The organism is Streptomyces umbrinus (assembly GCF_030817415.1).
GTDB lineage: Bacteria > Actinomycetota > Actinomycetes > Streptomycetales > Streptomycetaceae > Streptomyces > Streptomyces umbrinus_A.
Genome location: NZ_JAUSZI010000002.1, coordinates 2,227,908 through 2,284,353, shown reverse-complemented (window position 1 = coordinate 2,284,353; position 56,446 = coordinate 2,227,908). Strand labels below are relative to the sequence as shown.

51 protein-coding genes and 2 pseudogenes (2 of these 53 only partly in view) are annotated in these 56,446 nt (G+C 70.8%); 31 read left to right on the top strand and 22 right to left on the bottom strand.

Going from position 1 to position 56,446, the window contains the following annotated elements:
* Positions 1–480, top strand: partial view of a sialidase family protein gene (locus QF035_RS10730; protein WP_307519860.1) — the 3' end only. The gene continues 717 nt to the left of window position 1, outside the view; only the last 480 of its 1,197 coding nucleotides appear in the window; its start codon lies beyond the left edge, outside the window; its stop codon occupies positions 478–480.
* Positions 481–621: 141 nt separating this feature from the next.
* Here the strand turns inward: QF035_RS10730 and QF035_RS10725 are convergent, their stop codons facing one another.
* A complete protein-coding gene (locus QF035_RS10725; protein WP_307519859.1) occupies positions 622–1,626 on the bottom strand; it encodes an NADP-dependent oxidoreductase in 1,005 nt (334 codons plus the stop codon).
* Positions 1,627–1,827: 201 nt separating this feature from the next.
* Here QF035_RS10725 and QF035_RS10720 point away from each other — a divergent pair, with 201 nt between their 5' ends.
* Together QF035_RS10720 and QF035_RS10715 are read left to right on the top strand one after the other, a co-directional pair.
* A complete protein-coding gene (locus tag QF035_RS10720) occupies positions 1,828–2,643 on the top strand; it encodes an oxidoreductase (RefSeq protein WP_307519858.1) in 816 nt (271 codons plus the stop codon).
* A 79-nt stretch (positions 2,644–2,722) separates the two neighbouring features.
* Positions 2,723–3,589 carry an alpha/beta fold hydrolase gene (locus QF035_RS10715; protein WP_307519857.1) on the top strand — a complete coding sequence of 289 codons (867 nt, stop codon included), beginning with the start codon at positions 2,723–2,725 and terminating at the stop codon, positions 3,587–3,589.
* A gap of 38 nt (positions 3,590–3,627) precedes the next feature.
* Here the strand turns inward: QF035_RS10715 and QF035_RS10710 are convergent, their stop codons facing one another.
* Both QF035_RS10710 and QF035_RS10705 read right to left on the bottom strand, forming a co-directional pair.
* Positions 3,628–4,200 (bottom strand): TetR/AcrR family transcriptional regulator, encoded by a 573-nt coding sequence (locus tag QF035_RS10710; protein ID WP_307519856.1) that lies wholly within the window; start codon positions 4,198–4,200, stop codon positions 3,628–3,630.
* A 131-nt stretch (positions 4,201–4,331) separates the two neighbouring features.
* A complete protein-coding gene (locus tag QF035_RS10705) occupies positions 4,332–4,817 on the bottom strand; it encodes a carboxymuconolactone decarboxylase family protein (protein WP_307519855.1) in 486 nt (161 codons plus the stop codon).
* A 192-nt stretch (positions 4,818–5,009) separates the two neighbouring features.
* Here QF035_RS10705 and QF035_RS10700 point away from each other — a divergent pair, with 192 nt between their 5' ends.
* The gene (locus QF035_RS10700; RefSeq protein WP_373466626.1) at positions 5,010–5,951 is read left to right on the top strand and encodes an RNA polymerase sigma-70 factor; all 942 of its coding nucleotides are present in this window, start codon (positions 5,010–5,012) and stop codon (positions 5,949–5,951) included.
* An 82-nt stretch (positions 5,952–6,033) separates the two neighbouring features.
* On the opposite strand, the gene QF035_RS10695 is transcribed toward QF035_RS10700, so the two are convergent.
* Positions 6,034–6,501, bottom strand: coding sequence for a winged helix-turn-helix transcriptional regulator (locus tag QF035_RS10695; RefSeq protein ID WP_307519852.1), 468 nt, complete (start codon positions 6,499–6,501; stop codon positions 6,034–6,036).
* 93 nt (positions 6,502–6,594) lie between these two features.
* Between QF035_RS10695 and QF035_RS10690 the strand changes: the two genes are divergently transcribed.
* On the top strand, positions 6,595–7,095 hold the full coding sequence (locus tag QF035_RS10690) for a PaaI family thioesterase (protein WP_307519851.1): 501 nt from the start codon (positions 6,595–6,597) through the stop codon (positions 7,093–7,095).
* Positions 7,096–7,184: 89 nt separating this feature from the next.
* Here the strand turns inward: QF035_RS10690 and QF035_RS10685 are convergent, their stop codons facing one another.
* Positions 7,185–8,057: an SDR family oxidoreductase gene (locus tag QF035_RS10685; protein WP_307519850.1), complete on the bottom strand. Its 873-nt coding sequence runs from the start codon at positions 8,055–8,057 to the stop codon at positions 7,185–7,187.
* Positions 8,058–8,147: 90 nt separating this feature from the next.
* Here QF035_RS10685 and QF035_RS10680 point away from each other — a divergent pair, with 90 nt between their 5' ends.
* Positions 8,148–8,924 carry a TetR/AcrR family transcriptional regulator gene (locus QF035_RS10680; RefSeq protein ID WP_307519848.1) on the top strand — a complete coding sequence of 259 codons (777 nt, stop codon included), beginning with the start codon at positions 8,148–8,150 and terminating at the stop codon, positions 8,922–8,924.
* 9 nt (positions 8,925–8,933) lie between these two features.
* On the opposite strand, the gene QF035_RS10675 is transcribed toward QF035_RS10680, so the two are convergent.
* Positions 8,934–9,197 (bottom strand): hypothetical protein, encoded by a 264-nt coding sequence (locus QF035_RS10675; protein WP_307519847.1) that lies wholly within the window; start codon positions 9,195–9,197, stop codon positions 8,934–8,936.
* 121 nt (positions 9,198–9,318) lie between these two features.
* On the opposite strand from QF035_RS10675, the gene QF035_RS10670 reads away from it, so the two are divergent.
* Together QF035_RS10670 and QF035_RS10665 are read left to right on the top strand one after the other, a co-directional pair.
* Positions 9,319–10,713, top strand: coding sequence for an amidohydrolase family protein (locus QF035_RS10670; protein WP_307519846.1), 1,395 nt, complete (start codon positions 9,319–9,321; stop codon positions 10,711–10,713).
* Between the two features lie 262 nt (positions 10,714–10,975).
* Positions 10,976–12,121: an MFS transporter gene (locus QF035_RS10665; RefSeq protein WP_307519845.1), complete on the top strand. Its 1,146-nt coding sequence runs from the start codon at positions 10,976–10,978 to the stop codon at positions 12,119–12,121.
* A 223-nt stretch (positions 12,122–12,344) separates the two neighbouring features.
* Here the strand turns inward: QF035_RS10665 and QF035_RS10660 are convergent, their stop codons facing one another.
* Together QF035_RS10660 and QF035_RS10655 are read right to left on the bottom strand one after the other, a co-directional pair.
* Positions 12,345–13,112 (bottom strand): Atu4866 domain-containing protein, encoded by a 768-nt coding sequence (locus QF035_RS10660; RefSeq protein WP_307519844.1) that lies wholly within the window; start codon positions 13,110–13,112, stop codon positions 12,345–12,347.
* A gap of 246 nt (positions 13,113–13,358) precedes the next feature.
* A complete protein-coding gene (locus QF035_RS10655; protein WP_307519843.1) occupies positions 13,359–14,327 on the bottom strand; it encodes a DUF2236 domain-containing protein in 969 nt (322 codons plus the stop codon).
* Between the two features lie 277 nt (positions 14,328–14,604).
* On the opposite strand from QF035_RS10655, the gene QF035_RS10650 reads away from it, so the two are divergent.
* From QF035_RS10650 to QF035_RS10635, 4 genes and pseudogenes are all read left to right on the top strand, one after another.
* Positions 14,605–14,862: a hypothetical protein gene (locus QF035_RS10650; RefSeq protein WP_307519842.1), complete on the top strand. Its 258-nt coding sequence runs from the start codon at positions 14,605–14,607 to the stop codon at positions 14,860–14,862.
* A gap of 185 nt (positions 14,863–15,047) precedes the next feature.
* Positions 15,048–15,527: a molybdopterin-dependent oxidoreductase gene (locus tag QF035_RS10645; RefSeq protein ID WP_307519841.1), complete on the top strand. Its 480-nt coding sequence runs from the start codon at positions 15,048–15,050 to the stop codon at positions 15,525–15,527.
* 110 nt (positions 15,528–15,637) lie between these two features.
* The gene (locus QF035_RS10640; protein WP_307519839.1) at positions 15,638–16,579 is read left to right on the top strand and encodes a LysR family transcriptional regulator; all 942 of its coding nucleotides are present in this window, start codon (positions 15,638–15,640) and stop codon (positions 16,577–16,579) included.
* 130 nt (positions 16,580–16,709) lie between these two features.
* Positions 16,710–17,911, top strand: a pseudogene (locus QF035_RS10635) (NAD-dependent formate dehydrogenase).
* 76 nt (positions 17,912–17,987) lie between these two features.
* Here the strand turns inward: QF035_RS10635 and QF035_RS10630 are convergent.
* From QF035_RS10630 to QF035_RS10615, 4 genes are all read right to left on the bottom strand, one after another.
* Positions 17,988–18,380 carry a TOBE domain-containing protein gene (locus QF035_RS10630; protein ID WP_307519837.1) on the bottom strand — a complete coding sequence of 131 codons (393 nt, stop codon included), beginning with the start codon at positions 18,378–18,380 and terminating at the stop codon, positions 17,988–17,990.
* Between the two features lie 18 nt (positions 18,381–18,398).
* Positions 18,399–20,795: an excinuclease ABC subunit UvrA gene (locus tag QF035_RS10625; protein WP_307519835.1), complete on the bottom strand. Its 2,397-nt coding sequence runs from the start codon at positions 20,793–20,795 to the stop codon at positions 18,399–18,401.
* A gap of 184 nt (positions 20,796–20,979) precedes the next feature.
* Positions 20,980–21,495 (bottom strand): pyridoxamine 5'-phosphate oxidase family protein, encoded by a 516-nt coding sequence (locus QF035_RS10620; protein WP_307519834.1) that lies wholly within the window; start codon positions 21,493–21,495, stop codon positions 20,980–20,982.
* Between the two features lie 224 nt (positions 21,496–21,719).
* A complete protein-coding gene (locus QF035_RS10615) occupies positions 21,720–22,772 on the bottom strand; it encodes a LacI family DNA-binding transcriptional regulator (RefSeq protein WP_307519833.1) in 1,053 nt (350 codons plus the stop codon).
* 259 nt (positions 22,773–23,031) lie between these two features.
* Between QF035_RS10615 and QF035_RS10610 the strand changes: the two genes are divergently transcribed.
* Both QF035_RS10610 and QF035_RS10605 read left to right on the top strand, forming a co-directional pair.
* On the top strand, positions 23,032–23,814 hold the full coding sequence (locus QF035_RS10610) for a TIM barrel protein (RefSeq protein ID WP_307519832.1): 783 nt from the start codon (positions 23,032–23,034) through the stop codon (positions 23,812–23,814).
* 117 nt (positions 23,815–23,931) lie between these two features.
* Complete coding sequence (locus tag QF035_RS10605) at positions 23,932–24,969, top strand: Gfo/Idh/MocA family oxidoreductase (protein WP_307519831.1); 1,038 nt, start codon at positions 23,932–23,934, stop codon at positions 24,967–24,969.
* Positions 24,970–24,979: 10 nt separating this feature from the next.
* On the opposite strand, the gene QF035_RS10600 is transcribed toward QF035_RS10605, so the two are convergent.
* Positions 24,980–25,351, bottom strand: a complete 372-nt coding sequence (locus QF035_RS10600; RefSeq protein ID WP_307519829.1) for a DUF952 domain-containing protein — start codon at positions 25,349–25,351, stop codon at positions 24,980–24,982.
* A gap of 244 nt (positions 25,352–25,595) precedes the next feature.
* Between QF035_RS10600 and QF035_RS10595 the strand changes: the two genes are divergently transcribed.
* Entirely contained in the window at positions 25,596–26,018 is a 423-nt protein-coding gene (locus tag QF035_RS10595) for a PPOX class F420-dependent oxidoreductase (protein WP_307519827.1), read from the top strand.
* A gap of 76 nt (positions 26,019–26,094) precedes the next feature.
* The gene (locus QF035_RS10590; RefSeq protein ID WP_307519825.1) at positions 26,095–26,928 is read left to right on the top strand and encodes a DUF429 domain-containing protein; all 834 of its coding nucleotides are present in this window, start codon (positions 26,095–26,097) and stop codon (positions 26,926–26,928) included.
* 58 nt (positions 26,929–26,986) lie between these two features.
* Here the strand turns inward: QF035_RS10590 and QF035_RS10585 are convergent, their stop codons facing one another.
* Positions 26,987–28,273: a vanadium-dependent haloperoxidase gene (locus tag QF035_RS10585; RefSeq protein WP_307519823.1), complete on the bottom strand. Its 1,287-nt coding sequence runs from the start codon at positions 28,271–28,273 to the stop codon at positions 26,987–26,989.
* Positions 28,274–28,831: 558 nt separating this feature from the next.
* Between QF035_RS10585 and fusA the strand changes: the two genes are divergently transcribed.
* Positions 28,832–30,985, top strand: coding sequence for an elongation factor G (gene fusA / locus QF035_RS10580; RefSeq protein ID WP_307519821.1), 2,154 nt, complete (start codon positions 28,832–28,834; stop codon positions 30,983–30,985).
* Between the two features lie 116 nt (positions 30,986–31,101).
* Here the strand turns inward: fusA and QF035_RS10575 are convergent, their stop codons facing one another.
* Complete coding sequence (locus QF035_RS10575; RefSeq protein WP_307519819.1) at positions 31,102–33,870, bottom strand: DUF6493 family protein; 2,769 nt, start codon at positions 33,868–33,870, stop codon at positions 31,102–31,104.
* Positions 33,810–35,201, bottom strand: coding sequence for an SWIM zinc finger family protein (locus tag QF035_RS10570; RefSeq protein WP_373466625.1), 1,392 nt, complete (start codon positions 35,199–35,201; stop codon positions 33,810–33,812). The genes QF035_RS10575 and QF035_RS10570 overlap by 61 nt, the downstream gene beginning before the upstream one ends.
* Positions 35,202–35,592: 391 nt before the next feature.
* Between QF035_RS10570 and QF035_RS10565 the strand changes: the two genes are divergently transcribed.
* On the top strand, positions 35,593–37,671 hold the full coding sequence (locus QF035_RS10565) for a glycosyltransferase (RefSeq protein ID WP_373466624.1): 2,079 nt from the start codon (positions 35,593–35,595) through the stop codon (positions 37,669–37,671).
* A gap of 29 nt (positions 37,672–37,700) precedes the next feature.
* On the top strand, positions 37,701–38,909 hold the full coding sequence (locus tag QF035_RS10560; RefSeq protein ID WP_307519817.1) for an LCP family protein: 1,209 nt from the start codon (positions 37,701–37,703) through the stop codon (positions 38,907–38,909).
* A gap of 71 nt (positions 38,910–38,980) precedes the next feature.
* On the opposite strand, the gene QF035_RS10555 is transcribed toward QF035_RS10560, so the two are convergent.
* On the bottom strand, positions 38,981–40,177 hold the full coding sequence (locus tag QF035_RS10555) for a N(5)-(carboxyethyl)ornithine synthase (RefSeq protein ID WP_307519815.1): 1,197 nt from the start codon (positions 40,175–40,177) through the stop codon (positions 38,981–38,983).
* A 120-nt stretch (positions 40,178–40,297) separates the two neighbouring features.
* Entirely contained in the window at positions 40,298–40,570 is a 273-nt protein-coding gene (locus QF035_RS10550; RefSeq protein WP_055613674.1) for a hypothetical protein, read from the bottom strand.
* A 488-nt stretch (positions 40,571–41,058) separates the two neighbouring features.
* Here QF035_RS10550 and QF035_RS10545 point away from each other — a divergent pair, with 488 nt between their 5' ends.
* Both QF035_RS10545 and QF035_RS10540 read left to right on the top strand, forming a co-directional pair.
* On the top strand, positions 41,059–41,262 hold the full coding sequence (locus tag QF035_RS10545) for a cold-shock protein (protein ID WP_266752945.1): 204 nt from the start codon (positions 41,059–41,061) through the stop codon (positions 41,260–41,262).
* A 175-nt stretch (positions 41,263–41,437) separates the two neighbouring features.
* The gene (locus QF035_RS10540; RefSeq protein ID WP_307519813.1) at positions 41,438–42,538 is read left to right on the top strand and encodes a fatty acid desaturase family protein; all 1,101 of its coding nucleotides are present in this window, start codon (positions 41,438–41,440) and stop codon (positions 42,536–42,538) included.
* Positions 42,539–42,566: 28 nt separating this feature from the next.
* Here QF035_RS10540 and QF035_RS10535 read toward each other — a convergent pair whose 3' ends face one another.
* Positions 42,567–43,145: a TetR/AcrR family transcriptional regulator gene (locus tag QF035_RS10535; protein WP_189839649.1), complete on the bottom strand. Its 579-nt coding sequence runs from the start codon at positions 43,143–43,145 to the stop codon at positions 42,567–42,569.
* 394 nt (positions 43,146–43,539) lie between these two features.
* On the opposite strand from QF035_RS10535, the gene QF035_RS10530 reads away from it, so the two are divergent.
* On the top strand, positions 43,540–45,000 hold the full coding sequence (locus QF035_RS10530) for an MFS transporter (protein WP_307519812.1): 1,461 nt from the start codon (positions 43,540–43,542) through the stop codon (positions 44,998–45,000).
* Positions 45,001–45,064: 64 nt separating this feature from the next.
* On the opposite strand, the gene QF035_RS10525 is transcribed toward QF035_RS10530, so the two are convergent.
* Complete coding sequence (locus tag QF035_RS10525) at positions 45,065–45,976, bottom strand: helix-turn-helix domain-containing protein (RefSeq protein ID WP_307519811.1); 912 nt, start codon at positions 45,974–45,976, stop codon at positions 45,065–45,067.
* A gap of 196 nt (positions 45,977–46,172) precedes the next feature.
* On the opposite strand from QF035_RS10525, the gene QF035_RS10520 reads away from it, so the two are divergent.
* Complete coding sequence (locus tag QF035_RS10520) at positions 46,173–47,051, top strand: oxidoreductase (RefSeq protein WP_307519809.1); 879 nt, start codon at positions 46,173–46,175, stop codon at positions 47,049–47,051.
* 152 nt (positions 47,052–47,203) lie between these two features.
* Here QF035_RS10520 and QF035_RS10515 read toward each other — a convergent pair whose 3' ends face one another.
* The gene (locus QF035_RS10515; RefSeq protein ID WP_307519808.1) at positions 47,204–47,989 is read right to left on the bottom strand and encodes a CDP-alcohol phosphatidyltransferase family protein; all 786 of its coding nucleotides are present in this window, start codon (positions 47,987–47,989) and stop codon (positions 47,204–47,206) included.
* Positions 47,990–48,133: 144 nt separating this feature from the next.
* Between QF035_RS10515 and QF035_RS10510 the strand changes: the two genes are divergently transcribed.
* The 5 genes and pseudogenes from QF035_RS10510 to QF035_RS10490 form a co-directional block, all read left to right on the top strand.
* Positions 48,134–49,174, top strand: a complete 1,041-nt coding sequence (locus QF035_RS10510; protein ID WP_307519807.1) for a zinc-dependent alcohol dehydrogenase — start codon at positions 48,134–48,136, stop codon at positions 49,172–49,174.
* Positions 49,175–49,371: 197 nt separating this feature from the next.
* Positions 49,372–49,770: a 6-pyruvoyl trahydropterin synthase family protein gene (locus tag QF035_RS10505; RefSeq protein WP_189839644.1), complete on the top strand. Its 399-nt coding sequence runs from the start codon at positions 49,372–49,374 to the stop codon at positions 49,768–49,770.
* 23 nt (positions 49,771–49,793) lie between these two features.
* Positions 49,794–50,894 carry a glycosyltransferase family 4 protein gene (locus QF035_RS10500; protein WP_307531035.1) on the top strand — a complete coding sequence of 367 codons (1,101 nt, stop codon included), beginning with the start codon at positions 49,794–49,796 and terminating at the stop codon, positions 50,892–50,894.
* Positions 50,891–51,955 (top strand): class I SAM-dependent methyltransferase, encoded by a 1,065-nt coding sequence (locus tag QF035_RS10495; protein WP_373466623.1) that lies wholly within the window; start codon positions 50,891–50,893, stop codon positions 51,953–51,955. The genes QF035_RS10500 and QF035_RS10495 overlap by 4 nt, the downstream gene beginning before the upstream one ends.
* Positions 51,955–53,040, top strand: a pseudogene (locus QF035_RS10490) (lysylphosphatidylglycerol synthase transmembrane domain-containing protein); the annotation flags it as partial. The gene QF035_RS10495 and the pseudogene QF035_RS10490, both read left to right, overlap by 1 nt.
* Positions 53,041–53,243: 203 nt before the next feature.
* Here QF035_RS10490 and QF035_RS10485 read toward each other — a convergent pair.
* The gene (locus tag QF035_RS10485) at positions 53,244–54,035 is read right to left on the bottom strand and encodes a creatininase family protein (RefSeq protein WP_307519805.1); all 792 of its coding nucleotides are present in this window, start codon (positions 54,033–54,035) and stop codon (positions 53,244–53,246) included.
* A gap of 39 nt (positions 54,036–54,074) precedes the next feature.
* On the opposite strand from QF035_RS10485, the gene ribA reads away from it, so the two are divergent.
* The 3 genes from ribA to QF035_RS10470 form a co-directional block, all read left to right on the top strand.
* Positions 54,075–54,734 (top strand): GTP cyclohydrolase II, encoded by a 660-nt coding sequence (gene ribA, locus QF035_RS10480; protein WP_307519804.1) that lies wholly within the window; start codon positions 54,075–54,077, stop codon positions 54,732–54,734.
* Positions 54,735–54,879: 145 nt separating this feature from the next.
* Positions 54,880–55,857, top strand: a complete 978-nt coding sequence (locus QF035_RS10475) for an ornithine cyclodeaminase family protein (RefSeq protein WP_307519803.1) — start codon at positions 54,880–54,882, stop codon at positions 55,855–55,857.
* Positions 55,854–56,446: the 5' portion of an NAD(P)/FAD-dependent oxidoreductase gene (locus tag QF035_RS10470; protein WP_307519802.1), read on the top strand. The gene runs 562 nt beyond the window's last position; only the first 593 of its 1,155 coding nucleotides appear in the window; the start codon lies at positions 55,854–55,856; its stop codon lies off the right edge, out of view. The genes QF035_RS10475 and QF035_RS10470 overlap by 4 nt, the downstream gene beginning before the upstream one ends.

The window sequence follows — 56,446 nt, the reverse complement described above, 5'->3', positions numbered from 1 at the left end:
AACGGCACCTACTTCATGTCGTACGAGATCTGCGCCGCCCCCGGGCAGTACCAGTGCGTCGTGCACTACCGGACCTCGGCCGACGGCTGGGACTGGACGAGCGGTCCGTTCCTCGGCTACCGGCCCGAGACGGCCGACGGCAAGTACTTCAAGCACGCCCCGACCGTCGCCTGGGCACCCGAGGCGGGCAATCCGCTGGGCCGGCTCTTCCTCATCGGCCAGGTCCTCTACAACAAGGACGGCACCCGGGCCGCCGGCAGCGGAAGGACCGTCTGGGTCAACAGTGCGGGCGGCAGCGGAACTTGGCGGGAGATCCCCGCGCCCGTCACCGTCGACTCGACGGTCGTCGACTACTGCCCCAACTACAGCTCGGCCCTGCTCCCGTCGGCGGACGGCAACAGCCTGTTGGAGATCGCCACCGACTGGGTCGACGGCATCTGCAAGCCGTACTTCGCCACGAAGCCCGTGCCGTCGTCCTGAGTCACGAGGCAGGGCATGACGCTGTGGGCATCACCACGAGACCGGGTGGTGCCCACGGCCCACGGCCCACGGCCAATAGCCAATAGCCCAGTGGCCTTCGCCCGGCGGTGTCGCTCCCGCGGTGTGTCCATGTCCCTTCCCTCACGTCATCCTGACGACGACCTTGCCGGCCTTCGCGCGCCCGGCTTCGACGTACTCCAGTGCTTCTCGGGCCGATTCGAACGGGAACACGGTGTCGACGACGGGGCGGATCCTGCCCGCCTCGATGAGAGGGGTGAGTTCGCGCAGTTGGTCGCCGCTGGCCCTCATGAACAGGAACGAGTACGTCACGCCGCGGCGCCGGGCGGCTCGTCGGGTCCGGAGACTCAGTGCGGACATCACCAGCCGGATGACCGGGTTCGCTCCCAGCTCTCTGCCGAAAGCTGCGTCCGGAGGGCCCGCGACGCTGATGACCTTTCCGCCGGGCCTGAGTACGTCCAGGGACTTCTTGAGGGTCTCGCCGCCGAGCGAGTCGAGGACGACGTCGTAGTCGCGCAGCACCGTCTCGAACGCCTGCTTCTTGTAGTCGACGACGACGTCCGCGCCCAGCCGCTTCACCAGGTCGACGTTGGCCGTGCTCGTGGTGGTGGCCACGTACGCGCCCAACTGCTTGGCCAGCTGGACGGCGATGGTGCCGAGGCCGCCGGAGCCCGCGTGGATGAGGACCTTCTGGCCCGGCTGAATGTGCGCCCGCTCGACCAGCGCCTGCCATGAGGTCAGGGCGACCAGGGGAAGGGACGCCGCCTCCTCCATGGTCAGCGTGGTGGGCTTGACCGCCACGTCGTCCTGGTGCACCGCGATGCGTTCGGCGAACGTGCCGATCCGCTTCTTGTCGGGCCGCGCGAAGACCTCGTCGCCCACCGCGAACCGCGTGACGGCAGTGCCCACCTCGACCACCACTCCGGCCAGGTCGTTGCCCAGGACGAACGGGACCTTGTACGGCAGGATCGTCTTCATCTCGCCGTCCCGGATCATGCGGTCGAGCGGGTTGACGCTCGCGGCCACGATCCGGACCAGCACGTCGTCCGCTCCCACGTCCGGTTCCGGCACGTCGCCGACACGCACCCCGTCCTTGCTGCCGTAGCGCTCCACCGTGAAGGCCCTCATCGTCGTCTCCTTGTCTCGTCCGCAGGCGGAAGAGGCTGCTCCGATTCGTTAAAGTACGGTCATAATGTTATGTTGTGGGTCAGCGGTCCGCAAATGGACTCGCTGGTACGGACTCGCTGGTCCGGAGCTGCCGTGGCGCGCCGCCGGCGTCCCGAATCTCCGTGGAGCGCATGAGCATCATCAATTCCTCAAGGACTCCTCATGACGACAACACGGCCGGTAGCACTCGTGACAGGTGCGTCCTCCGGCATCGGAAGAGCAGCCGCCCTCGCGCTCGTCGAAGCGGGCTTCGAGGTGGTCGGAACCGGCCGGAAGACCTCGGAGGCCACCCCGCTCGACGGCGTGACCCTCCTCGACCTCGACGTGACCGGCGACGCGTCCGTCACCGCCCTGGTCAAGGAGGTCACCGACCGGTTCGGCCGGATCGACGTCCTGGTCAACAACGCAGGCATCGGCTCGACAGGCGCCGCCGAGGAAAGCTCCCTGGCGCAGGACCAGCGCGTCTTCGACATCAACGTGTTCGGCCTCATCCGCATGACGAAGGCCGTCCTGCCGCACATGCGCGCCCGGGGCAGCGGACGCATCATCAACACGTCGTCGATCTACGGTTTCATCCCCCAGCCCTACATGGCCGTGTACGTCGCGTCCAAGCACGCGGTCGAGGGCTACTCCGAATCCCTGGACCACGAGGTCCGCGAGCACGGCGTCCGGATCCTTCTCGTCGAGCCCGGCGCGACCAACACCGCGTTCGAAGGGAACATCGTGCAGCCCGATACGCCGCTGCCGGTCTACGCGGAGCAGCGGCGTATCGCCGACCGGCTGGTCGCGGAGGCGGTCAGGGGCGGCGACGCCCCCGCCGTCGTCGCCAAGGCGATCGTCGCGGCCGCCACCGACCCGACGCCGAAGCTGCGCTACACCGCCGGCCCGCTGGCCGGACGCCTCAGCGTGCTGCGCCGCATCGTTCCCACCCGGATTTTCGACAGGCAGATCCGCAGGTTCAACAAGCTGGCCGGCTGACACCAGGGCCGGTTCGCGATTCCGGCAAGGGAGGAGCCGGTGCGCGCTCACAGAAACCCCCACACCGAAGGGCAGGACCATGAACGACGCACAGGATGTACGAGGTCATGAGGTGACGTCGTACAAGGACGCACCGACCCGCACCGTCACCGCCGGGGGAGTGACCTTCGCCTATCGCGAGCTCGGTCCCAGGTCCGGTGTCCCGGTTGTCTTTCTCACCCACCTCGCCGCGGTCCTCGACAACTGGGACCCCCGGGTCGTCGACGGCATCGCGGCCAAGCGGAGGGTCGTCACGTTCGACAACAGAGGTGTCGGCGCTTCCAGCGGTTCGACACCCCGCACCATCCAGGCGATGGCGAAGGACGCCGTCACCTTTATCCGGGCGCTCGGGTTCGACCACGTCGACCTTCATGGCTTCTCGATGGGCGGCATGATCGCCCAGGTGATCGCGCAGACCGATCCGGACCTCGTCCGCAAGCTCATCCTCACGGGTACCGGTCCCGCCGGGGGCGAGGGCATCAAGAACGTGACCCGGCTGTCCCATCTCGACACCGTCCGAGGGCTGTTCACCCTTCAGGATCCGAAGCAGTTTCTCTTCTTCACGCGCACCGCGGGCGGGCGCCGGGCCGGGAAGGAGTTCCTGGCCCGCCTCAAGGAGCGCACCCAGGACCGGGACAAGGCGATCTCCCCGATTTCGTACAGCAACCAGCTCAAGGCCATTCACCGCTGGGGGCTGGAGCGGCCCCAGGATCTCTCCGCCATCCGGCAGCCTGTGCTCGTCGCGAACGGCGAGAGCGACAGGATGGTTCCGTCGCAGAACTCGTACGATCTGGCGCGGCGGGTGCCGGACGGCGAGCTGGTGATCTACCCCGACGCCGGCCATGGCGGAATCTTCCAGTTTCACCGGGAGTTCGTGGCCACGGCTGTCGAGTTCCTCGAACGGTAGTGGCCGGCAGGCGCCGAGTGCGGCCGTGTGCCCTCCCCTCAGCGCATGAACGCGAGGGCGTTCTCGATTCCCTGCTCAAGGACCTCGTCGGAGAACTTCCGGTCGGACAGGGCGCGGGACAGCTGCAACGTCCCCACCATCATGGTGAAGAGCCCGATGGCCCTGCCGCGGGCGGACCGCGGGTTCTCGGGTGTCAGACGGGCGGCGATCTCCTCCACGATGTCCCGCGCGCCGTCGGTGTAGGCCTGCTTGGTCTCGTCCCCGCAGCGGCCGATCTCGTCGAGCAGGGCGGCGGAGGGGCACCCGAGGCCGGGGTGGTCCCGGTGCTCGGGCGAGAGGTATTCGCGAACGAAGTCCTCGAGCCCCGGACGGCCGGGCCGCAGCGTGCCGTAGCTCGCGATCTGCGTGCGCAGTTCCTCGGCCACGACATGGGCGACGAGGTCGTCCTTGGACGCGAAGTGGGCGTAGAAGGCTCCGTTCGTGAGCCCGGCATCCGACATCAGTGTGGAGATGCCCGAGCCGTCGATGCCGTCCTGCTTGAACCGATGGCCGGCCTTCTCGATGATGCGCTGCCGCGTCACCTGCTTGTGCTCCTTGGCGTAGCGCACCACGAGCTTCCTCCGTTCGCTCCGTAAGGCCGTTGTCCCGCACCCAAGTCTAAGTCGTGGGCTGACGTACGTAATATTACGATCGGCAGGCGGGCAGGCGGGCAGGCGGGAGGCACCCAGGCTTCGGCTGCCGATCAGTCGAACGCGGTGGCGAACATGCCGGGCTCGTAGGAGCCGCCCCGCTGGTGCACGATCACGGCGAGCCGGTTGGCCGCGTTGATCAGGGCGACCAGGCAGACCAGTGCGGCGATCTGGTCGTCGTCGTAGTGCTTGCGGGCCTGGGCCCAGGTGTCGTCGGACACGCCTTCGTGGGCGTCGGCGAGCCGGGTGCCCTCCTCGGCGAGTGCCAGCGCGGCCCGCTCGGGCTCGGTGAACACGGTGGACTCGCGCCAGGCGGCGACCAGATTGAGCCGGACCGCGGTCTCGCCCGCGGCCGCGGCCTCCTTGGTGTGCATGTCGATGCACCAGCCGCAGCCGTTGATCTGGCTGGCGCGCAGCGACACCAGCTCCTGCGTCGACTTCGGCAGCGGCGACTGCTGGATCACCAGGCCGGCGCCTGCGAACCGCTTGGCGAACTTGCCGGCGATCTCGTTGCCGAACAGGTTGAATCGGGCGTCCATGGCTTCGTCCTCACTCGTGGTGTCGTACTCGACTCGTGGTGTTGCACTGGCCGAACACGAGATGCCGGCGCCTCGCTCCCTGTGACGGGGCGGTCGTGTGACGTGCGCCACCACTCATGGGTGTCACAGAGCGGCGGCGACCGGCGTCCTGTGCGCGTGAGACCGTCGACAGCGAACAGGCAGGAGCAGCCGGTGATGAGCGAGCACGGTGAGCGCACAGAGGACACGGCCGGGCGGCTCGCCGACGGCGGACGCACGGACCCCGCCACCGAGGCGTTCGTCGCCCATCGGAACCTGCTGTTCACCGTCGCCTACGAGATGCTCGGCTCGGCCGCCGACGCCGAGGACGTCCTCCAGGAGACCTGGCTGCGATGGGCGGGGGTCGACCTCGGCACCGTGCGGGACCACCGCGCGTACCTGGTCCGGATCACGACGCGCCAGGCGCTGAGCCGGCTGCGTACGCTCGGCCGCCGCAAGGAGTCCTACGTCGGTTCCTGGCTGCCCGAGCCGCTGCTCACCGCACCCGACGTGGCCGAGGACGTCGAGCTGGCCGACAGCGTCTCGATGGCGATGATGCTGGTGCTGGAGACCCTGCAGCCCACCGAGCGGGCGGTGTTCGTGCTGCGCGAGGTGTTCGACCTCGGGTACGACGAGATCGCCGAGGCGGTCGACAAGAACCCCGCCGCCGTCCGCCAGATCGCGCACCGGGCACGGGCGCACGTCGCGGCGCGCCGGCCGCGCGGGGTCGTGTCCCCGGCCGAGACCAGAGACGCGCTCGACGCGTTCCAGCGGGCGGTCAACACGGGCGACCTGCAGAGCCTGCTCGACATCCTCGCGCCGGATGTCGTCCTCCTGGGTGACGGTGGCGGAGTCAAGCAGGCCGTGCTGCGGCCCATCGTGGGGGCCGACAAGGTGGCCCGCCTGCTGGTCGCGGGTCTTGGCAGGGTCGCCGACGCGGTGTCGCTGCGGCCGGTGCAGGTCAATGGCCACCCGGCGCTGATCGTCCGGCTCGACGGCGAGCTCGACACCGTCGTGGCGGTGCGCATCGACGACGGCCTCATCACCGGGCTCTACGCCGTGCGCAATCCCGAGAAGCTGTCCCACATGGAGCGGGAGACCGCCCTGCGCCGCTGAGTACGGGGCCTTACGGCGCCTTACGGGTTCTTCCGGAAGCGGGCGCCGTCCTGAGCGGGCCCGCGTGCCCCGGGCCGGTGGTTCAGGAGCGGAGGCGGGCGCCGGGTCCGAGTCGGGCGGTGACTTCCCTGGGGGTGAGCGTGGAGTGTTCCGCGGAGCACTCCACGACGACGCGGACCGGGGCGTCGCAGTCGGTGTGGCGGACGTCCAGTACGGGGCCCTCGGCGCCGAGGGCGTGGGCCTCGCCCCACTGGCTCAGCGCCATCAGGACGGGCCACAGGTCCCAGCCCTTGCGGGTCAGCCGGTACTCGTTGCGGGAGCGGCTGCCCGCCTCCCGGTAGGGGACGGTCTTCAGGATGTCGGCCGAGACCAGCTTCCGGAGACGGTCGCTGAGGACCGCCTCCGACAGGCCGATGTGGCGGTGGAAGTCGTCGAAGCGGCGGACTCCGGTGACGGCGTCGCGCAGGATCAGCAGCGTCCATTTCTCCCCGACCACGTCGAGCGTCCGCTGGACGGGGCAGTTCTCCGTGCTCGCCTCAAGCCACTCCATCCCGCCATCGTAGGGGCCTGGCTTCGTCATTGACAGTCAGGTGAGCCGGAAGCTAGCTTCGTTTGCAAAAGTCAGATGGGAAGGCGCTGGATCGTGGGACGAACGCGTACGTATGAATGGGCAGACCCCGCGATCCTGGCGGAGGCCGCCGGACGCATGGCCGGTATCGACTTCCTGCGCGAGGTGCAGGCCGGGCGACTGCCACCGCCGCCCATCGGTGCCGGCATGGACTTCGCCCTGGACGAGGTGGAGCCCGGCAGGGCGGTCTTCTCCCTGATGCCGGGGGAGGAGCACTACAACCCGATCGGCAGCGTGCACGGCGGAATCTTCGCCACCCTGCTCGACTCGGCGGCGGGGTGCGCCGTCCAGTCCACCCTTCCGCAAGGCGTGGCGTACACCTCGCTCGACCTGACGGTGAAGTTCCTGCGGCGGATCACCGTGGACACGGGCAGGGTGCGAGCCATCGGTACGGTGGTCAACCAGGGCCGTCAAACCGCCCTTGCCCAGGCGCAGTTGGTCGACGTGAAGGACCGTCTGCTCGCCCACGCCACCAGTAGCTGTCTGCTCTTTCCGGTGCCGCCCGCTCAGCGGTGAGGCTTTGCCTTCGTCTTGGCTCCCGCCGTCGCGTCCGCCTTCGCCTTCGCGTCCGTGGGTGCCGGTCAGTGCGGCCGGCAGCCGGTCGGTCAGCGGCCGTCGTTGTCGGACAGTTGGTCGCGCAGGACCGTGCTCAGGGTGACGGGCTCGCGGCCGAGCAAGGCGGCCAGCGTCGGGTCGACGGCGGCGAATTCGCCCGCGCGGCTCGCTGCGAAGATGCCAAGCAGCTGGTCGGCCGCCTCGACGGGGACACCGCGGCCCACCAGCTGTTGCCGGAACCGGTCGTCGGGGGCGGTGCTCCTTTTGACGGTGCGGCCGGTGACGTCGGTGGCGATGGTCGCGATGTCGTCGAAGGTCAACGCCTGTGCCGCGGTGAGCGGGGGCGTGGGGCCGTCGAAGCGGCCTTCGTCGGCCAGGATGACGGCGGCCGCGTCGGCGAGGTCGGCGTGGGCGGTCCAGCTGACGGGTCCGTCCGCGGGGAGCGCGACCTCGCCGGACCGCATGGCGTGACCGAGGAACCGCACCGCGCTGGCGGCGTAGAAGCCGTTGCGCAGTGAGGTGAACGGCACGCCGGAGGCGCGCAGCGCGTCCTCGGTGGCGGCGTGGTCGCGGCAGGGCTGGAAATGCGACGAGGCGCCGGCGCCCATGTGGCTGGTGTAGAGGATGCGGCGGGCACCGGCCGCGACGGCACCGTCGATCGCGGCGCGGTGCTGCCGCACGGCCTCTTCGCCCATCTTGTCGACGGAGACGATGAGCACTTGGGAAGCGCCTTCGAAGGCGTGGGCGAGGCTCGCGGCGTCGGTGAAGCTGCCCTGCCGCACCCGTATCCCCTGGTCGGCGAAGGTCTGCGCCTTCTGCGGGTCGCGGACGCTGACGCCGACCTGGCCCGCGGGTACGCGGGTCAGCAGCCGTTCGACGGTCTGCCCTCCGAGCTGTCCGGTGGCTCCGGTCACGATGATCATGTTGCGCTCCAGGAGTCTGGTTCCAGTGGAAACGCAATGAGCGTATCACTGTTATTAACGTCGGAAACGCATGTGCGGTATCGTTGATATATGCCTCCACGTTCGCGCGCCAGGGACGGTGCTGCCGCCGTTGATTCCGACTCCGGTTCCGACACCGGTTCCGATTCCGACTCCGCAGTCGTCGGTCGTGAGCTGACCCGGCAACGCGTCATCGAGGCCGCCGCCGACCTGCTGGCGCGCGAGGGCCGTGACGCCGTCACCACCCGCGCGGTCGCGGTCGCGGCAGGCTTGCAACCACCGGCCATCTACCGCCTGTTCGGCGACAAGGACGGGCTGCTCGAAGCGGTGGCCGAGCATGGCTTCGCCACGTTTCTCGCGGCCAAGCACGTCGACCCGGACCCTGAGGACCTCATCGAGGACCTGCGGGCCGGCTGGGACCTGGCGGTCGAGTTCGGTCTGGCCAATCCCGCGCTGTACACGCTGATGTACAGCGAGCCTACGAAGGCCACGTCGGCCGCGTTCAAGGCCGGCATGGAGATCCTGATGGGTCGTATCCGCCGCCTGGCCGCCGGCGGCTGGCTCCGCGTCGACGAGGAACTCGCGGCCGCGCTCATCCACGCCACGGCACGCGGGGCGGTGCTCACCTGGCTGGCCCTGCCCGAAGACCGCCGCGATCCGGCCCTGTTGACCACTCTTCGGGAGTCCATGGTCGCCGCCGTGACCAACCAGGAGCCGGCCGTGCAGGACGCGGGTGCGGCCGGCGCCGCCCGCGCCCTGCGCGCCACGCTGCCCGAACAGACGACACTCAGCGGCGCGGAGCAGCATCTGCTGAGGGAGTGGCTGGACCGCCTGGCCTCCGAAGGGTGAGGTTCTCGCCTACGGAGGCTGAGGCGCCATGGTGTGTGCGTTCTCGGTGGTGCCGAGGGCGCCATGGGCGTTCTCGGAGGGGCCGCCGAGGGCGGTGGGCGTGGTGTGGCCGGCGCTGGGGGCAGTGCGCGCGGTGTCGCCCGGCGCTGACGACAAGGCGCCCGGTGTGGCCCGGCGCTGAAGGCAGCGTGCCCGGTCCGGCCCGTCGGCCGAGCGCCACACCTCTCGGCGGCGCAGCCCCTGCCACCGCGGGCTGTCCTGGGTGCGTCGCACCTAGGGAAACGGCGGCCTGGTTGCCGTGCGGGCGCGGATCGAGTCTTGGACCAGAAGCCACTCGGCCCAGACTCGGCGCCTCCCGCGGCGCCTGCGAAGAGCCACCCGAAAGGGGCCCGCCATGAGCACCGACGACACCACCAGCGCCAGCCTTCTCGAACAACTGCGACGCCAGTCCGCCGATCCGCGTCGGCGCATCCTGTTCACCGGCGCCACCATCGTCACGATGGACCCGGAACTGGGCATCCTGCACAACAGCCACCTGCTCGTCGAGGGCGACGCCATCGCCGCGATCGGGCCGAATCTGACCGCCGACGGCGCGGTGGTCGTCGACGCCTCCGGCACGATCCTGGCCCCCGGCTTCGTCGACACCCACCGGCACGCCTGGGAGGCCCAGCTGCGCCGGATCATGCCCGACGTCGACGACCTCGGCGGCTATGTGATGTCCACGCTCGCCGGATACGCCACCGTCTACCGCCCGCAGGACATGTACATCGGCACCAGACTGGCGGCCCTGACCGCGATCGACAGCGGTATCACCACGATGCTCGACTTCTCCCACAACTCCCGTACCCGTGAGCACTCCGACGCGGCGATCGAAGCCCTGCGGGACACCGGTATCCGCGGGGTGCACGCCTCGATGGGGCCGCACTTCGGGGAGTGGGACCGCCAGTGGCCGGCCGACCTGACCCGCCTCAAGGACCAGTACTTCAGCAGCGACGACCAGCTGCTCACGCTCCGCATGGCGACGCTGGCCACCGACGAGATCGCCGGCCCCGTCCTCGCGTACGGCCCCGAACTCGCCCGTACCGCAGCCGACTTGGGCATCGGTGTCAGCGTCGACGCGGTCTTCGGTACGTCCTCCTCGGAGGCCGTGCTGTCCTGGGCCGAGCACGGCATCCTCGGCCCCGATGTCACCCTGATCCACGCCACCGGTCTGACCTCGGAGGCATGGAAGGCGATGGGGGAGTCCGGCACGACGGTCGCTCTCGCGCCCACCTCGGACGCACAGATCGGGCTGGAGACGGCCATCCCCGCCGTGGACGAGGCGCTCGCCGTCGGCATCCGTCCCGGCCTGAGCATCGACGTCGAAGTCGCCCTCGCCAGCGACATGTTCACCCAGATGCGGGCCCTGCTCGCGATCCAACGGATGCGCGCGGTGAACGCCGCCTACGGAACCGGCGGCGACCTCTCCCGCATCACCACGCACGACGTCCTGGACTTCGCGACCCTCCAGGGCGCGCGGACCAACGGCCTCGGCGACGTCACCGGCTCGCTCACGCCCGGCAAGAAGGCCGACCTGCTGGTCGTCCAGGCCGAGGACCTCAACAACATGCCGCTCAACGACCCCATCGGCACACTGGTGTTGGGCTCCGACGCCCGCAACATCACCGGCGTCCTGGTGGGCGGCCAACCCCGTAAGTGGAACGGCCAGGTTCTCGACGTGGACCTCGCGGCCCTGCGGAGTGAGGTCGGCGCCTCCCGCACGTACGTGCTCAACACACCGGCGAACTGACCGGAGTTCGGGGGCGCGCCCCGGCTCGGCCGAGCCGAGGAGCGCCCCCGTCGAACAAGGCCCGGCACTCAGCACGAGCGCCAGTACCAGCACCAGCACCAACATCCAGAAACCGGCGCCACCGACGTGCGCGCACGACCGGAGTCCCCATGTCCCGCCTCAGCATCCTCCGCCGATCGCCGTCGCCCACCGCGGCAGACCCACCCCCGCCGACCGGCAGCCGTACGGCCTCCGTGGCCCCCACAGCCTCCACGGCCCCACCGTGGCCCTGCTGACCGCCCTCGGCATCCTCGTCGTGGGCCAGATGTACACCGTCCTTGCCATGCTGGCCCCCATGGCCGGGTCCCTGGCCACCACCCCGACGCAGACGACGTGGACGGCGACCGCGTTCGGGTTCGCCTACGCGGCGGGATTCCTGATCGCCGGCCCGCTGTCCGACCGCTACGGTCCCCGGACGGTGATCACGGGCGGACTGGTGGGGGCAACCATGACCACACTGGCAGTGAGCGCCGCTCCTGACCTCACCTGGGCCGTCGCGCTGCGCATCGTGCAAGGACTCACCGCGGCGGCGTTCGCGCCCTCGGCGTTCTCGTACATCGCCGGCCAACTCGCGCCCCATCGCCGGGGCATCGCACTCACCTGTGTCACCAGCGGGATGCCGGCCTCCGCGGTGCTCATGCAGATCGGCGCTCAGATCGTCGCGGCCGGACTGGGCTGGCGGATGGTCTTCGTCCTCAGTGCCGCCCTCATGGCACTCAGCCTCTGGCCGGTCCGGCGCATCCTGCGCCCCACGGCGACACAGGGCTCCGGCCCCAGCCTGCTCCAGGCCTTCGTCGCCGTACCTCGTCTCCTGCGCAAGCCCCGCCTTGTCGCCCTTTACCTCGCCACGGCCACTGTCATGGCCTCCTTCGTGGCCGTCTACACCGCGGTCGTCGTCGCCGGACCTCCTGGCGTCGCGGGCGACAACGCAGCCCTGCTCGCCCTGCGGGCCAGCGCCCTGCCCGCCCTGGTCGCCGTACCGCTCCTCACGTCTGCCCTGCATCGCCTTGCAGCGCCGGTACGCGTCGTACTCGCGATGCTCGTGGCGGCCGGAGCGGTCGCGGCGGGCTCCGCGCTGGGCGGCGAAGTCCGCGTCCTCGCGCTGGTGTTGCTCGTGTTCGTGGCAGCGGTGGCGGCGGCCGCTCCGGCCGTCGTCGAGATCGTTCACACCATGGCGTCCCACGCCCGGGGCGCGGGCGTCGCCCTCTACGCGTGCAGCATGTTCCTCGGCGCCAGCCTGGGCCCGCAACTGGCCGGTGCCCTATCCGGGCAGGGCTTCGGCGGGATCCTCCGCGCGGTTGCCGTACTGCTGGTCGTGGGTACGTTGCTCTCTCTGCCTGCCCTGGCCGGCCGTCGGCGCGACCGGTGAAGCCTGGTGGGGCCCGACTTGGCTCCGTTCCCGACGTGGCTCCGTTACGGACGAGCGAGAGCTCCAGCCCCTCCGCCTGATGGCGAGCAAGGGCCGGAGCTCACTGGTCTGTCCCACTGGTCTGTCCCACTGGTTTGTTCAGAGTCGAGACGGGCCAAAGCCGGTACGAGCCAAGACCGTAACGGTCAAGGCTCGTACCGGCTTTGGCCCGTACGGCGAAGGGTCAGCCGAGTCGCATGGCGTACCCCGCGTGGTGCAGCTCCTCGCCCTGGAACTCGCCGAAGGCCCAGAAGCCGGGGTCGTCCAGGTAGTCGATGCGGTCGCCGTCGACCCAGTACCGGCCCTCGTAGGCGTGCGGGCGGCCGCCCCGGGTCTCGTCGTAGCGGCCGTCGGCCGCGAGCTCCTGGTGCAGGAAGTCGTTCTTGTCGATCCAGACGCCGACGCGCGGACTGCCGGTCATGTCCCCGGCGGCCGGGATGCCGGCCTCGGGCGGGGTGGGGCGGTCGGGGGCGTCGGTGCCGGCCCACAGGACGGGCTTGCCGGCCGCGACCAGCGCGCGGACCCGGTCCGGGCGGGTCAGGAGAGTGGCCTGTGCGCTCGCCACATCGGCGGCGAACTCGTCGGGCACGACGAGCAGGTCACCGGCGTTGCCCGGTGTCAGCGTCGCGACGTACTCCGAGCGGTGGCCGCGTCCGCCGACCAGGGCGACGGTGTCCACGACGGCCGGTACGACGGTCATGCCCGTGCAGTCGACGACGATGGCGTTGTCGTCCTGTGCCGCGGTGATGATGCCGGGGCCGACGCCCACGAGCAGGGCGCCCACGAGCAGGACGTCGGCGCCGGTCATGGTCCCGATCAGCGGGTCCATCGTCAGGACCCGGGCGTTGGTGAACAGGACGGGACGTCCCGCGTCGTTCGAGACGATCTCGTCGAAGGCCTTGCCGTTCCAGTTCACGGTGTCCGTGTCCGTGTTCGTGTCAATGTCGCTCATCGCGAGCTCCTCAGGTGAGTGGTTCCGTCGGCCTGTGGATTGCGTCGAGCGCGTTCACGCCGGCCGAGGCGGGGTCGGCAGCTCCTTGAGGCTGCCTACGGCCAGCCTGGTCGCGGCCACGGAACGGAACCAGGCCGCCGTTTACCCAGGTGTATGGCACCCACTCTGCGCACCGGTTCGTATGAGGCGGCAGGTCCCGCGACGGTCCCCAGCCGCAGCTGTTCCACCACCGCGGAGACGGAACCTTCACCCTGGACGGCCCGACCGTCGACCTGAAGGACCGCATGACCAAGTGGCAGTACCTCCTGTAGTGCCGGTGGTCCGGTACGGCTCAAGCTCCTTGAGCTGCGCGTTGGTGCGCCGGTTCCGGCGGAGGCGTACCGGAAGCGGTGTGCGGGAGTCCGGCAGCAGGCGCTGGGCCCGGAACGCGGACTTCAGGAAGACGCGGACGAGACGCTCGCGGCGGGGGCTGATCCAGCCGATGCGGTGAAGCCGGCAGACCCGCTCGCCCGCGAGGTAGCGGGTCAGGTCCCTGCCGAACGACCGTAAGGGGGCGGGGAACCAGCGCTCCGCGAAGAAGTCCATCATCGCGGTCGCCACTCGATGGCCGGACTCCGCCGGCTCGTACGGCCTGGACTCGAACTCGACTGCGAACGCGGTCATCGCGTCCCAGTCCTCGGGAAACGCCTCGCCGGACAGTGGGCCGGACTCGCGTTCCAGGAGGCGGAAGAGCGCCTGCGCCCATCGGTGCCAGGCGGTCTTCATGGGTTCGCTCGTGCCGGGCAGGCCCAGCGAGGTCTGGAGACGGTCGCCGAACGTGGCCAGCAGCACCAGCGGATAGACGAAGTCGTCGGTGTCGTCGAAGTTGCCGGGTAAGTGCGGGGTTCTTCGGGCGACGGCCAGGTGGATACGGTTCAGCCGGGCGGCGGCCCCGCGGCCCGCCGTACTGGACAGGCCGTCCACCATCCAGGCCATCAGGAAGTCGTTGCCGTCCTGGAAACGCCGGTGGGGCCTCGTCTCCAGCTTCGAGGTGTGGGCCAGTGTGGCGGATCCGAAACCCGGCTGCATCATGCGCATGGTGCCCGGATAGACCATCATCGCCAGGGCGAACTCCGGGACGCGGTGGCCGACATAGAGCGAGACCATCCGCTCCCAGCCGGTCTCCGGGTCCATCCGGGACAGTTCGCGGTCCACCCACTTGTATCCGCGGCGCAACGTCGGTTCCCCCTGTCTCCGACCATGCGTTGCGGCGTACCGGCCGCACGTCCGTCGGCTTCGCCCGCAGGACGGCGCATGATCCCCGTGGGGGAGAGGACGCTCCCGCTCCTCCTCTCGATACCGCGGCTCGCTGTGACTTGCGCCATACCTCCGGTGCCCCGCGAAGCAACCCTTCCAGGTACGCGGGCGTCCTTCCCGGCGTGGTGTTCAGAGGATCAAGACCAGGATCAGCCTCTGTCCACGGGTACCGGCAGTCGACTGAAAGGGCGCGTCCATGGAGCTCGATCCCAACCTCTGCCTTGACGTTCCGGAGGGGTTCGACGACTCGGATGCCGAGAGCCAGGTGCATCCCATGGCCAGGAAACTGTTCCCCGCCACAACCGCCGCGGAAGCCTTCGGGAAAGCCCAGGAGTGGGTGGGGGAGAACCAGGTCTTCCTGATCGATGTCTCATGGGACTTCGCCTACGACGAGGACGAGCCCTACACCCTGAGCGTCTACTTCACGTTCGAGCTGGAACCCGAAGACGCCTGACGCTCGGCTGCAGAGTCCGGCGGCGTTCCGGTCCGGTAGGCGCGCATGAGGTGATTTGAGTTCCGCAGATGCAAGGCTCAGATCATCCTTCCCTTTGTATTCGCCAGAACTGCTACCTGAAAGAGTGGCATGTGCGTTTGTGTGAGGCGAGTGTCCGGGTACGGTCATGCGGGAGGTGGTAGCCCGTGAGTCAGTCCCTCGCAGCTGCCCGTACAGCCGCAGGTCCCGTGGCGGAACTGGTGCTCGCCGGTGATCCGGACCGCCCGGCCCGGATGACGGTGCCCGACCTGCTCGCCCGGCCGCAGCACGAGGCCGAGGTCAGCTTCGAGTGCGCCACCAGCGGTATCCGCCACCACCGCTTCACCGGACCGCTCCTGCACGACGTACTGACGGCCGGAGGCCCCGCCTTCGCCCCCGCCCGCAAGGACCGGCTGCGCTTCCTCATCGCGGTGTCCAGCAGGGACGGCCACCACGCGCTGCTGTCCTGGGCCGAGATCGACCCCGACTTCGGCCGCGCGCCGGTCCTGCTCGCGGTCGGCATCGACGACACCCCGCTCGACAGAGAGGGACCACAGCTCGTCCTGCCCCAGGACCGCTGCGGCGCCCGGCACATCAGCGCCATCGACACGATCCGCGTGGACGGCGGCTACACCCCGTGGACGTGACCCCGGCCGGCAGGTGACAGCAGCCGCCCCGGAGGCGCGCCGCCCGGCCCATGCTGTACGTCGGCACACCGGCATCCCGGACCCGCAGCCCCCTCCCGCGGAGGTCACGCATGCAACTGCGCCGGCTGGAATACCTGGTCGCCCTCGCCCTCGCCCTCGCCCGCGAACGCCACTTCGCCCGCGCGGCCGCCGCCTGCTACGTCTCCCAACCCTCGCTGTCCGCCGCGATCCGCCGCCTCGAACACGAGCTGCACGTCCCGATCGTGCGGCGCGGGAGACGGTACGAGGGCCTCACCCCGGAGGGCGAGGTGGTCCTGGCCTGGGCGCACCGCATGCTCGCCGAACGCGACGCACTCCGCCAGGAGTTGTCCGCCCTGGGCGACGGACTCACGGGCACGCTCCGCCTCGGGGTGGTCCCGACTGCGCTGCCCGCCGCCTCCCTGCTGACGACCCCGTTCTGCGACCGCCACCCGCGCGCCCGGGTCAGCATCGAGTCGCTGTCCTCGGTCGACATCACCCACGGACTCGCCGAGTTCGAGCTGGACGCGGCGATGACGTACCTCGACGACGACTCGCTGCGCCGGCTGCCGCTGTACGAGGAGCGGTACGTCCTGCTCACCCCCACCGACGGCCCGCTCGCCACCGCCTCCACGGCCCGCTGGGCCCAGGCCGCCGCCCTCCCGCTGTGGCTGCTCGGCCCGCGCATGCGCAACCGCCGCATCATCGACGAGTGCTTCGCGGCCGACGGCGCCACGGCCGCCCCGGCGATCGAGTCGGACAGCGTGGCAGGGCTGTACGCGCACCTCCCCGGCGGCCGCTGGTCCAGCGTGATCTCGCACGCGTGGCTGCACATGTTCGGCGTACCGGACGGCATGCGGGTGGTACCGCTGGAGGGGTCCGCCCACGGACCGAGGGTGGGACTGGTGACCGGCCCGGACGATCCTCCCTCCGTACTCGCCGCGGCGCTGGTGACGGTGGCGCGGGAGGCGGGCGTACGGGAGGCGCTGGACGAGCGGCTGCGGACGTACCTGGAAACCGCGGATTCGGGTTGATGGCCGTCGGCTGTACGGGCATGGCAAAGTTCGTTTTGACCAGCGCATTCGACCCGGAGGATCGTGAATTCCACCTTCCCGCACGGGAGTTGAGCCGAACTCCCGGACCCCGGAGTCGAGGAGCTGCGACATGGCCAAGGTGCTCTGCGTCCTGTACGACGACCCCACCGACGGATACCCGACCTCGTACGCCCGTGACGACCTCCCCGCGATCGACCATTACCCCGGCGGCCAGACCGCCCCGACCCCGTCCGAGGTCGACTTCACGCCGGGCCACCTCCTCGGCAGCGTCTCCGGCGAACTCGGCCTGCGCCGCTTCCTGGAGGCCGCCGGGCACCCCCTGGTCGTCACCTCCGACAAGGACGGCGACGGCTCGGTCTTCGACCGCGAGCTGCCCGACGCGGACGTGGTGATCTCCCAGCCGTTCTGGCCGGCGTACCTGACCCCGGAACGCGTCGCCGCCGCGAAGAACCTCAAGCTGGCGATCACCGCCGGCATCGGCTCCGACCACGTCGACCTCGACGCGGCCATCGCCCACGGGGATGGGGGTCCCCCCGGGCTCGAACGAAGTTGAGAGTTTGGGGGAGGTCGCGGAGGTGACGTACTGCAACAGCATCAGCGTCGCCGAACACGTGGTGATGATGACCCTGTCCCTCGTCCGCAACTACCTGCCCTCCCACCAGGTGGTGCTCGACGGGCGGCTGGAACATCGCCGACTGCGTGGCCCGTTCGTACGACCTGGAGGGCATGCACGTCGGCACGGTGGCCGCCGGGCGCATCGGCCTCGCGGTGCTGCGCCGCCTCGCGCCCTTCGACGTGAAGCTGCACTACACCGACCGCCACCGCCTGCCCGAGGACATCGAGCGGGAACTGGGCCTGACCTTCCACGAGACGGCCGCCGACATGGTGCCGCACTGCGACGTCGTCACGATCAACGCGCCGCTGCACCCGGAGACGGAGGGGCTGTTCGGCGACAAACTGCTGGGCCAGATGAAGCGCGGCGCGTACCTCATCAACACCGCGCGGGCGAAGATCGCCGACCGGGACGCCGTCGACCGGGCGCTGCGCAGCGGTCAGTTGGCGGGCTACGCGGGCGACGTCCGGTACCCGCAGCCCGCCCCGGCCGACCACCCCTGGCGGACCATGCCGCACCACGGCATGACCCCGCACATCTCCGGCTCCTCCCTCTCCGCGCAGGCCCGTTGCGCGGCGGGCACCAGGGAGATCCTGGAAGCCTTCTTCGCCGGACGGCCGATCCGCGACGAGTACCTGATCGTGGACGGCGGCGCACTGGCGGGAACGGGCGCGCACTCGTACTCGGTCAGCAAGTGACCGCGCACCGATACTCAGTCACCAAGTGACCTGTCTCCCGGCCGGGTTGTGACCGGCGGAGGCCACCCCCGTTCCCTCAGGCGCGGTCGATGTGCACGTTCGTCGACTTCACCCGGGCGGTGGCCTCCACCCCGACCTCAAGACCCAGCTCCTCGACGGCCTCCCGGGTCAGCAGCGACACCAGCCGGTGCGGCCCGGCCTGGATCTCCACCTGGGCCGCGACATCGCCGAGCTTCACGGCGGTGACGATGCCGGGAAAGGCGTTGCGGACGGAGGTGTACGAGACGTCCTCCTCGCTGCCGCTCTTCGCCAGCTCGACGGAGAAGGCGGCCAGGGCCCGCCCGTCGATGAGGCGCCGCCCGCCCTCGTCCCGGTGCGTGGCCACCCGGCCCGCGTCCGCCCACCGCCGGGCGGTGTCCGGACTGACTCCGAGCAGCCGCGCTGCCTGGCCGATCGTGTAGGACTGCATACGCGTCAAGATAGGCGATCAAGCGCCGACGTAGGCCGCCAGGTGTTCGCCGGTGAGGGTGGAGCGGGCGGCGACGAGGTCGGCGGGGGTGCCCTCGAACACGATCTTGCCGCCGTCATGGCCTGCGCCGGGGCCTAGGTCGATGATCCAGTCGGCGTGCGCCATGACCGCCTGGTGGTGCTCGATGACGATGACCGACTTGCCGGAGTCGACGAGCCGGTCGAGGAGTCCGAGGAGCTGCTCGACGTCGGCGAGGTGGAGGCCGGTGGTCGGCTCGTCCAGGACGTAGACACCGCCCTTGTCGCCCATGTGAGTGGCCAGCTTGAGCCGCTGCCGCTCGCCGCCGGACAGCGTGGTGAGCGGCTGGCCGATGGTGAGATAGCCGAGCCCGACGTCGGCGAGCCGCTGGAGGATCCGGTGCGCGGCGGGCGTGGCCGCCTCGCCGGAGCCGAAGAACTCCTCGGCCTCGGTCACCGGCATGGCCAGCACCTCGCTGATGTCGCGCCCGCCGAGGCGGTACTCCAGCACCGACGCGTCGAACCGCTTACCGCCGCAGTCCTCGCAGGTCGTGGCGGTGCCGGCCATGATCCCCAGGTCGCTGTAGATGACGCCGGCGCCGTTGCAGGTGGGGCAGGCACCCTCGGAGTTGGCGCTGAACAGCGCGGGCTTCACGTCGTTGGCCTTCGCGAACGCCTTGCGGATCGGGTCGAGCAGTCCGGTGTACGTCGCCGGGTTGCTGCGCCGCGAGCCGCGGATCGGGCTCTGGTCGACCGACACCACACCCTCCTCGGTGGGGATCGACCCGTGCACGAGCGAGCTCTTGCCGGAGCCCGCGACGCCGGTGATGACGCTGAGCACCCCGAGAGGGATGTCAACGTCGACGCCTTGCAGGTTGTTCGCCGTCGCGCCGCGGATCTCCAGCGCACCGGTGGACTTGCGCACCTCCTCCTTGAGGGAGGCCCGGTCGTCGAGGTGGCGGCCGGTGATGGTGTCGCCGGCCTTCAGCCCCTCGACGGTGCCCTCGAAGCAGACGGTGCCGCCCGCCGTGCCGGCGCCGGGGCCCAGGTCGACGACATGGTCGGCGATCGCGATCACTTCCGGCTTGTGCTCCACGACGAGCACGGTGTTGCCCTTGTCCCGCAACTGCAGCAGCAGGTTGTTCATCCGCTGGATGTCGTGCGGGTGCAGGCCCGCGGTCGGCTCGTCGAAGACGTACGTGACATCGGTGAGCGAGGAGCCGAGGTGGCGGATCATCTTGACGCGCTGAGCCTCACCGCCGGACAGCGTGCCCGACGCCCGGTCGAGCGAGAGATAGCCGAGACCGATCTGCACGAACGAGTCGAGGGTCTGCTGGAGCGCGGTGAGCAGCGGCGCCACCGAAGGCTCCTTGACGCCGCGGACCCACTCGGCCAGGTCCCTGATCTCCATCGCGCAGGCGTCGGCGATGCTCTTCCGGTTGATCTTCGACGACCGGGCCCCCTCGGTCAGCCGGGTGCCGTCGCACTCGGGGCAGGTGGCGAAGGTGACCGCCCGCTCCACGAACGCCCGGATGTGCGGCTGCATCGCTTCCTTGTCCTTGGACAGGAACGACTTCTGGATCTTGGGGATCAGCCCCTCGTAGGTGAGGTTGACGCCGTTGACCTTCACCTTGGTCGGCTCGCCGTAGAGGAAGGCCTGCATCTCCTTCTTGGTGAAACTGCGGATCGGCTTGTCCGGGTCGACGAAGCCGGACTGGGCGTAGACCTGCACGGTCCACTGGCTGTCCGACTTCCAGCCGGGGATGGTGAACGCGCCCTCGGCGAGCGACTTGGAGTCGTCGTAGAGCTGGGTGAGGTCGATGTCGGAGACCTTGCCCCGGCCCTCGCAGCGCGTGCACATGCCGCCGGTGCGGTTGAAGGTCGCCTTCACGGTCTTGGTCTTGTCGGCACCGCGCTCGACGGTGATCCCGCCGCTCGCCCGGACCGAGGCGGTGTTGAAGGAGTACGCGCTGGGCGGCCCGATGTGGGGCTTGCCGAGCCGGCTGAAGAGAATGCGCAGCATCGCGTTGGCGTCGGTGGCGGTACCGACCGTGGAGCGGGGGTCGCCGCCCATCCGCTGCTGGTCGACGGTGATCGCGGTTGTCAGCCCGTCGAGCACGTCCACCTCAGGCCGCGCCATCGTCGGCATGAAGCCCTGAAGGAAGGCGCTGTACGTCTCGTTGATCAGCCGTTTCGACTCCGCCGCGATCGTGTCGAACACCAGGGAGCTCTTGCCCGAGCCGGAGACACCGGTGAACACCGTCAGCCGCCGCTTGGGGATCTCGATGCTGACGTCCTTGAGATTGTTCTCGCGCGCCCCGTGCACGCGGATCATGTCGTGGCTGTCGGCATCGTGCGTCGCAGGCGACTGCGCGTCCGTCCTCGTGGTCCTGCTCATCGTGTCTCCCTCCGTGGGACGGGCCCGCTCTCGCAGTTCTCCGTCGGCGTCACCTGGCTCGATCCGACCGGCTTCGAGCAGCATGTCTGGTTCTACTTCGTCGGCGCCGGTCGCGGCAACGGGACGCCGTCATTCCTGATCGGCGGTGCCGGCCGAGGTGATCCGAGCCCGCCCGGCCGAGGCGTCAGACCGACCAGCGGCCGTCTCGCATCAGCTCGCGGTCCTCCATCTCGTTCACTTCGCGCCAGGCCTGGATGCGGCGCGGAGAGATACGGAACCAGCGGTACGGCGTGGCCAGCGTCCGCGGATCGAATTCGGTGTGCGCGGCGAACCGGTCGCCCCTCTCCTTCGGCAGCTCGTCGATCTCCAGGACCTCGACCTCGCCATCGATCATGACCACGTCCCGGGTCGGGCCAAGGCCCAGCCGAACGGTCCGGGTGGCGGCCAGGTTCCTGCCGGTGGGGCTCTTCGTAGGCGTGGCCACCAGCAGCGATTCGCCGTCCCAGTCGAAGGACAGGGGTACGAGGTAGGGCGTACCGTCCTCCGAAGCACTGGCCACCCACAGATCGACGTCGTGGGCGAGCCGGTGCTCGGTGTCGCGACGACGCCGGTCGCGGGAGCGGGGAGCGGCGGTCGCCTCGGCCGGCTTCGCCTCGGAGTCCGGCACGGTCGTGACTCCCTGTGCGGCAGAGCCGGTCATGGTCACTCCTGAATCGATCGTGTCGTGAGGGGAGGCCGGGGACGCGCCCGGGGACGCGTTCGTGTCGTCGCGCGGTGGGAATCCTGGCTGACTCGTGAAGCACATGCCGGTCACGCTAGCCGCGGCCCGAAGGCAGCGCTTCTCGATTCCTGACCGATGCGTTCAGGCACTTCACCAGGTACGACCGGCTCGGTTGCTTCACCAGGTACGACTGACGCGGTCTCTCAGCCACGTACGACCGGCTGGACGCCGTCCGGTGGTGCCGCCGTGGTGCCGCGTGTCACGAGATGAGGGGCGATGACGGTCTCCGTGCCGGACGGCTCCTCGCCCTCCAGCCGTGCGACGGCCCGGCCGACGGCGAGTTCGGCGAGGCGGGAGGCGTCCTGGCCGACGGTGGTGAGGTCGATGTGGGTGAGGCGGGCGAGGTGGCTGTTGTCGAAACCGACCACGGAGATCTCGTCGGGAACGGACACCCGGGCGCGCAGGAACGCGTCGAGGACGCCCGTGGCACAGCGGTCGTTGAAGGCGAGGACGGCGGTGGGCCGCGGCCGGGCGTCGAGGAGCGTGCGGGCGGCCGTGGCACCGTCCTCCTCGGTCAGCCCGCCGGGCAGAACGCGCGCATGGTCGGCGAGACCGTGGCGGTTCATGGCGGTGCGGTAGCCACGGCGCCGGTCGGCGGCGCCGGGTGCCTTGCCGCCGTCGATGTGGGCGATGTCGCGATGCCCGAGAGCCACCAGATGGTCGACGGCCTGGCGCGCACCCTCGTCGTCCGCGGTGCGCACGACGTCCACACCGGCGGCGGGCGGCCGCAGCCGCCGCACCACGGAGACCACCGGCAGGTGCGCCGACAGCTCGGCCAGCCGTGCGGCGGGGGCCTGCGGACCGAGCAGGATCAGGGCCTCGCAGCGGTCGCCGAGCAGCGTCTCCACCGCCTGCCGCTCACTGCGGCTGGGGGCGACCGCGCCGAGGGCGACCTGGTAGCCGGCGGACTCGGCCGCGATGTAGATGCCCTCCACGAGGTCGGTGTGGAAGGGATGCTGGAGACCGAACTGCACCCCGAGCAGACGGGAGCGGTTGCTGCGCAGCAACCGGGCCCGGGAGTCCGGCCGGTAGCCGATCTCCCGCGCCGCCTCCAGCACCCGCTCGCGGGTGGCCGCACTGGCGCCCTTGGCCTCGCGCATCACGATGGAGACCAGCGCCGTGGACACACCGGCCCGGGCCGCCACGTCGGCGAGGGTCGGCCGCTTTCCGTCCGGGACCACGGGGGTCGCTGGCACCGCCGGCCTCCCTGGTCGAGGTGTGTGACTCGGTCGAGGGGCGTGCCCCGCCGAGGTGTCTGCTTCCGCCGACGATCGTAGACCAAGGGTGAACGCACTGGTCGGCGAGGACTGCAACGTTCTAGTTCCGGGCTGTCCGGGAGCTTGACACGGCGCCCCGGCGGCTGGCGTACTGCTACTCCCGACCGATTCTAGAACGTTCTAGTCGGACGTTGTGGTCGGACGTGCCCCCGTGGCGAAAGAGAGAGGGCGAGCAGCGATGTTCACGTTGGCGGTCTGTGCCGAGATGGTCTTCCGGGATCTGCCGATACCCGAGCGGGCACGGCGCGTTCACGACGCCGGATTCCAGGTCGAGATCTGGGACTGGACCCGGCACGATCTCGACGCACTGGCCCGGACCCCGGCCGAGTTCTCCTCGATGACCGGCTACATCCGCGGCAGCCTCACAGACGAGGACGGTGCCGCCGAACTCCTGCGCACCGCCGAGGAGTCGATCCGCGCGGCCGAGCAACTCAGCTGCCCCCGGCTGAATCTCCACGGCACCGGCCTGGACGGCGAGGGCCTGCCCGTGGTGCCGGTGACCGGCGAGCCCACCGGGGGGATGTGGATCGCCGCCCACCGCACGCTCACCCGCCTCGCCGAGCTGGGTGAGAGCGCCGGGATCACCTTCACCCTGGAGAACCTCAACACCGCCGTGGACCACCCCGGGGTGCCGTTCGCCAAGGCCGCCGACACCCTGGCCCTGGTCGCGGCCGTGGACCGTCCCGGGCTGCGGATGAACCTCGACCTCTACCACGCGCAGATCGGCGAGGGGAACCTCGTCGAACTGGTCCGCCGGGCCCACGGCCTGGGCCTGATCGGCGAGATCCAGGTCGCCGACGTACCCGGCCGCTGCGAGCCGGGGACGGGGGAGATCAACTACCCGGCCGTCGCGAGCGCCCTCGTGGACCTCGGCTATGAGGGCACCGTCGCCATGGAGGCATGGGCTTCCACCGACGGCGACCTCGCTCTGGAGCGGTTCCGCTCGGCTTTCACGCCCTGACGGCGCCGCGATTCCACACGGTGCCGCGATTCCGCACGGCACCGCACTCCACCTGGCACCGCAATCGACACGCCCCCTTCCCGCCGGCGCCCGCCCGCAGACGTACGGAGACCCCGCATGACCACACACCAGCCCCTCGCCGTCGGCCTCATCGGTGCCGGACGGATGGGCTCCTTCCACGCCGAGACGCTCGCCCGCCGCCTCCCCGGTGTCCGTCTCGCCGCGGTCGCCGACCCGGCGCCGGGCGCCGCGGACCAGCTTGCGGACCGGCTTGCGGACCACCTCGGCCGTCCCACGGCGTACACCGCGATCGGCGAACTCCTGGCCGACCCGCGGATCGAGGCGGTGGTGATCTCCACCCCGGCCCGCACCCACGCCGACCTGGTCGTGGCCGCAGCCCGGGCGGGCAAGGCGGTCTACTGCGAGAAGCCCATGGCCGTCACCCTCGCGGAGGCCGACCGGGCCGTCGCCGCGGCCCGTGACGCGGGCGTGCCGCTCCAGGTCGGCTTCAACCGCCGCTACGACCCCGGATTCCGCGCCGCCCACGACAAGATCGTCGCCGGCGACCTCGGCACGCCCCAACTGCTGCGCTCCCTCACCCGGGACCCCAAGCTGAACGACCCGGCCCGCATCCCGCCGTGGACGATCTTCCTGGAGACCCTCATCCACGACTTCGACACCCTGCGGTTCCTCAACCCGGGCGCCGAACCGGTCGAGGTCTTCGCCTGGGCCGACGCCCTGGTCCGCCCCGACCTCAAGGACCGCGGCCTGCTCGACACCGCCGTGGTCACGATCCGCTTCGACAACGGCGCCCTGGCCACCGCCGAGGCCAACTTCCAGGCCGTGTACGGCTATGACGTGCGCGGCGAGGTCTTCGGCTCCGCCGGAATGCTCACCATGGGCGACATCCGCCGCACCCATCTCACCTCGTACGGCCCGGACGGCGCCGCCGCCGACTGCGTCACCTACGACCAGGACCTGTTCCACGACGCGTACGTCGCCGAACTCGCCGACTTCGCAGACAGCGTCCGTACGGGGCGCAACCCCTCGGCCACCGGTGAGGACGCCCGGGCCGCGCTGTCCATCGCGCTCGCGGCCGTCCGGTCGGTCACCACCGGCGTGCCCGTCGGTATCGCGGAACTCAAGGGCGAGTAAGGCCGCCGGTTCACGTCCCTCGGTTCAGGTCCTTCAGACCCGTCGCCCGGCCCTCCTCGTCCCACTGGACCTCCAGGACGCGTTCGACGGCGTCGCGGTCGAGGGGGCCGAACACGTGGGGGAACAGGACACCTTCGTCGACCCCCGGCGGCGGGGTGGGATCCGCCGCCTCCCATACGCACCTCGCGGCGAGCCGGCCCTCGTCGAGGAGCAGCGCCAGCAGGGGCCTCGGCGCGTCCCGGTAGAAGGCGTTGACGACGGCCAGCGTGGTCTTCTCGTCGGGGGAGCAGTGGACGAAACCTTCCTCCGCGAGGGAGGCGGGGGCGTACGGCTGGTCGGGACGTGCGGTCCAGTCGCCGAGCGTCACAGCGTGGTAGATCATGGGCCGGTTATACAACGGCGGGCGGGCATACGGGCATGGCGGAGGCCCCTCCCGACCCGGTTCCGCCACGTGCGCCCCGGGAGGCGTCGGGGGTTCGGCTCCGGGATGTGGCAGCGTGGGTGTGCGCCCCGAGGATCAGCCGACGTGCTTCGGACGCTGGACGCCGCCGGCCACACACCAGAGGCCACAGGCACGGGGCCGTGCAGACGTGAAGCCATGACGCACCTGACGCAGAGGAGAGTCCGTGTCGAAACCGCCGCTTCCCGAGGCCGTGGTCGCCATGCTGAGGAAGCCCAACCCAGCCGTCATCGCCACCCTCCGGTCCGACGGACAGCCGGTGTCCGCGGCCACCTGGTACCTCTGGGACGACGGTCGCGTGCTGGTCAACATGGACGAGGGCCGCAAACGGCTCGACCACATCCGCAACGACCCGCGGGTCACCCTGACGGTGCTCGACGAGTCGGGCTGGTACACCCATGTGACCCTCATCGGCCGTGTCGTCGAGATCCGTGACGACGAGGGCCTGGCCGACATCGACCGGCTGTCCACGCACTACCTGGGCCACGCGTACGCGGGCCGCGAACGCGGCCGGGTCAGCGCGTGGATCGAGATCGACCGCTGGCACGGCTGGGGCAGCCACCGGGACAGCGACCAGGCGATGACCTAGCCGGGGCCGCCGCCCTACGCGACAGCCAGAGGCCGCCGACCTACGCGACGAAGTCGATGTCTGGTACCACCGACGCATGGGGACACAGCGGTTCATCGGCATCGACCTCGCCTGGGCGCGCGGCGGAGCGCGTGCCAGGCCCAACGAGACCGGCGTGGCCGCCATCGACCTCACTGGTGCGGTGATCGACTGCGGCTGGACGCGGGGGATCGAAGAGACGATGGACTGGCTTGCCAGGACGGCCGTCGACGGATCGACGCTGGTGTTCGTCGACGCGCCGCTGGTCGTCGACAATCCGGCCGGCCAGCGGCCGTGCGAGCATGACGTCGGCCGACGGTACGGGCGTTGGAAGGTGAGCGCGAACAGCACGAACCAGAACTCTCGCCACCAGGCCGGAGTTCTGCTGCGGGAACGGCTGGAGGCGTCGGGCTGGGCCTATGACGACGGCAGGGGCGGGCCCCCGACCGACGGGCCGGTCATGTCCGAGTGCTATCCCTACACGACCCTGGTCGGCGCCGAGGAGCTGGGCTACGACCAGGAACGCCCCAGGTACAAGCGGCCGGGACGGAGGCCGCCGCAGGGCTGGCGTGCGACGCGGGCGGACACGTGCGACGACCTGATCACGCGTCTCGCGGCCCTGGCCGAGGCCGATCCGCCGCTGCTCCTCGCCTCCCACCCGGTCTCCCGCCAACTCATGACCAAGCCCTCACCGGAGCGGGACGCTCTCTACAAGCACCGCGAAGACCTCATCGACGCACTGCTCTGCGCCTGGACGGCCGCCCTGTGGTCCCGACACGGCCTGACACGCTGCCAAGTACTCGGAACGGACAGCCCCGCACCGCCCGGCCAGGCCCCCACCATCATCGCGCCCGCCCGCCCGGAACAGCGGCGGGGCGACGGGGCGAACTGAACGGCTGGAAGGGTGAGTTGCCCGTCCGTGCGGAGCGACGACGAGGTCCGCGAACCCGTCACCGGCCGACGGGCCGGAAGTAGCGCCCCACCGCCCAACGGGTCACCGCGCGGCCCAGTTGGTTGCCGTCGGTCATCGCCTTGCGGACGTGGAAGCCCAGCCAGATCCGGGCACTCATCGTCTCCTGGTTCAGCGCCTTCGCGGTGGTGTAGTGCCGGGTCGTGCCGGTGACGGCCGAGTCCACCGTGAGGTCGATGTGCCGCGCCCCGAACAGGTGGCTGAGGCCGGCCGTGGTGGGGCCGGTGAGGCAAGCGTGTCCGCTCGGGTACTCCGGATAGGGCGGGGTCGCGACGAGCGGGCTCCACGCCGGGTCGGGCGTGGTGGCCGGGTTGCCGTCGGTGTCGGCGAGCCGGATCGCCGTGATGGGACGCCAGTACGCGCGGTCGTACTTCCCGCGCCAGCAGGCGATGGCCGTGTCCGCGGCGGTCGCGTTGAGGAGGGCGAACATCCGAGCGCTGTCGTCCAGGTCGAGATGGCGACGCGTGGCCAGGTCGCGGAACGCGGTCTGGTACTGGCGGGGCACGTTGTCGTTCCAGAACAGGGCGGTCTCGGTCTGCGCGGGCGTGCGCGCACTGCCGGAAGCCGCGCCCATCGCCTTGACCTCGGCGACGTCCCGCGCGTACGCCTTGCTGTTCAGGGCGTCGGGGCCGGGGAGCCGGATCCGGGTCGGCGACTTGAGCAGCAGCGGCCGTACGAACCCGAGCCAGGGGACGGCCATCGGCGCGAACGCGGGCGGCGTCGGACGCCACACCCCGGGCGCGGGAGTCACGTCCAGCGTGACGTCGGCGTTGCGGCCGTCGCCCGTACGCAGCCGCACGAGGGTGGCGGCGGCCGCCTTCCCCGCCCGGATGCCGTGTGTCCTGCCGACACCTTCGGGGATCCTGGCGAGCGACGCGGCGTAGTCGGAGCCGAGCGCCTGCGCGGACGCCGGGAAGTAGTGGCTGAGGACCTCGTACGCGGCCGTCGCCGCGGCGGCCTGCGGGGAGGCGTGGCGGTGGGCGCGCGGCTGCTTCGCGTAGGGCGCGTACCTGCCCTCGACTGCCGACACCGCGTCGTGCACGGCGATCGAGACGAAGCCCAGGTACAACTGCCCTACCGGCGGCGCCTGCTGAGCCTCCGCGAAGATCGTCCGCACCGCGACGGCGTTCCACTCCGTGATCACCGCCGGATCCGCGGCGGCCAGGCGTGGAGCCGCCTGCGCGGTGCCCACCAGCGCGGTTGAGGTCGCGACCGCCATCGACGTGGCGAACCCGACGGCCAATCGAAAGAGCGTTCTGGCAGCCATGATGCCCCCAACCAGAGCCGGTCGGCGGGGCCTTGAGGTGGATCTGCCGCTACGCCATCGGCTCGGTCCCGCAAATCTCCTCGCGTCGCCGACCCGCGTCAAGGTCCGGTGCGTCCTGGATCGGGTCTGCTTCCGGCGTCCGGATCCTGGACCGCTGGGCATGGCGCGAGGCGGAAGGAACGAGGTCGAAAAACCCGATGCCCCGCCCCCTCCCCGTTCCCTAGACTCGCCCCACAACGCGCGCCGCACACCACCGCGGTGCGCCCCGTGACCACTGAGGGGAGCCCAGCCATGCGTTACCGCACCGCTGTTGTTGTTCCCCCGTCGCGGTACGAGGTGATCCTCGTGTCTTCGGGTGTCCGGTGTCGGCTGCGCGGCCGGCCCCGGATGACCCTGACGAACACCTGATCTCAGCACGCCCCTCGCCCCACCTCGCATACGCATCCGGTTGCGGTTGCGTGGGTTCGGGCGTGCCCGCAGAACATGGGCCGTAGGTCATGTCCGTTCGTCCGGGAATTGCGCCGACCCCTTCTGGAACATCCTGAAAGGCCACGGGCCGTGCGTACCGAACCTCACCGAAATCCCGTCAACCCCCTGACCGCCGTGCGCAATCTGGGCATCCTCGCCCACGTGGACGCCGGGAAGACCACCGTCACCGAGCGGATCCTGTATGTCACCGGGACCACGCACAAGCGGGGCGAGGTCCATGACGGCACGACCGTCACGGACTTCGACTCCCAGGAGCGGGACCGGGGGATCACCATCTTCGCCGCGGCCGTGAGTTGCGGCTGGGACGGGCATCGGATCAACCTCATCGACACTCCGGGACACGTCGACTTCTCCGACGAGGTCGCGCGTTCGCTGCGGGTGCTCGACGGCGCGATCGCGGTGTTCGACGCGGTCGCGGGGGTCGAGCCGCAGAGCGAGTCCGTGTGGCGGCAGGCCGACCGGTACGGGGTTCCGCGCATCGCCTTCGTCAACAAGCTGGACCGCGCCGGTGCCGACCTCGACAAGGCGGTCGAGTCGATCCGGCAGCGGCTGCATCCGGCCCCGCTGGTGGTGCAGTTGCCGATCGGCGCCGAGGACGGTTTCGGCGGGGTCGTCGACCTGCTGCGTATGCGGGCGCTGGTCTGGGCCGACGGCCGCGACTCGGTCGAGGAGAGGCCCGTACCCGATGCGCTGGTCGACGAGGCGCGTCGGCGGCGTCGGGTGCTGGAAGAGGCGGTTGCCGAACTCCATCCCGGAGCACTGGAGGAGTTCTGCGCGGAGTCCGCCGTCTCCGCGCGGACCCTCGAAGGCGCCCTGCGCGACCTGACCCGTACCGGTGACGGTGTGGTCGTGCTGTGCGGCTCGGCCTATCGCAACCGGGGGATCGAACCGCTGCTGGACGCCGTGGTGGCCTACCTGCCCGCGCCGTCGGACGTACCCGCCGTGCGCGGTGTCCGGGGCCGGGACGGCGGGGAGGAGGAGCGGGCCGCCGACCCCGCAGCGCCGTTCGCTGCGCTGGCGTTCAAGGTGAACGCGACCGCCACCGGGCGGCTGACCTACCTGCGTGTGTACTCGGGAACGATCCGGAAGGGAGAGGCTGTGACCGTGTGGGACGCCGGCGCGCCGCGCACCGAGCGGATCGGGCGGATCCTGCGCGTCCAGGCCGACCGGCACGCTCAGCTGGACCTGGCGGTGGCCGGGGACATCGTCGCGGTGGTCGGGCTGAAGACCGCCCGCGCCGGTGCGACCCTGTGCGCGCCCGGGGCTCCGCTGGTCCTCGAACCGCCGGCCACCGCCGAACCGGTCGTCTCCGTGGCGGTCGAGGCCCGTGCCCGTACGGACACGGACCGCCTGGTGTCGGCGTTGACACGGCTCGTCGAGGAGGACCCTTCGCTGGTCGTCCGGACCGACCCCGAAACCGGGCAGACACTGCTGTCCGGCATGGGCGAACTGCATCTGGAGGTGGCGGTGGAGAAGATCCGGCGCGCCCACGGGCTGGACGTCCGCGTCGGCCGGCCGAAGGTGGCGTACCGGGAGACGGTCGTACGCGGGGTCACCGGACACGTCCACCGGCACGTCAAACAGGACGGTGGCGCGGGGCAGTTCGCGCATGTCGTCCTCGACGTGGAACCGCTGCCGGACTCCTCCGGCACGGCCGGCGACGGTGCGACGGGCTTCGAGTTCCGCTCGGTCGTCGTCGGCGGACGCGTACCGCAGGAGTACGTGCGGGCGGTGGAGGCCGGCTGCCGGGACGCGCTGGGTGAAGGGCCGCTCGGCGGTCATCCGGTGACCGGGCTGCGAGTGGTCCTGACCGACGGCGCGACCCATTCGAAGGACTCTTCGGAGATGGCGTTCCGGACGGCCGGACGGCAGGCGCTCCGGGAGGCACTGCGCGCCTGCGCGATGGTCCTCCTGGAACCGGTGGTCGAGGTCACGGTCACCGTCCCCGAGGACTCCGTGGGCGGGGTGCTCGGCGACCTGGCCGCGCGGCGCGGACGGGTCACCGACTCGACCACGCGCGGGGGAGCGGGAACGGGAGCCGGCACGGCGGTCATCACCGCCACCGTGCCACTGGCCGAGCTGTTCGGCTACGCGACCCGGCTGCGCAGCCGGACGCAGGGCCGGGGAGTCTTCACCACCCGGCCCACCGGCTACGCTCCGGCTCCGGCCCCGGCAGCGACTTCGGCAGCGAGCCTGGCGTCCGGCGGGACACAGGCCCGGTAGCCGGAGCTGAGGTTCCGCCCGCAGTGACGGTCCTGCCTGTACGCGGGCGGGACCGTCACTCCGTCGGACCCGTCGGACCCGTCGGGCCCGGAGGACTTATCGGCGTCGGCGTCCTCTCACCGCAACGCGTCGCGCAGCAACCTCGCGTTCTTCACCGCCTGGCTCGATCCCTTGCGGTCGGCCAGTGCCGTGACCTCGGCGATCTCCCCCTTGGCCCCGCACCGCGAAGCGCACTCGACGGCGAGGGCGAGCATGGCCGCCGAGCCCCGGACCGGGGCGTCGCCCAGCAGACCGGGCAGGGCGGCTTCGAGCACGGACCACACGGTGGCGTACGCACCTGTCTCGGCGACGGCCCGCAGCGAGCCGCTCGCCTTGTCCGCGAAGGCCCACCCGTGGTTCAGCAGCGCCTCCAACTGCCGTCCGAGCAGGTCCGTGTCCAACTGCTTCCGTGCGGCGAGTACCAGCACGGCGTCCACCACCGCGTCGGTTTCCGTCTGCCAGATCAGTCCGAACGCGAGCGCGAGATGCACCGAGTAGCCTGCCGGACCGCCGGACTCCACGACGAACGGCAGGTTGCGGGGCCACCCTCGCTGGGACATGCGCGGCTCGAAGTAGTCGCGTGCCATCAACTCCTCGCGGTGGTTCGGCAGTTGGGCCACCCAGAAGGGTGCCATCGGGTCGGCCAGGCCCTGGTTGCCGACGTACGGCCCGATCAGGGACGCGGCGACCTGCGGGAGCGGGGGATCCATGACGACCCCGGGGCGTGCGGGTGTCCACCACCCCTGCGACGCGGGCTTCGGCGGCTTGCGGTGGGGCCACCCCTTCGGCTCCGAGTCCTGGTGCGCCGGGCCGCCCTCGCGCAGCCAGCGCGCCAGCCGCTGTCCGGCGTCGGAACCGAGCTTCTCCACCGCGCGCAGCACCTGTTGGTCCGATGTCGGGGTGACCCGCAGCAGAGCCTGTGCCAGGTCGACGGGCGCGGGGGTGACACCGAGTTCGTCGAGCGCCGAGATCCGCTCCACCAGTACGCCGGCGTCCAGCGCGCCGATGGCGAGGGTCGGCACGGCCAGCAGGAACGGCTGGGTGCCGGACTCGATGACGTCCATCGCCTCGGCCAGACGTGACGCGAGCATCGAGCCTGCCAGGGAGCAACTGCGGCTCGGAGTGGTCCGGTTGATGTGGACGGCCCGGTGCATCAGGACGGCCCGTCCCCTCGGTTCGTCGCCGCGTACCGCGCGTGCCACGTCGTAGAGGTCGGACTGCACCCAGTCGACGTTGCTCTTCGGTTCCCTGCGCATGACCGGCTTCAGCGCCTCGGCCAGTGCGGTCCGGTCGAGGTGGGCGTGCCGGACCAGTCCGTCCAGGGCGCGCTCGAACGCCACCACGTCCTGGTCGTTCGCGACGACCGCCGCGACCTCCTGTGCGACTTCGGCGACCGTCGCGATGGGGCCCGGCACCGGGCGGGGCTCGGGAACGGCGGGCAGTACGTCGGCGTACGGCTGCTCGGTCACGGTGTCCTGGGGTGTGCCGAACAGGTGGGCCGTGCCGAGCGGTTCGGCCGCGCCGAGCAGTTCGGCGGCTCGCGCCGAGAGCCCCGGGCTGAGCTGCCCGGCGGCCGTCCGCAGCTCCGGCAGCACCGAGTCGTCGACGGCCTTGAGATGCTTCGCGACCAGCTTGAGCGCCTGCTCCTGCAGTGTCATCTCCCGGTGGCCGAACGTCGTCGCAGCGTCGACCACGGCCCGGCCCGCCCGCGCCGGATCCCGCCGCACCACCCGGTCCAGCCAACCGAGTTGGGTGCGCACCAGCTTCTTCTCCGGGCGGAGCAGGACCCGTTCGCACACCTCGGTGAGCAACTCGGGCTCCAGCAACCCCGCTTCGTCCAGCTCGGTCAGCATTTCCTGGGCGTACGTGGCGACTGGCAACGACCGGTCGAGCAGCGCCAGGTAGTCCCGCACCACGAGTGCCTTCTCGGCCGGTGTGGAGGCCAGGGCCCGCAGGAACACCAGGAAGGGCGCGATCTCCATGCGCGTACCGTCTTCGAGGAGGCGCCCGAGAAGATGGTCGACCAGCGCGGCGCGTTCCCGGGCCACCCCGGCGTGTTCGGCAGGGGTGAGCGCGAGTGCGTCCAGCGTCACCACCGCCTGCGTCCCGTGCGGCGGATCGCCGACCATGTCCGCGAAGAGGTTGTGGATCAGCTCGTCGCGGTCCACGACGCCTCCGGCAGCGAGGCCGATGAGCGCTTCCAGCGGCCGTTCCGACGTGTGCGGGGCGAAGACGAGGCGCCCTGGTCGGGCCACGGCCAGTGGGAGGAGTTTCGGGGTGAAGTCGTCCGCGCGCAGCCGCTCCAGGAGGTCGGCGCCGGGTGCTCCGCCCAGCACCCGCGGGTGCCGCTCCGGATTGTCGGCGCGGTCGTACAGCCAGGCCAGGACGAACTCGTGCGAGGTCGGCAGCGGACAGCCGGTGTCGCGGACGAGGTGCTCGGTGACCGCGAACACCGCGCCGGCGGTCGTCGCCCGTTCGCCGAGGTGCGCGACCAACTCGGTCCGCCATGCGACGGTAAACAGGTCCAGGAGGTCCACCGTCCAGGTGTCCATCGTGAAGTACGGGTTCGTCCGGATCCAGACCGCCGTGGCCTCGGGGGTGACCTGACACCCCAGTCGGGCGGCGCACAGGGCGATCCTCTCCTCCAGCGTGTTTTCACGCCGGGCCATGACCTCGAAGAAGGCCGTCAACTCGGCGGCGCACACCCCCCGCTGATCCGGCGTCAGTGCACCCAGTTCCCGTACCACTCCGGCGACGTCGCCGGCTTCCACAAGCTCGACCAGCTTCATCGTGCAGCCTTCGTCGTCGTGTCCCTGACCATGCTCACCGCGAGCGCGTGCGTGCACGGTCCGCGTCCTCCCCGGTACTTCGCCCACCACAGACAGGTGCAGCTCAGCCGTCCCGTGTCGTCGGCGCGGACCACATGGGCGCGGTCGCCCTTGCCGACCGACGCGAGTGCGCCGTCCAGGCGTACGGCCCCGTCCGCGACCAGCGCCCGCGCCCCGCGCAGCCGGGGATTGCGTGCCTCCGCACCGCCCGCCGAGAACGGCAGGTGCCGGTGGAAGTGAGCCTCCTCCGCGAGGTCGTAGCCGATCTGTCCGGAGGTCCCCAGCACCGTCAGCGCGGCGCACACCCGCCCGGCAGGCAGGCCGGCCTGCCGGGACAGCTCGGCCACGTCGATCCTCGGATCCCAGGCCAGCAGGGCAGAGACCAGGTCCGCGTCGTCCGCCGCCGCTCCGGTGGCGAGATCGTGCAGTACGCCGCCCTCGCCGGAGAAGCCCCGCGAGGCGTTCTGGGAGAGCATTAACGTCAGCCGCATGCCCGGCAGTTGGACCTCCCAGACGACGGCGGCCGCATCGGACTCCGCACCGGACTCCGCGCGGACCGGGACGTACACCCGCACGGTCCTCGCGTGTCGCAGCACCTGCTGGAGCGCCAGCAGTCGTTCGGGGCCGGGCAGGCACACGGCATCCTGCGACGGCCTGCTCGTCGGACGCAGGGAGCGGCCGCCCACGGGCACCACCCAGCGTGTCGTACGGGCACTCGACCGGAGGGTGGGCCGTGGCAGTGTCCGCAGGAAGGCGGACGCCTCGGTCGCCGGGATCTCCGCACGCAGGGCGAAGCCCGCCGCGAGCACCTGGGCCTCGGCGAAGCCCCGCAACCAGCGTTCGGGCAGCGGAACCTGCTTCTCCACGAACCGTCCGTCGAAGGTCGTGACCTCCAACTCGCCGGGGCCGACGGTCAGTTGCAGGGGGTCGAGTCCGCCGATCCTGGCGAGGGCCCTGCGGAGCGGGGAGCTGATGTCGACGTTGGTGGTGCCGTGGCCGACGTCGTCACCGTCGAGGCCGGGTGCGAGGACGTCGAGGCGCGCGTACACACCGCAGCAGCCCGAGAAGGACTCCATCCGCAGACGGTCCCCGTCGGCCGTCACCACCGGGTCCAGCGAGGCCGAGGCCGCCGGCTGGAAGTAGCGGGTGGCCGCCACGTCGGCGACCGTCAGCAACGCCGCCGCGGCGGCGGCCGGAGCGGTCAGGAACCCGTGGAAGAACCGCGGGTTGGCGACCTCGCCGGCCGGGGTCACGCCTCCCGAGGTCTCCAGCGCGAGGGTGCGTCCGGCCGTGGACTCGCTCACGGCCGAGGGTTGTAAGTAGGTGTACGAATGTATGAGTGATGTCACGCGGCCACGCTAAGGCCGGACTCTGACAAGAGCGCTCCTCGCACCGCCGCCTCCCGAAAACGCTTGCCCCGCTTGGCCTTTGACGAGGAGCGGGTGTCGCTCACTCACGGTCGTGACAGGATTCGCCGCTTTTCTGTGAGGCTCGCTGTTGCGGCCGTGCGGTCGCAAAGCTGTGACTAGACTCGCGCCCCATGCGTAGCGCCAGCCCCATCCGGCAGTGGAAGACGACATCCCCTCGCGCATCGCGCGCCGACGTTCACGGCTGGAGAAGAACGACCCGGCACACGGACCCCCGAGGCGGCCGGACGCGTCTCGACCTCCCTGGGGGACCCGCCGAACACGCCACGCGCGAGCCGTACTTCATAGCCGCCGAGAGGGGGGACGACGGCCCGTGAAGGCTCGGCACAAGCAGTCCCGCGACCCGCGCGCACACTGGCTGTTACTGGTCCTCGTCCTGCCCGCGATGTTCGCGGCCCTTCTCTTCGAGGGCTGGACCAACCACGAGGTGGACGCCGCGACGACGCGGTCCGCGTGTACCTCACCCGCACCGGACGCCGTGGCCGGCGGCGGTCCCGTGGTGGGGATCAACGGCAACGGGATCCAGACGGCCTCGATGCCCGCCCGCACCGTCGCGCTCACCTTCGACGGCGGCCCCGACCCCGTGTGGACCCCGCGCCTGCTCGACCTGCTGCGACAGCACCGGGCGCGCGCCACCTTCTTCCTCTTCGGCTCCCAGGCGGCCCGCCATCCGGACCTGGTGCGGCGCATCCGCGCCGAGGGGCACGAGATCGGCTCGAACACCTACACCGGGGGAGCCCTCGGCGAGGCGTCGTCCGTCCGCTTCTCCGCCGAACTGGACCTGACCCAGGCCGCGTTGGCGGGCATCACCGGCATCCGCACCAATCTGCTGCGGATGCCCAGGACCACCTCGCCGGACACGCTCTGTGGCCGCGAGTGGACCGCCGCGCGGCGCGCCGCCGCCCAGGGGTACGTCCTGGTCGCCGCCGACAAGGGGTCCCGGAAACCGGCCCAGGGCCTGGTCCGGCAGCTCAGCCAGACCGCGACCGCGTACCGGGAGACGGAGAAGCTGCTCAAGAACCCGGGCGTCGACCGCTTCACCACCGTCTCGGCCGGCCTCCGGCTGACCCCGTACGAACCGGTCTCGGCCGTCGAACGATGGCGCGGCACCGCCCTCGTCTGGGCCACCACCCTGGGGCGCGCGTTCTCGAACGCGATGACCTGGACGCTCGGTATCGCGGGGGCTCTGGGGGTGCTGCGACTGGTGCTGCTCGTCTTCTTCGCCCGGGCGCACGTCCGCCGGCTCGAACGCTCCCGGCCCGGCGCACCCTGGCTGCAAGAGGTCGCGGAACCGGTGACGGTGCTCGTGCCCGCCTACAACGAAGAGGCCGGGATCGAGTCCACCGTCCGCTCCCTGCTCGCCTCCGACTACCCCGAGCTGCAGATCGTCGTCATCGACGACGGCTCGACGGACCGTACGGCGGAGATCGCCGAGGACATCGGGGATCCGCGCGTGCTGGTGGTCCGCAAGCCCAACGGAGGCAAGGCCGCGGCCCTCAACACCGGTCTGGGACACGCGAGTCACGACATCCTGATCATGGTCGACGCCGACACCGTCTTCGAACCGGACGCCATCCACCACCTGGTCCAGCCGCTCGCGCACCCCGCCGTGGGCGCGGTCAGCGGCAACACCAAGGTCGGCAACCGGCGGGGCCTGCTCGCCAAGTGGCAGCACCTGGAGTACTGCTTCGGCTTCAACCTCGACCGCCGGATGTTCGAGGTGCTGGAGTGCATGACCACCGTCCCCGGAGCCATCGGGGCGTTCCGCCGGGACGCGCTCATCGGCGTCGGCGGGGTCAGCGACGACACCCTCGCCGAGGACACCGACCTCACGATGGCCCTGTGGCGGGCCGGCTGGCGGGTGCTCTACGAGGAGTCCGCCGTCGCCTGGACCGAAGTACCCACCTCGCTGCGGCAGTTGTGGCGTCAGCGCTACCGCTGGTGCTTCGGCACCATCCAGTCGATGTGGAAGCACCGCGGTGCCGTCCTGGAGATGGGCGTCGCGGGACGCTTCGGCCGGCGCGGACTCACCTACCTCGCGCTCTTCCAGGTCGCCCTGCCGCTGCTCGCGCCGGTCATCGACGTGTTCGCCCTGTACGGCGTGCTGTTCCTCGACCCGCTCACGTCGGCCGGGGTGTGGTTCGGCTTCATGGCCGTCCAACTGGTCTGTGCCGGTTACGCGTTGAAGCTCGACGGGGAACGCGTACGGACCCTGTGGTGGATGCCGTTCCAACTCGTCGTCTACCGGCAACTGATGTACCTGGTCGTCATCCAGTCCGTGGTCGCCGTGCTCCTCGGCAGCCGGCTGAAGTGGCAGCGCATGAAGCGTTCGGGCACGGCCGCTGAACAGATCGAGGGTCCAACGCCGTATAAGAGCGTGCCGACGAGATGACCCCATGTGGTGAGGGACTGGACAGGCCGATGAGCGAAGGGACCGACCTGCCGGTGGGCTATGACCGGAGTGGTGCCGCTCAGCCGCCCAGTGGCGTGACGGGCCGGGTGGCACGCGGGAACGCGTCCCCGCCCTCGACGCGTACGGCACCACTGCCGGGCATGCCCTCACCCGCCACCCCGGGCCGCACCGGCCACGGACGACGGCCGCCGGGCGACGCGGGGGGCGGAAGGTCCCCCAAGCCGCCCCCCACCCGGCGCCGCAAGATCACGCGGCTCGCGATCCTCCTGGTCGTCGCGCTGGTGGCCTCCGCCGCCGGGACGTACGTCTGGGCCGACACCAAGCTCGACCAGGAGGTCGACCTCGGTGCGCTGCCGGACCGCCCGGCGGAGGGAAAGGGCACCAACTACCTGATCGTGGGCTCCGACAGCCGCGCCGGTCTCTCCGAGCAGGCCAGGAAGAGTCTGCGCACCGGCTCGGCGGAGGGCCGCCGCACCGACTCGATGATCCTGCTGCACACCGGCTCGAACGGCACCACGATGATGAGCCTGCCGCGCGACTCGTGGGTGACGGTCCCGCCGTACGTACGCCCCGACACCGGCAAGAGCTTCTCGGCCGAGCCGAACAAACTGAACGCCGCGTTCTCACTGGGCGGCCCCGACCTGCTCGTACGGGCCGTGGAACGCAACACCGGGCTGCACATCGACCACTACGCGGAGATCGGCTTCGCGGGCTTCGTCGGAGTGGTGGACGCGGTCGGCGGCGTGGACATGTGCCTGGAGCGGGCCGTCAAGGACGAGAAGTCCGGCGCTGATCTGCGCCAGGGCTGCCAGACCCTCGACGGCGCCGAGGCGCTGGCGTTCGTCCGGCAGCGCAAGCAGGAGGCCGAGGGCGACCTGGGCCGCACCCGCAACCAGCAGAAGTTCCTGACCGCGCTCGCCAAGAAGGCGGTCACCCCCGGCACGCTCCTCAACCCGGCCAGGTCCTTCCCGACACTTGGCGCGGGCCTCGACACGCTCGTGGTCGACAAGGACACGGGCCTACGGGACCTCATGTCGCTGTTCCAGGCGATGCAGAGCGTCTCGGCGGGCAACGGCAGGCAGATCAACGTGCCCGTCTCCGACCCCGGTTTCGCCACCTCCAAGGGCAGCGCCGTGAAGTGGGACGACCGCCGGGCGCAGCAGCTCTTCGCGGAACTGCGGGACGACCGGCCGGTGACGCTCCCGACCGGGAAGTGACCCTGACCGGTTCGGGACGCGTCGGACCGGCCGACCGCAGGTGCGTGTCGGACCGGTTGCCCGGAAGTGGGTCAGACCGGTTGTGCGGAGGAGTGCAGCGCCGCCGGGGTGCGGACCGGGTCCTGAATCTCGCGGGTGTGCGGGAAGTTGGCCGCCCGGTGCTGGAACGAGAGGATCTTCGGGTTCATGACGACGCCGTCGCGGATCTCGATGGCCTTGCTGATCGTGGCGTCCGCGTCCCATGCCGCGGGCCCGCTCATGACCTTGCGCAGATAGGGGAGGAGCGCCTCGCTGATCTCCCACGTGGCCGAGTTCCACAGGTGGGACGGGCTGTGGTCCACCCCGTAGTAGTGGCAGCCCGGCCCGACCGTGGGCATCGGATCGCCGAAGGTGGTCGGGCGGGCCCAGGTGAAGCCCATGCCCTCGTCGCAGGCGACGTCGACGAAGAAGGTGCCCGGCTTGAACAGGGCGAGCTCCTCGTCGGTGACGAACGTCAGGGGTGCGTCGGTGTCCTGCCGGATGCAGTTGACGATGATGTCGAAGCCGGCCAGGTACTCGGCGAGCGGTACGGGGCCGAGCCCGGTGAGTGCCTGCAGACGCGAGGGATCGTCCGGCCGCTCCTCGAAGTGGCCCATCACGACGGACGGCATCGGTGAGGCCACCGCCGCCGCGGCGCGCTGGGTGAGCACCGTGACGTCGGAGACGCCCATGGCGCCCAGACCCGTGACCGCTCCGCGTGCCGTGGCGCCGAAGCTGAGGACCACCGCGCGCATACGGCGTCCGTAGCTGCCGGTCAGCCCGCCGAGCTGCAGGGCGTGCAACACCGAGCAGTAGCCCGCGAGTTCGTTGTTCTTGTGGAACACATGGACACTGAAGGCGCCCGTGGACGTCCAGTGGTTCATGGCCTCCCAGGCGATGAGGGTCAGCTGGCGGTCGATGCCGAGCTGGGTCATCGTCTCGTCCTGTACACAGTGCGGCCATCCCCACAGCACCTGGCCCTGGCGCAGTGCGGCGACGTCGTCGTGCATCGGCTTGGGCAGCAGCAGGACGTCACACTCGTCGAGGAGCTCCTCGCGGGAGCGCAGGCCCGCCACCTGCGGCCGCAGCGCATCGTCCGCGACGCCGAACCGTTCGCCGTAGCCCTGTTCGAGGAAGATCTTCTCGCGTACGTCGGGTGCGATCCGGCCGAGGTGGGCCGGGTGCAGGGGGAGGCGGAACTCGTTTTCCTTGTGGGAGGAGGCGAGTACTCCGAGACTCAGCAGGCTCATGCGCTTCCTCATCATCATTTCGTTCGTGTCATGGCGTTCGCGCCAGGTCGTTCTCGTGGTTCTCGTCGTGCTGCGTGCTGCGTGCTGCGTGCTGCGTGCGGCCGTCCGGTCTCCGGTCGGTCAGGAGGCGCCGGGCCGGTGCGCGCGGACGCGCTCGGTCAGCGGGAGCGGTGTCTCGTTCAGACCGTTCACCGACCCGCACGCCATGCGCGCGCACGTCCCGTGGCAGGCGAGCAGCTGCTTGTCGTCGCGGTGGGAGACCACCACCGCCTCCGGGTCGGGCGCGTTGCGGTAGTCGGTACCGCAGATCAGACAGGCCAGCCCGGCGAGCATCTCGGCGGTCGGCTCGGGACGGCCGCGGCGGTGGCCGGAGATCGAGTCCTGTGAATACATGTGTCCGCATCCTCTTGATCGGTTCAGAGCCGTGCGCGGGATGCCGGAATGCGACGGAGGCATCCCGGTGGGCAGGAAATTCGCTACCGCGCTGCGCGGGAACGGATACGGAAGGCGGCGAGACGGTACGAGCCAGAAGGCATGTGCGGCCCATTTCCGGCCGGATCAGAGGTGCGCCGGCCTGTGCCGTTCCCCGAGGGCGACGCCGAAACGGATGACGGCATGCGAGGTGCGCTCGGTGCTGCCAACCGTACTCCCCTCCGGACCCGCCACGTGCCGCATCCCACAGCCCGGGAACGTTGCCGACATCCCGGACGTTGTAGGGAACGGTTGTAGTTGAAGTTTGCGAACGTGGAAGCGCCCGCGGAGTTCCGACAGCGGGCGTTTCGTCGTTCCGGGGGTTTTCTTCGACGGCTGACGACCAACAGCCCGGGATCGCGCGAGCGCGCGACTGCCTGATCGGCTCGTCATCTCGAAGGAGACATCACATGGCTCAAGGCACCGTGAAGTGGTTCAACGCGGAGAAGGGTTTCGGCTTCATCACCTCCGATGAGGGTGGCGCCGACGTCTTCGTGCACCACTCGGCGATCGACACCGAGGGTTTCCGCTCCCTGGCGGAGAACCAGCGGGTGGAGTTCACCGCCAGCCAGGGCCCCAAGGGCATGCAGGCCGACCAGGTCCGCGCCCTCTGAGGACATCTCGTCAGGACAGGCCCGCACCGCGGGCCTGTCCCGTTCTGCGTGCGTCTGCATCTTTCTGCATAGATCTGCACCCATCTGCATTCATCTGCATCTGTACGGGCTTTCCGCGTTCGGCGCCCTGCCCCCGCGTCGGTGGTATCGGCCCGCGCATCCCGAGAGGAAAGCCGTGAGCACTGATTTCATCAACCGGGGCACCGATCCGACGGCCCGGCACGCCGAGACGACGAAACCCCCGCCCGGAGCCCGGGGCAGCGACTACGCCGCGCTGTCCCGTGAGGTGAAGCAGCGCGGGCTGCTGAAGCGACGCCGGGGCTACTACAGCGCCAAGGTCGGCGGGAACCTGCTTCTGCTGGCCGCCGGCTGGACCGCGTTCGCCCTGATCGGGCCGTCGTGGTGGCAGCTGCTGACCGCCGCCTTCCTCGCGGTGATGTTCACCCAGACCGGGTTCATCGGGCACGACGCCGGACACCACCAGATCGCCTCCTCCAAGCGCGTCAACACCCTGCTCGGCCGCCTCCACGTCGATCTGCTGATCGGCCTCAGCTACGGCTGGTGGATCGCCAAGCACAACCGGCACCACTCACACCCCAACCACGTCGACCGCGACCCCGACATCGCCGAGGGCGCGATCGCCTTCACCGAGGACCACGCCCGCGTGCGCAGCGGAGCGTACGCATGGCTCGCCCGTCACCAGGCCTGGCTGTTCTTCCCGATGCTGCTCCTGGAGGGCTTCGCCCTGCACGTGGCCGGCGTACGGGCGCTGTTCGACCGCACCGGCGCCGCGAGGTCGTGGAGGACCAGGCTCGCCGAGGCGGGCCTGCTGGCGGCGCATCTCGGCGGCTATCTCGCGGCCCTGTTCCTGGTCCTGTCCCCGCTCCAGGCCGTGGTCTTCCTCCTTGTGCACCAAGGGCTGTTCGGGCTCTACATGGGGTGCTCGTTCGCCCCGAACCACAAGGGCATGCCCATTTTCGCCAAGGACGACAAAATTGACTTCCTGCGCCGGCAGGTGCTGACCTCACGGAACATCCGCGGCAACCGGTTCACCGACTTCGCGCTCGGCGGGCTCAACTACCAGATCGAGCACCACCTGTTCCCCTCCATGCCGCGGCCCAGCCTGCGCCACGCCCAGGAACTCGTGCGCACGTACTGCGCCCGGCACGGCATCGCGTACCACGAGACCGGGCTTCTCGACTCCTACGGCCAGGTGCTGCGCCACCTCCACGACGTCGCCGGCCCGCTGCGCCTGCGCCCCGAGCTGGAGTACTGACCGGGGTCAGTTGGAGTACTGACCGGGGTCAGCGGGACGCTCGTACGCCGTCCAGTGCGACGGACAGGACCCGGTCGCGCTGGGCGTCGTCGTCGAAGGCCGTCGCGGTGATGCCCGCGACCATGCGCAGCAGGTCGACGAAGTCCATGTCCGTGCGTGCCGCGCCGGCCCGCTGGGCCCGTTCGAACAGCGGGCCGCCGGCCGCGTACATCGACTCGCGGCAGGCGGTGAAGATCTCCGACTCGTCGTTGAGCGCCTCCCGGACGGCCCGCTTGGTCACCATGTAGTCGGCGAACCGGTCGAGCCATGTCGTCAGCGCCTCCCACGGCTCCAGGTCGGCGACTTCCTCCGCGACCCGGCACAGGGCGTTGACCTCGTCCGCGTAGACGCTCTCGAAGAGGTGCCTGCGGGTGGGGAAGTTCCGGTACAGCGTGCCGATGCCGACGCCCGCGCGACGGGCGACGTCCTCCAGTGAGGCCTCCGCGCCGTGCTCCGTGAAGGCCTCGCGGGCGGCCGTGAGCAGGGCGTCGTAGTTGCGCGCCGCGTCCTTCCGGTGCGGCCGCCGGGACGCGACGATCTCGCTGACGGGGAACGACTGGGCGGTCACTGCTGCCTCCCGGGGCGGGACGAGGTTGAAGCGGAGGTTTGCCTCCGTTACAGTGGAGGGGTACCTCCACTTTAGCAGTGCGGGGTGCGTACGGCGTGGACGCGTGCGGCCGCACGCATCGACGACGCGACGCCACCCGCATTCGGGCGGACCCCCGGGCCACCCCGCATACGGACGGGCTCCGGGCCCGTACCCGTGCGGGTCCTGCGCCGGAGCGCATCGCCCGTCCCCTGACACTTTCCGCGACCTTCCCCCGGCTCTCGGCCGAGCCCGAAGCCGGGGGGACCGCCACCCCGCGACCGTCGCCGTGCCCTGTGCTGCCCCCGGGCAGGCACCGGGCCCGTACGGCCGCGGTCCGAGGCTCTCGGCCGCAACCAGTTCGGAGAGGCTCTTCATGCCCCGCAAGTCCACCCGCCTCACCTTCGCGGTCCTCGCGACCGGTGCGGGCGTGTTCTCCATGCTTCAGTCGCTGATCGCGCCGGCCCTGCCGACCGTCCAGCACGCACTGGACACCTCCCAGTCCACCGCGACCTGGGTGATGACGGCGTACCTGCTGTCCGCCTCGGTCTTCACGCCGATCCTCGGCCGGGTCGGCGACCTGATCGGCAAGAAACGCACCCTCGTCGCCGTCCTGGTGGCCGTGCTGCTCGGATGTCTGCTCGCCGCCCTCGCCCCGACCATCGGCGTACTGATCGTCGCCCGGGTCGTCCAGGGCATCGGCGGCGCGCTGTTCCCGCTGTCCTTCGGCATCATCCGGGACGAGTTCGCCGCGAACCGGGTGAGCCCCAGCATCAGCAACCTGTCCGCCGTGATCGCCGCCGGCGGCGGTGTCGGCATGGTCGCGGCCGGTCCCGTCGTGAGCGCACTCGGCTACCGCTGGCTCTTCTGGATCCCCGTCGGCATCGTCGCGGTGACCGCGCTCATCGCCCTCCGGTACGTCCCGGAGTCGCCCAGCCGTGCCGAGGGCCGCGTCAACTGGCTCGGCGCCGTCCTGCTGTCGGCATGGCTGGTGGCGCTGCTGCTGCCGCTCAGCCAGGCGGGCCAGTGGGGCTGGGGCTCCGCCCGGGTGATCGGGCTGTTCGCCGCCGCCGTGGTGCTCTTCGCGCTGTGGCTGCTGGCCGAGTCGCGTTCCCGCTCCCCGCTGATCGACCTGCGTGTCATGCGGCTGCCCGCCGTGTGGACCACGAACACCGCCGCGCTGCTGTTCGGCGCCGGCATGTACTCGATCTGGTCCTTCCTGCCCGGCTTCGTCCAGACACCCAGCTCCGCCGGGTACGGATTCGGCGCGAGCGTCACCGCGTCAGGGCTGCTCATGCTGCCGATGCTGATCGCGATGTTCGTCTCGGGCATCCTCAGCGGCCGGCTGGAGCCGGTACTCGGAGCGAAGAAGCTGCTCACCACCGGTGCCGCACTCGGCGCGGTCGCCTGTGGCTTCCTCGCCCTCTGGCACGACGAGCAGTGGCAGATCGCCTTCGTTTCGGGCGTCTTCGGCCTCGGCATCGGTCTCGCCTTCGCCTCGATGGCCAACCTGATCGTGGGCAGCGTCCCGGCCGAGCAGACCGGCGCCGCGACCGGCATGAACGCCAACATCCGCACCATCGGCGGGTCCATCGGCGCCGCCGTGACCAGCGTCCTGGTGACCGGCCACCTGCAGCCCTCGGGCCTGCCGTACGCCTCCGGCTACACCCACGGATTCACCCTGCTCGCCCTGCTCTGCCTCGCCGCGGCCCTGGCAGCGCTCCTCGTCCCGGTCCAGCGGGCGAACCGTATGTCCCGCGTGCCCCGGGCCGCTGCCCACGACCACGAGGTGTCGCGTACGGATCAGGAGACCGTCGCACCGGGCGTGCGCGGCTGATGTGATCGCGGACCGGCGCACCGGCCGTCGCCCAGACCCTCACCAGGGGTCCGGGCGGCGGCCGTCACTGCTCGTCGACGGCCTGGTGCTCGTCGGAGCCGGTCAGCATCCGGATCTCACCGGAGGAGGTCGCCGTCAGACTCCCGAGTATGGCGAGCAGTTCGGCGTCCCGGCTGCCCGGTTCGGCGTGGAAGACCTTGAGGATCAGGCCGTCGGTGCCGTTGATGGCCAGCTTGTTGGACTGCAGTTCGAGGTCGCCGACCTTCGGATGGCGCAGCCGCATGACGCGCGCGTGCTTGGGCCGCACGTCGTGACGGCCCCACAGACGGCGGAAACGCTCACTGCGTACGGACAGTTCGCCCACGAGTTCCACCAGGCGGGGATCGTCGACGTCGGGTCCGACGTTGGCCCGCAGGGCGGCGACCCCCGCCTCGGTCAGTTCCTCCCAGTCCCGGCGCAGTTCCCTTTCGGACTCGTCGAGAAGGATGGCCCTGATGAGATTGACGCCGGGGGAGTGGCTCGGGGACAGGGCCACCGCCAGTGGGTTGGCCGCGAGTACGTCGGTGAACCTGTTCTCGACGTACGCGGGATTGCTCGGCCATCCGTCGATGAGCTGGAGGATGCCGGGCGGCACGGGCTCTGGCTTCTGCGCGGCGCGTCCACGGTCGCCGGAGCGGCCCTGCTGACGGGCCTGGGACGGGCGCGCCTGGGTCAGGCCGATCAGGTGCGCGGTGGCGGGGGCGTCCAGGTCCAGGACGTCGGCCAGGGCTTCGAGGACCTGGAGCGACGGGTTGCGGTCGCGGCCCTGCTCAAGGCGCAGGTAGTAGTCGGCGCTGATCCCGGCCAGCATCGCGACCTCCTCACGCCGCAGCCCCGGTACGCGCCGCAGGCCGCCACGGCGGATCCCGGCGTCCTCGGGCCGTATCAGCGCACGGCGGGCCCGCAGGAACTCTCCGAGGGCGTTCGTTGCGTCCATGACTCCACCGTAGGTCCGTCCCGGCGCCGGTGACTGTCCCTGTCACTACCAGGAACAGCGGGGTACTGCCGACCGCCGTCGACCGGGCGCAGAGTCGGCATCGGCGGAGGACGAATCCGTCCACGCACATCAAGACGAACCCGTCTCCGCACAAACAGACACAGAACAGCCATGGATACGCAGTGAGAGGCACACCATGACGGACGCAACCGGCACCGTTTCCGGCGGAACCCTGACCCTGGCGGACGATCTGACGATCACCCGCATGGGATACGGAGCCATGCAGCTGGCGGGCCCCAACGTCTTCGGGCCGCCCAAGGACCGGGACGAGGCCGTCGCGGTCCTGCGGGAGGCCGTCGAGCGGGGCATCACCCACATCGACACCAGCGACTTCTACGGGCCCGTCGTCGTCAACGAGATCATCAAGGAGGCCCTGTACCCCTACCCCGCCGACCTGCGCATCGTCACCAAGGTCGGCGCCCGCCGCGGCGACGACGGCAGCTGGATCCTGTCCCGGGACCCCGAGGACCTCAAGGCCCAGGTCCACGAGAATCTCCAGCACCTCGGCGTGGACGCGCTCGACGTGGTGAACCTGCGCGTCGGCTCCAACGACGGGGGAACGGACGAGGAGCCGCTGAGCGAGCAGTTCGGCGCCCTGGCCGAACTGCGGAAGGAAGGCCTGATCCGTCATCTCGGCGTCAGTGCCGTCTCCGACGCGCAGTTGACCGAGGCCCAGGCCATCGCCCCGGTCGTCACCGTGCAGAACCTCTACAACCTGGCCAACCGCCAGGACGACGCCCTCGTCGAGCGGTGCGCGGCGGAGAACATCGCGTTCGCCGCGTTCTTCCCGCTCGGCGGCTTCAGCCCGCTGCAGTCGCAGACGCTGACCGACGTGGCCGGCCGCCTGGACGCCTCGCCCCAGCAGGTGGCCCTGGCCTGGCTGCTCCAGCGCTCCGCGACCACGGTCCTGATCCCCGGCACGTCGTCGCGGGCGCACCTCCGCGAGAACATCGCGGCGGCGGAGTTGGTCCTGCCGGACCATGAGATCGCGGAACTGGACAAGATCGGCCGCTGATTCAGGCACGGGGCAACCCCCGTCGCTTTTAGGAGCGCGGGGAACTGCGCGCTCAGCCACACACAACCCGCAGCCAAGGTCGTACGTCGGCTGCGGGTCTGTGGGGCTGGGCGCGCAGTTCCCCGCGCCCCTAAAAGCCTAAAAGCAACCCGTTACTGGGCGCCCGCGCCGGCCGGCTCCCGGTGGAGGCGCTCGACCTCCACCCGCTCAACCCCCCGCTCGGCGGAGCCCCTCGTGCGCCACAGCCACGCGATGTCACGGCCGAACGACCACGTCAGCAGGCCGAGGGCGAGAGCGACGACGCCGAACGTCGGGGCGTACGGGAGGATCCCCGAGCCCGCGAGCAGCAGCAGGACGCCCTGGAGGGCGGCCACCGTCTTGCGGCCCGTGCTCGGCGGGAGGGCGTTGTTCAGCCAGGGCAGGAACCGGGCGGCCGCCACGAAGGCGTAGCGCATGCCGCCGATCAGGAGTGCCCAGGGGCCGACGGTCGTGGAGACGTACACGCTGAGCACCAGGATCAGGAACGCGTCGACCTCCATGTCGAACCGCGCGCCCAGCGCGGAGGAGGAACCCGTCCGCCTGGCGACCTTGCCGTCGACCGCGTCGAGAATCAGGGCGACCGCGGTGAGGGCCACCAGGACGGTGACCGGCGGCGGGCTCTGGAAGGAGTCCGCGACCAGCGCGGTCACTCCGCCGACAAGGGTGGCCCGGCCCAGGGTCACGCGGTTCGCCGGTCCGAAGGAACGGGGCCGCGTGCGATGCAGGGCGCGTGAGAGCACCGCCCACGTCGCGAGCGCGAACGCCAGTCCCGTCAGCCAGCCCACGGGCCCCATGCCGAGCGCCGTGCCGAGCACGGTGAGCAACAGAAGCTGCACACCCGCTCCCACGGCCGTCTCCTGCTGCAAGAGCCTCGCGTCGTACGTGTTGTTCAGGGCCACCGCACATCCTCCGGCCAGGTGACAGAGTCGATCATTGCCGCGTACCTTGTGCGCGGCTTCGCAAAGGTCGGTACGTGGCTCGCCGCCCGATCGTTCAGCTGATTTGCTCAGCCCATTCACATGGACCACCCAGGAGGATGCCGAATGGACCGCTCCGCCCGCGCCTTCTGGCTCCGCTCTCCCGGCCTCGGCGAGATCCGGGACACCCAACTGCCCGAACCCGCCGAGGGCGAGGTCGTGGTGCGAACACTTTTCTCAGGGGTGAGCCGCGGAACCGAGACGCTCGTCTTCCGGGGAGGCGTGCCGGAGAGCCAGCACGCCGCCATGCGGGCGCCCTTCCAGGAGGGCGACTTCCCCGGCCCGGTCAAGTACGGGTACCTGAACGTAGGAGTGGTGGAGGCGGGCCCGACGGACCTCCTCGGGCGGACCGTCTTCTCCCTCTATCCGCACCAGACCCGGTTCGTCGTCCCGGCGAGCGCCGTGACTCCCGTGCCCGAGACCGTCCCCGCCTCGCGCGCCGTACTCGCCGGAACCGTGGAGACCGCCGTCAACGCCCTGTGGGACGCGACGCCGTTGATCGGCGACCGCATCACCGTGGTCGGCGCCGGCATGGTCGGCGCGAGTGTCGCCGCGCTCCTTGCCCGGTTTCCCGCGGCCCGGGTCCAACTCGTCGACGCCAACCCGGCGCGCGCCGACATCGCACAGGCACTCGGCGTCGACTTCGCGCTCCCGGCGGACGCGGCAGGCGACCGCGACCTGGTCGTCCACGCCAGCGCCACCGAGGCCGGGCTCGCCCGATCGCTCGAACTCCTCGCACCGGAGGGCACCGTCCTCGAACTGAGCTGGTACGGCGACCGGAAGGTCAGCCTGCCGCTCGGCGAGGCGTTCCACTCCCGCCGCCTGGTGATACGCAGCAGTCAGGTCGGAACCGTCTCCCCGGCCAGGAGCGCCCGCCGCACCTACGCCGACCGCCTCGCCATCGCCCTCGACCTGCTCGCCGACCCGGCCCTCGACGCCCTGATCACGGGCGAATGCGCCTTCGAGGACCTGCCGGAGGCGATGGCGGAACTCGCCGCGGGACAGACGACAGCGCTGTGTCACCTCGTGCGGTACGACGCCACTCCCGCCCCGGATCACGACACGCGACCCGTCGGCCCCACCGGCCACCCCGAAGACACCCCGTAGTCACCTGGTGTCCATCGAGTGACCAAGTCCTCACACCGGTAACCAAGTTCGCACTCACCGTCTCTCTGTCCTCCTGTGCTGGGCACCATTGGCCGAAACTCCGAGCCGAACCCCCTGAACACGGAGAACGGACCGGCCGTACTACACGGCACGCCCCGGCAGAGGGGTCAGACGCGCCGCACCTGGAGGGTCGTCCGTTGTTCAGCATCACCGTCCGCGATCACCTGATGATCGCCCACAGCTTCCGCGGAGAGGTCTTCGGACCCGCGCAGCGCCTGCACGGGGCGACGTTCCTCGTGGACGCCACGTTCCGCCGCGCCGAGCTGGACGACGACAACATCGTCGTCGACATCGGACTGGCCACCAGGGAACTCGGGGAGGTGGTGGCCGAGATGAACTACCGGAACCTCGACAACGAGCCGGTGTTCGCCGACACCAACACCTCGACGGAGTTCCTGGCCAAGGTCGTCGCCGACCGCCTCGCCGAGCGCGTGGAGAAGGGCCTGCTTGGCGAAGGCGCCCGCGGCCTGGCCGGCATCACCGTCACCCTGCACGAGTCGCACATCGCCTGGGCGAGTTACGAGCGTGCCCTGTGAACCACAACGCCGACATCATCCCCATGTCCCTGCGCGCCATGCACTTCGTGATGCCCGGCGCGGTCAACGACCCGACCATGCCGAGCGGCGGCAACGTCTACGACGCCCGGGTCAGCTTCGACCTTCCCGGCTTCGGCTGGCAGGTCCACAAGCACGCGATCGACGGGAGCTGGCCCCAGCCCGAGGCCCCGGCCCGCGCCGAACTGGCCCGCACCCTCGCGGACCTGGCCGACGACACCGTCGTACTCCTCGACGGCATCGTCGCCTGCGCGGTCCCCGAGATCGTCATCCCGGAGGCCGAACGCCTGCGGCTGGTCGTCCTCGTGCACCTGCCGCTCGGCGACGAGACGGGACTCACGCCCGCGCTCGCCGCGGACCTCGACGCCCGTGAGCGCCGCACGCTGCGGTCCGTGCCCGCCGTCGTCGCCACCAGCGAGTGGGCGGCCCGCAGGCTCGTCGCCCACCACGGCCTCGCGCCCGACCGGGTCCATGTCGCCGCGCCCGGCGCCGACATCGCACCGCTCGCCTCCGGTACCGACGGTGTCTCGCGGCTGCTGTGCGTCGCCTCGGTCACCCCGCGCAAGGGGCAGCACCGACTGGTCGAGGCCCTCGCCGCGGTCACCGACCTGCCCTGGACCTGCGTCCTCGTCGGCGGCCTCGACCACGACCCCGAGTACGTGGCCGGGCTACGGGCGCTGATCGAGCAGCACGGCCTCGGCGACCGGCTGCACCTGGCCGGCCCCCAGTCCGGCGCCGCCCTCGACGCGAGCTACGCCTCCGCCGACCTCATGGTCCTCACCTCGTACGCCGAGACGTACGGCATGGCCGTCACCGAGGCGCTCGCCCGCGGTATCCCCGTGCTGGCCACGGACGTCGGCGGGCTCCCCGAGGCGGTCGGGCGCGCGCCCGACGGCGGGGTGCCCGGGCTCCTCGTGCCGCCGGAGAACCCCGCGGCCCTCGCGGCCGAACTGCGCGGCTGGTTCGGCGAGGCCGACGTACGCCGTCGCCTCAAGGCCGCCGCGCGCGCCCGCCGGGCGTCCCTCGGAGGCTGGGCCGCCACGGCCCGGAGTCTGTCGGGTGTCCTGGGGCGACTGAAGAGCGAGGCAAGGAGGGGGGCGGCATGAGCGGTACGAGCACGACGCCGGCCGGGATTCCAGGACATGGCATGACGACGGCCGAGCCCGGCCTCGACGAGGAGACGAGCACCGCCTCGCTGGGACGTGGTGAGGGGACGCACACGGCAGGGCGGGGACGCGACGAGATGACGACGACCGAGACCGAGGCCGTGGTTCCGGGCCAGGGGCGGGACACAGGAACGATTCGGCTTGGTGACCGCACCCGCGGCGAGGCCATCGACGACGCGACCCGCTACGCCCCCGAATGGCTGGAACTGCGCGAGCCCGTCGACGCGGCCGCCCGGGCGGCCGAGCTGCTCGACCCGCTGCGGATCCGGCTCGCGAACCTGCCGGGGCGTGGCGGACTCGTCATCCACGACCTGGGCTGCGGCACCGGCTCCATGGGCCGCTGGCTCGCGCCCCGGCTCGACGGGCCCCAGCACTGGGTGCTGCACGACCGCGACCCCTATCTGCTGCACTTCGCCGCCGTCGGGTCGCCCCGGTCGGCCGCCGACGGCAGCCGCGTCACGGTGGAGACACAGCGTGGCGACGTCGCCCGGCTGACCGCGGACGCCCTGGCCGGCGCCTCGCTGGTGACGGCCTCCGCGCTCCTTGACGTCCTCACCACGGACGAGATCGAGGCCCTGGCCGCGGCCTGCGCCGGAGCCGGCTGCCCCGCGCTCCTGACGCTCTCCGTGGTCGGACGCGTCGAACTCGCCCCGGCCCACCCGCTGGACGAGGAGATCGCCGACGCGTTCAACGCCCACCAGCGGCGCGGCGACCTGCTCGGCCCCGAAGCGATCAACGCGGCCTGCGACGCCTTCGCCCGGCACGGCGCGACGGTCCGGGTGCACCCGAGTGCCTGGCGCCTCGGCCCGGACGAGTCCGCGCTGACCGCGGAGTGGCTGCGCGGCTGGGTCGGCGCGGCCGTCGAGGAGCGCCCGGCACTGGCCGAGCGCGCCGACGCCTACCTCAAGGAGCGCCTCGCGGCCTGCGAGGCGGGCCAGTTGAGCGTGGTGGTGCACCACAGTGACCTGCTCGCCCTGGCCCGCCCGACAGGGGGAGCCTGATGAGCACGCCGGCGATGGCGGACGAGGCACAGTCACTGGCCGCCCTGGACGACGAACTGTCGTCGGCGGTCCGTGACGGCGGTGCGGAGGAACGGGAGACCGGACGAGTACGCCTCGACGGCGAGAACGGCGAGAACGGCGAGAACGGCGAGAACGGCGGGGACGGCGAGACCGGGTCCGCCCGCGCCGACGCGACGGCGGACACGCCCACCGCGGGTCCGCGCAAGGTGCTGGCCGGCGTCGCGGGTCCCGTCCTGGCGCGCCTCGATTCCCGCGTCCTGCGCACCCACTTCGGCACCATCGCCGGCGTCGTGATCCTCACCGTGCTCACCTGGCGGCTCGGCACCGGGGTCTTCCTGGACGGCCTGCGCAGGATCGACGGCCCGACGCTCCTCGCGGCGCTCGGCATCGGCCTGCTGACCACTGTGTTCAGCGCCTGGCGCTGGTGCGTGGTGGCCCGCGGGATGAAGCTCAGGCTGCCGCTGGGCCCGGCCGTCGCGGACTACTACCGCGCGTTGTTCCTCAACGCGGCCCTGCCGGGCGGCGTACTCGGCGACGTGCACCGCGCGGTACGGCACGGACAGAGCGCCGGCGACGTCGGCCGCGGAGTGCGCGCGGTCGTCCTCGAACGGGTCGCGGGACAGGCGGTCCTGGCCGCCGTCGGCGTGACCGTGCTGCTCACCCAGCCCTCGCCGGTACTGACCGAGACCCGGCACCTCGCCGTGCTGCTGGTCGCCGTCTCGCTGTGCGGGGTCGTCACCGTGGGCGCGGTCCGCAGCAGGGGCCGGGCGCCGCGCGCGTCCCGCCGCTACCGCGCGGTGCGCGCCGCGCTCACCGAGGCGCGCGGGGCGCTGCTGGCCCGCGGAAGCTGGCCGGGCGTCCTGATCTCGTCGGTCGTGGTGCTCGCGGGACACGTCCTGATGTTCCTGCTCGCGGCCCGGGCGGCCGGCTCGTCCGCCTCCGCCGCCGAGCTGGTGCCCCTGGCACTGCTCGCCCTGATCGCCATGGGGCTGCCGCTGAACGTCGGCGGCTGGGGACCCAGGGAAGGCGTCACCGCCTGGGCGTTCGGCGCGGCGGGCCTGGGCGCGACCCAGGGCCTGACCGTGGCCGTGGTCTACGGCGTGCTCAGCTTCGCCGCGAGCCTGCCCGGTGTCGCCGTACTGGTGGCGCGTTGGTACGCGGGGCTGCGGCGCCCGCAGGAGAACGCGGCCGCCGAGCCGGGTCCGGACTCGCACATGGAGTCACCGGCGTCCCGGATCTCGGCCCGCGCGGATGGAAACGGGGACACTCAGTGCCGATCGACGACCGCAGGAAGCCCGGTCTCCGATGTCAGCAGCGAGAAGTACGCTCCGAAGGAGTCGGCCAGCGAGGCGAGGAGTTCCTTCCCCTTCTCGGCGGACGCCCTCGAAGGGCGCCCGATGACACCGGACTTGGTATAGGCCGACATGCCCAGCGTGAGCAGTTGCCGGCGGTCGTCGGCCTCGAAGTCGGAGGTCTCGTAACCCGGCCTTACCAATTCGGGGTGCCTGTGCAGCAGAATGGAGGTCTCTATTTCCCCCGCGTGCATATCGGTGAGCAACGAGGTCTGTATCCCGGCCTGTTCACGCGCCGTCTCCCAGTCCTCCGCGGCCGGGAAAAGAGCCATCCGGGCACCGGCGGCGGTGGATTCCTGCACGACATTGCCCAATACGTAATTGCCGCCATGTCCATTGACCACGACGAGGGTGTCCACACCCGACCGACGCAGCGAGTCGGCAATGTCCCGCACCACCGCATGGAGCGTCACGGAGGAAATGCTCACCGTTCCCGGCCAGGCCGCGTGTTCGTGCGAGCAGGAGATCGTCACCGGAGGAAGGAGGTGAACGGGGAATGCGGCAGCGACCTCTTGGGCTATCGCGCACGCGACGAGCGTGTCAGTCGACAGCGGAAGATACGCACCGTGCTGCTCGAAGCTGCCCACGGGAAGCACGGCAACCTGCTGGGCAGTACCGGCACCTCGTGCGCGTACGTCTTCCGTGGTGTCTGTCGGCAACTGTCCTGACACCGTGAGTCGTATTTCCGAACCGCCCGAATTGCCCATGTTCTCGCGACCTTTCGTCTCTGCTTAGGAACCAGAATCATGACAGAAATAGATGGCGTACTCGCCGGGAAAGCCCACTCCGCAGGTGTCGAGCGGGTCGTGAATGCCCCGCTGCCCACGGTGTACGGCGATTTCCAGGCCGTCGGCTACCTGGACCGTACCCGCGGAGACGAACAAGTGGCTCTGGTCTACGGTGACATCCAGAAAGACGGAATGCTCACCCGGCTGCACTCCGAGTGCCTCACGGGTGACGCGTTCGGATCCCGGCACTGCGAGTGCGGCCCCCAACTCTCCACCGCACTGCGGGAGATCGTGGCCGAAGGGCGCGGCATCCTCATCTATCTGCGGGGCCACGAGGGCCGCGGGATCGGCCTGCTCGCCAAGCTCCAGGCGATGAAGCTCCAGTCGGAGGGCCTCGACACCGTCGAGGCGAACCTCGCGCTCGGGCTGCCCGTGGACGCCCGCGACTACGGCGTGGCCGCGGACATCCTGCACGACCTCGGCGTCCGTTCCGTGAGACTGCTGTCCAACAACCCGCGCAAGCGCGAGGCGTTGCTCCGCAACGGCATCAAGGTCGACGCGCAGGTCCCGCTGCTGATCCCGCCCTGCGAGGACAACATCACCTATCTGCGCACCAAGCGGGAGCGCCTGGACCACGACCTGCCGCACCTGGACGCCGTGGTGGGCCACCGCGTCTGACCCGGCCGACCGGCCCCGCAGCCGGCCCCGCGCGCCGCGCGTCCCCAGTGGCGCGCGGCGGCGGGGCAGCGGTGTGATCAGGACGAGTGTCACCCGGACGCCCCGGCCGCGGTGACATCGGCGCGGACAGGGGAAGGGAAGAGGGATGACCGACGACGTCCTCCACCTCTCCCGCGACCAGGTGGCCGCCCTGCTCGACACCGACACCGCGATCCGGTCCCAGCGGGCCGCCTTCACCGCGCTCGGTGACGGCACCGCCGAGCTGCCCGGCAAGATCATGCATCCGAGCGGGTTCGACGACAGTGTCGTGTTCACCTACCTCGCGCGGCTGTCCGCGGACACCGGGGCCGTCGCCAAGATCGGCAGCGTCAACCCGGGCAACGCGGCCGCCGGGCTGCCGACGATCCACGCCGTGATCAACGCGCTCGACCCGGTCACCGGGCAACTCGTCGCCGTCATGGACGGCACCGCGGTGACGACCCTGCGCACCGCCGCGGCCAGTGCCGTGGCCTTCGACGCGCTCGCCACCCCCGACAGCGCCGAGCTGGGCCTGATCGGCTCCGGCACCCAGGCCCTCGCGCACGCACGCTCCGTCGCCCGGGTCCGGGACCTGAGAGCCGTACGGATCTGGAGCCCGTCCCCGGACCGCAGAGCACGGGCGGCACGCCTCCTCGCGGCCGAACTCGTTATCCCGGTCAAGGCCGTCGACACGGCGGAGGAAGCCGTGGCCGGACTGCCCATGGTCGCCGCCTGCACGCTCAGCAGTACGCCCGTCGTCCGGGGCGAGTGGCTCGCGCCGGGCTGCACCCTCGTCAGCGTCGGATCCTTCGAGCCCAGCCGCAGCGAGGTCGACACCGAGGTCGTACGGCGGGCCGAGTTCGTCGTCGTGGACGACCCCGAGACCGCGGCCGAACACGCCGGGCCGGTCGTGGACGCACTGCGCGCCGGAACGCTCACCCGCCAGGACCTCATCCCGCTCGGCGAGGTACTCACCGGCCGCCGCGAGGGACGTACGACCGGGCGGGACATCGTCTACTACAACAGCGTCGGCGTCGGTGTCCAGGACGCCGCCGCGGCCTGGGCGGTCATCGACGCCGCTCGCGACCAGGGGGTGGGTTCATGACCGGTGTTCCCGGACGTGCGGGGGTCGTCGTCATCGGCGGCGGGGTGATGGGCACCAGCATCGCGTACCACCTGGCGCGGGCCGGAGTGCGGGACGTGGTGCTCGTCGAGCGGGGGGAACTCGCGTCCGGGTCCACCTCGCGAGCCGCGGGCGGAGTGCGCGCGCAGTTTTCCGACGAGCTCAACATCCAGCTGGGCGCGCGCAGCCTGGAGGCGTTCGCCCGCTTCGGCGAGGAGACGGGCCACGACATCGGGCTGCACCGTGTCGGCTACCTCTTCCTGCTGTCGACACCGGAGGAGGTTGAGGCGTTCGAGGCCGGGGTGCGGCTGCAGAACGGACTCGGCGTGCCGAGCCGCATGCTGGACCCGGCCGAGGCGCGCCGCCTCTCGCCGCTGATCAGCACCGACGGACTGCTGGCCGCCGCCTTCTCCCCGGACGACGGCCACTGCACCCCCGAGGCCGTGGTGCACGGATACGCGGCCGCCGCCCGTCGACACGGCGTCAAGGTCGTACGCCACTGCGAGGTCACCGGCATCGAGACGCGCGGCGACGACATCACGGCCGTCGTCACCGGTCTGGGCCGGATCGG

What these genes read in the sequence shown, in the direction of transcription:
- QF035_RS10725 (WP_307519859.1), bottom strand. Translation starts at nt 1,626, where the DNA reads ATGAGGGCCTTCACGGTGGAGCGCTACGGCAGCAAGGACGGGGTGCGT.
- QF035_RS10720 (WP_307519858.1), top strand. Translation starts at nt 1,828, where the DNA reads ATGACGACAACACGGCCGGTAGCACTCGTGACAGGTGCGTCCTCCGGC.
- QF035_RS10715 (WP_307519857.1), top strand. Translation starts at nt 2,723, where the DNA reads ATGAACGACGCACAGGATGTACGAGGTCATGAGGTGACGTCGTACAAG.
- QF035_RS10705 (WP_307519855.1), bottom strand. Translation starts at nt 4,817, where the DNA reads ATGGACGCCCGATTCAACCTGTTCGGCAACGAGATCGCCGGCAAGTTC.
- QF035_RS10695 (WP_307519852.1), bottom strand. Translation starts at nt 6,501, where the DNA reads ATGGAGTGGCTTGAGGCGAGCACGGAGAACTGCCCCGTCCAGCGGACG.
- QF035_RS10685 (WP_307519850.1), bottom strand. Translation starts at nt 8,057, where the DNA reads ATGATCATCGTGACCGGAGCCACCGGACAGCTCGGAGGGCAGACCGTC.
- QF035_RS10680 (WP_307519848.1), top strand. Translation starts at nt 8,148, where the DNA reads ATGCCTCCACGTTCGCGCGCCAGGGACGGTGCTGCCGCCGTTGATTCC.
- QF035_RS10670 (WP_307519846.1), top strand. Translation starts at nt 9,319, where the DNA reads ATGAGCACCGACGACACCACCAGCGCCAGCCTTCTCGAACAACTGCGA.
- QF035_RS10660 (WP_307519844.1), bottom strand. Translation starts at nt 13,112, where the DNA reads ATGAGCGACATTGACACGAACACGGACACGGACACCGTGAACTGGAAC.
- QF035_RS10650 (WP_307519842.1), top strand. Translation starts at nt 14,605, where the DNA reads ATGGAGCTCGATCCCAACCTCTGCCTTGACGTTCCGGAGGGGTTCGAC.
- QF035_RS10640 (WP_307519839.1), top strand. Translation starts at nt 15,638, where the DNA reads ATGCAACTGCGCCGGCTGGAATACCTGGTCGCCCTCGCCCTCGCCCTC.
- QF035_RS10630 (WP_307519837.1), bottom strand. Translation starts at nt 18,380, where the DNA reads ATGCAGTCCTACACGATCGGCCAGGCAGCGCGGCTGCTCGGAGTCAGT.
- QF035_RS10625 (WP_307519835.1), bottom strand. Translation starts at nt 20,795, where the DNA reads ATGAGCAGGACCACGAGGACGGACGCGCAGTCGCCTGCGACGCACGAT.
- QF035_RS10620 (WP_307519834.1), bottom strand. Translation starts at nt 21,495, where the DNA reads ATGACCGGCTCTGCCGCACAGGGAGTCACGACCGTGCCGGACTCCGAG.
- QF035_RS10610 (WP_307519832.1), top strand. Translation starts at nt 23,032, where the DNA reads ATGTTCACGTTGGCGGTCTGTGCCGAGATGGTCTTCCGGGATCTGCCG.
- QF035_RS10605 (WP_307519831.1), top strand. Translation starts at nt 23,932, where the DNA reads ATGACCACACACCAGCCCCTCGCCGTCGGCCTCATCGGTGCCGGACGG.
- QF035_RS10600 (WP_307519829.1), bottom strand. Translation starts at nt 25,351, where the DNA reads ATGATCTACCACGCTGTGACGCTCGGCGACTGGACCGCACGTCCCGAC.
- QF035_RS10590 (WP_307519825.1), top strand. Translation starts at nt 26,095, where the DNA reads ATGGGGACACAGCGGTTCATCGGCATCGACCTCGCCTGGGCGCGCGGC.
- QF035_RS10585 (WP_307519823.1), bottom strand. Translation starts at nt 28,273, where the DNA reads ATGGCTGCCAGAACGCTCTTTCGATTGGCCGTCGGGTTCGCCACGTCG.
- QF035_RS10560 (WP_307519817.1), top strand. Translation starts at nt 37,701, where the DNA reads ATGAGCGAAGGGACCGACCTGCCGGTGGGCTATGACCGGAGTGGTGCC.
- QF035_RS10555 (WP_307519815.1), bottom strand. Translation starts at nt 40,177, where the DNA reads ATGAGCCTGCTGAGTCTCGGAGTACTCGCCTCCTCCCACAAGGAAAAC.
- QF035_RS10550 (WP_055613674.1), bottom strand. Translation starts at nt 40,570, where the DNA reads ATGTATTCACAGGACTCGATCTCCGGCCACCGCCGCGGCCGTCCCGAG.
- QF035_RS10545 (WP_266752945.1), top strand. Translation starts at nt 41,059, where the DNA reads ATGGCTCAAGGCACCGTGAAGTGGTTCAACGCGGAGAAGGGTTTCGGC.
- QF035_RS10530 (WP_307519812.1), top strand. Translation starts at nt 43,540, where the DNA reads ATGCCCCGCAAGTCCACCCGCCTCACCTTCGCGGTCCTCGCGACCGGT.
- QF035_RS10525 (WP_307519811.1), bottom strand. Translation starts at nt 45,976, where the DNA reads ATGGACGCAACGAACGCCCTCGGAGAGTTCCTGCGGGCCCGCCGTGCG.
- QF035_RS10520 (WP_307519809.1), top strand. Translation starts at nt 46,173, where the DNA reads ATGACGGACGCAACCGGCACCGTTTCCGGCGGAACCCTGACCCTGGCG.
- QF035_RS10510 (WP_307519807.1), top strand. Translation starts at nt 48,134, where the DNA reads ATGGACCGCTCCGCCCGCGCCTTCTGGCTCCGCTCTCCCGGCCTCGGC.
- QF035_RS10500 (WP_307531035.1), top strand. Translation starts at nt 49,794, where the DNA reads ATGTCCCTGCGCGCCATGCACTTCGTGATGCCCGGCGCGGTCAACGAC.
- QF035_RS10495 (WP_373466623.1), top strand. Translation starts at nt 50,891, where the DNA reads ATGAGCGGTACGAGCACGACGCCGGCCGGGATTCCAGGACATGGCATG.
- QF035_RS10485 (WP_307519805.1), bottom strand. Translation starts at nt 54,035, where the DNA reads ATGGGCAATTCGGGCGGTTCGGAAATACGACTCACGGTGTCAGGACAG.
- ribA (WP_307519804.1), top strand. Translation starts at nt 54,075, where the DNA reads ATGACAGAAATAGATGGCGTACTCGCCGGGAAAGCCCACTCCGCAGGT.
- QF035_RS10475 (WP_307519803.1), top strand. Translation starts at nt 54,880, where the DNA reads ATGACCGACGACGTCCTCCACCTCTCCCGCGACCAGGTGGCCGCCCTG.